Origin of the sequence: Planktothrix pseudagardhii (assembly GCF_904830925.1) — a bacterium.
Classification (GTDB): Bacteria; Cyanobacteriota; Cyanobacteriia; order Cyanobacteriales; family Microcoleaceae; genus Planktothrix; species Planktothrix tepida.
In genome coordinates this window covers 3,517,957-3,575,627 of the sequence record NZ_LR882967.1, presented here as the reverse complement: position 1 = coordinate 3,575,627, position 57,671 = coordinate 3,517,957, and the positions used below count along the sequence as shown (strand labels likewise).

At 39.0% G+C, this 57,671-nt stretch carries 42 protein-coding genes and 2 pseudogenes (2 of these 44 only partly in view); 25 read left to right on the top strand and 19 right to left on the bottom strand.

What is annotated here, in order from left to right:
- On the bottom strand, positions 1 to 819 hold the 5' portion of the coding sequence (locus NMK36_RS15080) for a J domain-containing protein (RefSeq protein WP_254174087.1). It extends 231 nt beyond the left edge of the window; the window shows 819 of its 1,050 coding nt (coding positions 1-819); it begins with the start codon at positions 817 to 819; its stop codon lies off the left edge, out of view.
- A 93-nt stretch (positions 820 to 912) separates the two neighbouring features.
- Between NMK36_RS15080 and polA the strand changes: the two genes are divergently transcribed.
- Entirely contained in the window at positions 913 to 3,798 is a 2,886-nt protein-coding gene (gene polA / locus NMK36_RS15075) for a DNA polymerase I (protein ID WP_254174086.1), read from the top strand.
- 24 nt (positions 3,799 to 3,822) lie between these two features.
- Here the strand turns inward: polA and NMK36_RS15070 are convergent, their stop codons facing one another.
- The 4 genes from NMK36_RS15070 to NMK36_RS15055 form a co-directional block, all read right to left on the bottom strand.
- Positions 3,823 to 5,364, bottom strand: a complete 1,542-nt coding sequence (locus tag NMK36_RS15070; RefSeq protein WP_254174085.1) for a phospholipase D-like domain-containing protein — start codon at positions 5,362 to 5,364, stop codon at positions 3,823 to 3,825.
- A 10-nt stretch (positions 5,365 to 5,374) separates the two neighbouring features.
- On the bottom strand, positions 5,375 to 5,737 hold the full coding sequence (gene mazF / locus NMK36_RS15065; RefSeq protein WP_254174084.1) for an endoribonuclease MazF: 363 nt from the start codon (positions 5,735 to 5,737) through the stop codon (positions 5,375 to 5,377).
- A gap of 6 nt (positions 5,738 to 5,743) precedes the next feature.
- Positions 5,744 to 5,953 carry a hypothetical protein gene (locus NMK36_RS15060; RefSeq protein ID WP_254174083.1) on the bottom strand — a complete coding sequence of 70 codons (210 nt, stop codon included), beginning with the start codon at positions 5,951 to 5,953 and terminating at the stop codon, positions 5,744 to 5,746.
- A gap of 82 nt (positions 5,954 to 6,035) precedes the next feature.
- Positions 6,036 to 8,426: a DEAD/DEAH box helicase gene (locus NMK36_RS15055; RefSeq protein WP_254174082.1), complete on the bottom strand. Its 2,391-nt coding sequence runs from the start codon at positions 8,424 to 8,426 to the stop codon at positions 6,036 to 6,038.
- Between the two features lie 82 nt (positions 8,427 to 8,508).
- Between NMK36_RS15055 and NMK36_RS15050 the strand changes: the two are divergent.
- The 3 genes and pseudogenes from NMK36_RS15050 to NMK36_RS15040 form a co-directional block, all read left to right on the top strand.
- Positions 8,509 to 8,649: pseudogene (locus NMK36_RS15050) on the top strand (IS701 family transposase); the annotation flags it as partial.
- Positions 8,650 to 8,761: 112 nt separating this feature from the next.
- Positions 8,762 to 10,255: an IS5 family transposase gene (locus NMK36_RS15045; RefSeq protein WP_254173932.1), complete on the top strand. Its 1,494-nt coding sequence runs from the start codon at positions 8,762 to 8,764 to the stop codon at positions 10,253 to 10,255.
- A 42-nt stretch (positions 10,256 to 10,297) separates the two neighbouring features.
- Positions 10,298 to 11,503 (top strand): annotated as a pseudogene (locus NMK36_RS15040) (IS701 family transposase); the annotation flags it as partial.
- A 2-nt stretch (positions 11,504 to 11,505) separates the two neighbouring features.
- Here the strand turns inward: NMK36_RS15040 and NMK36_RS15035 are convergent.
- Positions 11,506 to 12,606 carry a serine/threonine protein kinase gene (locus NMK36_RS15035; protein ID WP_254174081.1) on the bottom strand — a complete coding sequence of 367 codons (1,101 nt, stop codon included), beginning with the start codon at positions 12,604 to 12,606 and terminating at the stop codon, positions 11,506 to 11,508.
- Positions 12,607 to 12,750: 144 nt separating this feature from the next.
- Between NMK36_RS15035 and NMK36_RS15030 the strand changes: the two genes are divergently transcribed.
- The 5 genes from NMK36_RS15030 (at position 12,751) to NMK36_RS15010 (ending at position 18,583) form a co-directional block, all read left to right on the top strand.
- On the top strand, positions 12,751 to 13,140 hold the full coding sequence (locus NMK36_RS15030) for a hypothetical protein (protein ID WP_072719410.1): 390 nt from the start codon (positions 12,751 to 12,753) through the stop codon (positions 13,138 to 13,140).
- A gap of 103 nt (positions 13,141 to 13,243) precedes the next feature.
- Positions 13,244 to 15,634 carry a GH116 family glycosyl hydrolase gene (locus NMK36_RS15025; RefSeq protein ID WP_254174080.1) on the top strand — a complete coding sequence of 797 codons (2,391 nt, stop codon included), beginning with the start codon at positions 13,244 to 13,246 and terminating at the stop codon, positions 15,632 to 15,634.
- A gap of 116 nt (positions 15,635 to 15,750) precedes the next feature.
- Positions 15,751 to 17,511 (top strand): ABC transporter ATP-binding protein, encoded by a 1,761-nt coding sequence (locus NMK36_RS15020; protein ID WP_254174079.1) that lies wholly within the window; start codon positions 15,751 to 15,753, stop codon positions 17,509 to 17,511.
- A 363-nt stretch (positions 17,512 to 17,874) separates the two neighbouring features.
- Complete coding sequence (locus NMK36_RS15015) at positions 17,875 to 18,075, top strand: hypothetical protein (protein WP_072719413.1); 201 nt, start codon at positions 17,875 to 17,877, stop codon at positions 18,073 to 18,075.
- A 67-nt stretch (positions 18,076 to 18,142) separates the two neighbouring features.
- Complete coding sequence (locus NMK36_RS15010; RefSeq protein WP_306341363.1) at positions 18,143 to 18,583, top strand: hypothetical protein; 441 nt, start codon at positions 18,143 to 18,145, stop codon at positions 18,581 to 18,583.
- 26 nt (positions 18,584 to 18,609) lie between these two features.
- Here the strand turns inward: NMK36_RS15010 and NMK36_RS15005 are convergent, their stop codons facing one another.
- Positions 18,610 to 19,167, bottom strand: coding sequence for a cyclic nucleotide-binding domain-containing protein (locus NMK36_RS15005; RefSeq protein WP_072719414.1), 558 nt, complete (start codon positions 19,165 to 19,167; stop codon positions 18,610 to 18,612).
- A 124-nt stretch (positions 19,168 to 19,291) separates the two neighbouring features.
- The gene (locus NMK36_RS15000) at positions 19,292 to 19,897 is read right to left on the bottom strand and encodes an alpha/beta fold hydrolase (RefSeq protein WP_072719415.1); all 606 of its coding nucleotides are present in this window, start codon (positions 19,895 to 19,897) and stop codon (positions 19,292 to 19,294) included.
- Positions 19,898 to 20,042: 145 nt separating this feature from the next.
- Between NMK36_RS15000 and NMK36_RS14995 the strand changes: the two genes are divergently transcribed.
- A complete protein-coding gene (locus NMK36_RS14995; RefSeq protein ID WP_254174078.1) occupies positions 20,043 to 21,521 on the top strand; it encodes a BCD family MFS transporter in 1,479 nt (492 codons plus the stop codon).
- An 18-nt stretch (positions 21,522 to 21,539) separates the two neighbouring features.
- Here NMK36_RS14995 and NMK36_RS14990 read toward each other — a convergent pair whose 3' ends face one another.
- A complete protein-coding gene (locus tag NMK36_RS14990; RefSeq protein WP_254174077.1) occupies positions 21,540 to 22,283 on the bottom strand; it encodes an endonuclease/exonuclease/phosphatase family protein in 744 nt (247 codons plus the stop codon).
- A 172-nt stretch (positions 22,284 to 22,455) separates the two neighbouring features.
- Here NMK36_RS14990 and NMK36_RS14985 point away from each other — a divergent pair, with 172 nt between their 5' ends.
- Both NMK36_RS14985 and NMK36_RS14980 read left to right on the top strand, forming a co-directional pair.
- Entirely contained in the window at positions 22,456 to 23,103 is a 648-nt protein-coding gene (locus NMK36_RS14985; protein WP_254174076.1) for a hypothetical protein, read from the top strand.
- 82 nt (positions 23,104 to 23,185) lie between these two features.
- A complete protein-coding gene (locus NMK36_RS14980; RefSeq protein WP_254174075.1) occupies positions 23,186 to 24,235 on the top strand; it encodes a M23 family metallopeptidase in 1,050 nt (349 codons plus the stop codon).
- 79 nt (positions 24,236 to 24,314) lie between these two features.
- Here NMK36_RS14980 and NMK36_RS14975 read toward each other — a convergent pair whose 3' ends face one another.
- The 3 genes from NMK36_RS14975 to NMK36_RS14965 form a co-directional block, all read right to left on the bottom strand.
- Entirely contained in the window at positions 24,315 to 25,934 is a 1,620-nt protein-coding gene (locus tag NMK36_RS14975) for a YcjF family protein (RefSeq protein ID WP_072719419.1), read from the bottom strand.
- Between the two features lie 119 nt (positions 25,935 to 26,053).
- Positions 26,054 to 27,121: a GUN4 domain-containing protein gene (locus NMK36_RS14970; protein WP_254174074.1), complete on the bottom strand. Its 1,068-nt coding sequence runs from the start codon at positions 27,119 to 27,121 to the stop codon at positions 26,054 to 26,056.
- A gap of 648 nt (positions 27,122 to 27,769) precedes the next feature.
- On the bottom strand, positions 27,770 to 28,354 hold the full coding sequence (locus NMK36_RS14965; RefSeq protein WP_072719421.1) for a DUF1802 family protein: 585 nt from the start codon (positions 28,352 to 28,354) through the stop codon (positions 27,770 to 27,772).
- A gap of 67 nt (positions 28,355 to 28,421) precedes the next feature.
- Between NMK36_RS14965 and NMK36_RS14960 the strand changes: the two genes are divergently transcribed.
- Positions 28,422 to 29,384: an aldo/keto reductase gene (locus NMK36_RS14960; RefSeq protein WP_254174073.1), complete on the top strand. Its 963-nt coding sequence runs from the start codon at positions 28,422 to 28,424 to the stop codon at positions 29,382 to 29,384.
- An 86-nt stretch (positions 29,385 to 29,470) separates the two neighbouring features.
- Here the strand turns inward: NMK36_RS14960 and NMK36_RS14955 are convergent, their stop codons facing one another.
- Complete coding sequence (locus NMK36_RS14955) at positions 29,471 to 31,114, bottom strand: DUF6930 domain-containing protein (RefSeq protein ID WP_072719423.1); 1,644 nt, start codon at positions 31,112 to 31,114, stop codon at positions 29,471 to 29,473.
- Between the two features lie 164 nt (positions 31,115 to 31,278).
- Complete coding sequence (locus NMK36_RS14950) at positions 31,279 to 31,434, bottom strand: hypothetical protein (protein WP_186440364.1); 156 nt, start codon at positions 31,432 to 31,434, stop codon at positions 31,279 to 31,281.
- Positions 31,435 to 31,898: 464 nt separating this feature from the next.
- Here NMK36_RS14950 and NMK36_RS14945 point away from each other — a divergent pair, with 464 nt between their 5' ends.
- The 3 genes from NMK36_RS14945 to NMK36_RS14935 all read left to right on the top strand — a co-directional run bounded on the left by NMK36_RS14945 (position 31,899) and on the right by NMK36_RS14935 (position 33,772).
- Positions 31,899 to 32,255, top strand: a complete 357-nt coding sequence (locus NMK36_RS14945; protein WP_254174072.1) for a HesB/IscA family protein — start codon at positions 31,899 to 31,901, stop codon at positions 32,253 to 32,255.
- 606 nt (positions 32,256 to 32,861) lie between these two features.
- Entirely contained in the window at positions 32,862 to 33,281 is a 420-nt protein-coding gene (locus NMK36_RS14940; RefSeq protein ID WP_072719425.1) for a tetratricopeptide repeat protein, read from the top strand.
- Between the two features lie 293 nt (positions 33,282 to 33,574).
- On the top strand, positions 33,575 to 33,772 hold the full coding sequence (locus tag NMK36_RS14935; RefSeq protein ID WP_072719426.1) for a hypothetical protein: 198 nt from the start codon (positions 33,575 to 33,577) through the stop codon (positions 33,770 to 33,772).
- A gap of 443 nt (positions 33,773 to 34,215) precedes the next feature.
- On the opposite strand, the gene NMK36_RS14930 is transcribed toward NMK36_RS14935, so the two are convergent.
- Entirely contained in the window at positions 34,216 to 35,031 is an 816-nt protein-coding gene (locus tag NMK36_RS14930; protein WP_245824248.1) for an ABC transporter permease, read from the bottom strand.
- 393 nt (positions 35,032 to 35,424) lie between these two features.
- On the opposite strand from NMK36_RS14930, the gene petC reads away from it, so the two are divergent.
- The 3 genes from petC to NMK36_RS14915 all read left to right on the top strand — a co-directional run bounded on the left by petC (position 35,425) and on the right by NMK36_RS14915 (position 38,077).
- The gene (gene petC, locus NMK36_RS14925) at positions 35,425 to 35,967 is read left to right on the top strand and encodes a cytochrome b6-f complex iron-sulfur subunit (RefSeq protein WP_254174071.1); all 543 of its coding nucleotides are present in this window, start codon (positions 35,425 to 35,427) and stop codon (positions 35,965 to 35,967) included.
- 102 nt (positions 35,968 to 36,069) lie between these two features.
- Positions 36,070 to 37,053 (top strand): cytochrome f, encoded by a 984-nt coding sequence (petA, locus tag NMK36_RS14920; protein ID WP_072719429.1) that lies wholly within the window; start codon positions 36,070 to 36,072, stop codon positions 37,051 to 37,053.
- Positions 37,054 to 37,231: 178 nt separating this feature from the next.
- The gene (locus NMK36_RS14915; RefSeq protein WP_072719430.1) at positions 37,232 to 38,077 is read left to right on the top strand and encodes an alpha/beta fold hydrolase; all 846 of its coding nucleotides are present in this window, start codon (positions 37,232 to 37,234) and stop codon (positions 38,075 to 38,077) included.
- Between the two features lie 131 nt (positions 38,078 to 38,208).
- Here NMK36_RS14915 and NMK36_RS14910 read toward each other — a convergent pair whose 3' ends face one another.
- Entirely contained in the window at positions 38,209 to 39,315 is a 1,107-nt protein-coding gene (locus NMK36_RS14910) for a HEAT repeat domain-containing protein (protein WP_072719431.1), read from the bottom strand.
- 330 nt (positions 39,316 to 39,645) lie between these two features.
- On the opposite strand from NMK36_RS14910, the gene NMK36_RS14905 reads away from it, so the two are divergent.
- From NMK36_RS14905 to NMK36_RS14885, 5 genes are all read left to right on the top strand, one after another.
- The gene (locus NMK36_RS14905) at positions 39,646 to 42,462 is read left to right on the top strand and encodes a pentapeptide repeat-containing protein (protein WP_254174070.1); all 2,817 of its coding nucleotides are present in this window, start codon (positions 39,646 to 39,648) and stop codon (positions 42,460 to 42,462) included.
- Between the two features lie 194 nt (positions 42,463 to 42,656).
- Positions 42,657 to 48,983: an AAA family ATPase gene (locus tag NMK36_RS14900; RefSeq protein ID WP_072719432.1), complete on the top strand. Its 6,327-nt coding sequence runs from the start codon at positions 42,657 to 42,659 to the stop codon at positions 48,981 to 48,983.
- 50 nt (positions 48,984 to 49,033) lie between these two features.
- Positions 49,034 to 49,537, top strand: coding sequence for a phosphoribosyltransferase (locus NMK36_RS14895; protein WP_254174069.1), 504 nt, complete (start codon positions 49,034 to 49,036; stop codon positions 49,535 to 49,537).
- A gap of 517 nt (positions 49,538 to 50,054) precedes the next feature.
- Complete coding sequence (locus NMK36_RS14890; protein ID WP_072719434.1) at positions 50,055 to 50,336, top strand: 4a-hydroxytetrahydrobiopterin dehydratase; 282 nt, start codon at positions 50,055 to 50,057, stop codon at positions 50,334 to 50,336.
- A gap of 101 nt (positions 50,337 to 50,437) precedes the next feature.
- Positions 50,438 to 52,081, top strand: coding sequence for an HD family phosphohydrolase (locus tag NMK36_RS14885; RefSeq protein WP_072719435.1), 1,644 nt, complete (start codon positions 50,438 to 50,440; stop codon positions 52,079 to 52,081).
- 125 nt (positions 52,082 to 52,206) lie between these two features.
- Here NMK36_RS14885 and NMK36_RS14880 read toward each other — a convergent pair whose 3' ends face one another.
- Complete coding sequence (locus NMK36_RS14880; protein WP_072719436.1) at positions 52,207 to 54,825, bottom strand: colicin uptake protein; 2,619 nt, start codon at positions 54,823 to 54,825, stop codon at positions 52,207 to 52,209.
- A gap of 246 nt (positions 54,826 to 55,071) precedes the next feature.
- Here NMK36_RS14880 and NMK36_RS14875 point away from each other — a divergent pair, with 246 nt between their 5' ends.
- Positions 55,072 to 56,589: an AAA family ATPase gene (locus tag NMK36_RS14875; protein ID WP_254174068.1), complete on the top strand. Its 1,518-nt coding sequence runs from the start codon at positions 55,072 to 55,074 to the stop codon at positions 56,587 to 56,589.
- A gap of 84 nt (positions 56,590 to 56,673) precedes the next feature.
- Here the strand turns inward: NMK36_RS14875 and NMK36_RS14870 are convergent, their stop codons facing one another.
- Entirely contained in the window at positions 56,674 to 56,928 is a 255-nt protein-coding gene (locus NMK36_RS14870; RefSeq protein WP_254174067.1) for a ribbon-helix-helix domain-containing protein, read from the bottom strand.
- A gap of 248 nt (positions 56,929 to 57,176) precedes the next feature.
- A protein-coding gene (gene psaB, locus NMK36_RS14865; RefSeq protein ID WP_254174066.1) for a photosystem I core protein PsaB crosses the window boundary here: on the bottom strand, positions 57,177 to 57,671 show its 3' portion. Its footprint extends 1,737 nt past the window's final position; the window shows 495 of its 2,232 coding nt (coding positions 1,738-2,232); its start codon lies off the right edge, out of view; its stop codon occupies positions 57,177 to 57,179.

The following is a 57,671-nucleotide window of genomic DNA, read 5'->3' as shown; positions in this document are numbered from 1 at the left end:
CCATCCTCCTAAGACTAATCCCAATAAACTTCCGGTTCCCAGTTTCGCCCTAGACCGAAAAATCGCATCTAAAATAATTCCTAACATTAATCCCATTATGGAGCCAAAACCCCCACCCACCAAAGAACTTAACCAGTCTCCCTTTTTCGTTCCGGCGATTAACCCAGCAATTGCCGCAATTCCCATGATTGTCAAGAGCCCAATTACCCCTTTAGCAGGGCTTTCTGAGCCTGCCATCGCCCCTAATCCCAAGCCCACGCCTCCCCAGACTAGGGCGGTAATCATCCCCCCAGCTTCGTTTCCTAACACCCATCCGGCGATCGCTCCGGCAAAGATTAAGGCCATTAACCAAGGTTGACCGGACTCAGAATCTTCACTCGCCGCGATCGTAACCATGAGCCAACCCACGCTGAGAAAGACCCAAACCCAGGAAGGAATCTTCAATGTGGTTAAAATCCAGGCAATGATGGCATAGCTGAGAAAGACCCCGGTTAACCAACCCATTGGTAGAGGTGGGGAAGTTGGGGGCACTTCGACAGGCTCAGTGACCACAGGGGGAGTTGGGGGTACTTCGACAGGCTCAGTAACCACAGGGGGAGTTGGGAGGGTAGGGTAGGGGCTACTTAAATCTGTTTTTAAGGTTTCGTAGGCGTGGCTAATTTCTTTAAATTTGGCTTCCGCTTCCGCTTGTAAGATAGAATTCTGGGGATAGCGATCGGGATGCCAAATCAACGCCTGATGGCGATAGGCTTGTCTGACCTCCTCTAAGGACGCCCCCGGTTCTAGGTTTAAAATTTTGTAGTATTTTTCGATCTCCACGTTTGAAATCTGTTGATCTTCTTTTATTTTCACCTACAGAGGCAGAAGGCAGATCGTTAGAATAAAGATTGTATTGCGCTTGGATTAAAAACGGTGTTGGAACATCCCCTATTACTTTTGGTTGATGGTCATTCGTTGGCATTTCGTTCCTATTTTGCCTTTGGGAAAAGTCGCCAAGGAGGGTTACGCACGTCAACGGGTATTCCGACCAGTGTTTGTTTTGGGTTTTTGAAGTCATTATTAGACGTTATGGCAAGTCAAAAGCCGGATTATTTAGCGATCGCTTTTGATTTAGGAGTTCCTACGTTTCGTCATGAAGCGGATGAAAATTACAAAGCGGATCGCTCTGAAACGCCTCAAGATTTTATTGAAGATGTGCAGAATTTACAAGCGTTATTACAAGCGTTTGATTTAAGCATTGTTACGGCTCCGGGTTATGAAGCGGATGATGTTTTAGGAACCTTAGCCAACCGGGGAAGCCGGGAAGGATATCGAGTTAAAGTTTTATCGGGAGATCAGGATTTATTTCAATTAATTGATCTTGAAAAACAGATTAGTATTTTACATTTAGAACCGGGCAAAGGTAGTGTTCCTACAGAGTTTTTAGCTCAACAAGTTTATGATAAATTACAGATTTATCCTCATCAGGTGATTGATTATAAGGCATTATGTGGCGATAAATCCGATAATATTCCAGGGGTGAAAGGCATTGGGAAAACTACGGCTGTTAAATTATTAGGAGAATATGGTTCCTTAGAAAATATCTATGCTCATCTTGAGGATATTAAAGGCGCAACTCGCCAAAAATTAGAGGAAGGAAAAGCCGATGCGGATCATTCTCAAACCTTAGCGCGAATTATTCAGGATGTACCTTTAGAGGTTGGTTTAGAAAATTTTAAATTACAAGGGTTTGATGTCGCTAAAATTCAACCTATTTTAGAGAAATTAGCCTTTCAAACATTTTTAGGAAAAATCAATCAAATTCAACAGCAATTTAAAGGAATAATTCAAACAGAAGTTACAGAAAATCCGGTTACTGTTGGGGACGATATCGATTTTTGGACACCGGAAGAAACCACAGCTTACCAAGAGCAAAAACGGTTAAATAGTCCTGTGTCTAACATTAAAGTGCGTTTAATTCAAACTTCAGACGCTTTAGAAGAGTTAGTTGATATTTTAAAACAGCATACTGATGTTAACTATCCCGTTGCTTGGGATACGGAAACCACCTCTTTAGAATTCCTAAAAGCGGAATTAGTTGGAATAGGATGTTGTTGGGGAACAGAAGCAACCGATGTGGCTTATATTCCGTTAAATCATACTCAAGGAACAAATTTAGATAAAGTCCAAACGTTAGATCTTTTACGTCCGATTTTAGAAAGTGATCGCTATCCTAAAACGTTTCAAAATGCTAAATATGATCGGTCAATTTTTAGATCTCAGGGCATTAATTTACAAGGTGTTGTCTTTGATCCAATGTTAGCCGATTATATTTTAAACCCGGAAGCTAATCATAATTTAATTGATTTAAGTCTCAGACATTTAGGATCTGAATTAATCGCTCCTAGTTATGATGAATTAGTTCCTAAAGGGAAAACTATTGCAGATATTAATATTAATCAAGTCGCTGAATATTGCGGAATGCAGGTTTATGTCACTTTTCAATTAGTAGAAAGCATCAAAGCCAAATTGATAGATAAGCCTCATCTGATGAAACTTCTAACCGATGTTGAACAACCTTTAGAATTTGTTTTAGCCGATATGGAATATTGGGGAGTAAATCTCGATATTGAATATTTGCAAACTTTGGCAGAGCAACTCGATAAACAGTTAGAAATTATTGAAAATCAAGCTTATGAACTAGCTGGAGAAAAATTTAATTTAGGTTCTCCTAAACAACTTAGCCAACTGTTATTTGAAAAATTAGAATTAAATACCAAAAAAACGCGCCAAACAAAAACAGGCTATTCAACGGATGTCAATGTTTTAGAAAAATTACAAGGAGATCATCCTATTATTGATGTTATATTAGAATATCGAACTTTAGCGAAACTGAAGTCAACTTATGTGGATGCGTTACCCACAATGGTTGATGCTAAACAACGCATTCATACCAGTTTTAACCAAACCGTTACCGCAACAGGACGGTTATCTTCTTCTAATCCTAATTTACAGAATATTCCGATTAAAACTGAATTTTCTCGAAAAATTAGAAAAGCCTTTACAACGGAACCCAACTGGTTATTAGTATCAGCCGACTATTCCCAAATTGAACTCAGAATTTTAGCTCATTTAAGTCAAGAACCTATTTTATTAGACGCTTATCAAAATAATCAAGATGTTCATACCGTGACCGCTAAATTATTATTTGAAAAAGACACCGTAACATCCGATGAACGACGGTTAGGGAAAACCATTAATTTTGGTGTAATCTATGGAATGGGAGCCCAACGATTTGCACGGGAAGCAAAGGTGAGTAGTGCAGAAGGTAAGCAATTTATTGAACGATTTAACCAACGCTATTCCCAGGTTTTTGCTTATTTAGAAACGGTTAAAAGACAAGCAATTGCTCAAGGGTATGTCGAAACTATATTAGCAAGAAGACGGTATTTTGATTTTCAAGGAAGCAGCTTAAACAATTTAAAAGGAGTTGATATTAATTCCATTGATTTAAGCCAATTAGGAAAAAAAATGGGTCAAAATGATGCCCAACTATTAAGAGCCGCTGCTAACGCTCCTATTCAAGGTTCTAGTGCTGATATTATTAAAATGGCAATGGTACAAGTGCATCAATTATTAACTCAATATCAGTCTCGATTAGTATTACAAGTTCATGATGAATTAGTGTTTGAAATTCCTGAGACGGAATGGGAAGAAATTCAACCCAAAATTAAGACTATTATGGAACAAGTGCTTCCTTTAAGTGTGCCTTTGGTTGTAGATATTCACGCGGGACAAAATTGGATGGAAGCGAAATAATGATTTTCTATAAAGCAGCCTAGATCAAGTAGATTTTGTATTAATTATTCGAGATCTATAGCTATCAAAAAGTTCATCAATTTTTTGGGGGTCAGATACAAGTGTTCCCCGTTCATCTCGAAAGGTGCGATCGCGATCGCCCTTAAAAGAAAGCCAATTAAAACTTGTTGTAACAGCAAATTTTCCATCAGATATGAGGATTTTTGCGTGGGTATCTCCAAGACGTTTAAGGATAAAATTACCTTGGTACTGATTTGCTAATTTTTCAAGATTTTTCTCAGCTTGAATATCAGATTTTGAATTTTTATCATCGTTTTCTCCTAAACCGTACCCAATCAAAACTTGTACTCCCCGTTTGAGAAGATTTTCAAACTGTTGAATAAACTTTTTATCCACAGAACTTGCTCGAATCCAAGGAGAGATAATCATTAAACGTTTTTGACTCTCTTTAAGTGCTTGTTCGAGGATAGGACGGTGTTCGTACATTTCTAGCCATCGCATCGGAACTGAAGCTAGAATAGAATCAAGTTGAGCTTGAAGTTCTTTTATTTGCTGTTGTGCTTCTTGAAGCTTTTGATCAAGAATGAGTTTTTCCTGATCATCTTCAGTTTGTTCAAGAGTATTTTGAGTTGTTTGTATTTTTTCTTCTATTTGAGCTTGAGCAGCAAAAACTTTTTCCTTAATCGCTTCAATTTCTTGTAAAGGAGCTTGAGCAACAAATTCATATCCTAAAACTGCTTCAGCTAACTTTCGGGGTGCGCTCTCTTTTAGGTTTTCTAATATCTGAAGTTTTTTGATTCCATTAGTACGATCAAAAATTTCTTCATGATCATTAGAAATAACATCATCAATCGCAAAAGATACCTGAATATTATCACTATCTTTCGCCTTATAAATTAGCATCAAAGCCGGTTGAAAAAATATCGACCTGCGCTCAATAGCTTTCAAGGCTAAAAGGTCTCGCTCTTGCTTAACTCTGGCTTTGCTGGCTCCATCAATCTGGCGAATAATTTTGTCTACATCTTTGAGTTTAAGATCGGAAATTTCTGGTGACTTTTTCGGAAAGGGGTCAATTTCTATAATGTCTTGATCACGCAAATCTTTTTGCTTAAGTAAACGTGACTCTAACTTTCCGTACCAACGAGGATACCGTAAAAGTCCATCAAAATTGATATCAAATGTTCGCTCTTCTGGAACAATAATTTTAGCCTCGCGGAGTGTTCCTTCACCTTTTTTCGTCAACTTCCAAACCTGTATCTGAGAGCCATCAGGAGCTATGAGGTCTATATCCTCACTCATCCTTAAATTGATCATTGCATCCCTGACAATAGGCAATTCAATGCCAAGAAATCCAGCAATATCCGTTTCAGAGGATAAACCAGCATTAATCGATTTCAAGACATATTCTTCTATTGGTGGAATTGGTTTATGCAGTTGAGTTAGAGCTTGAACAGTAATTTTATAAACAGGTAAACCGACTTGTTTACAACTCACTAAATCGAAGCCTGTACGATTATTGTAGCGACGCAGTTCTTCTGGAGAAAAATCGAGATTTTCTAACTTCATATTTATTTAACTAAATCTCTATTTCGGGTAATAGGTTCATTAATTTAGCAACTACTTCAATTAGGACTTCTGGAGGCATTTTACAAGCAAACTCTGCTTGCCTTGCTTGCCAATCAAAGGATTTAATTTGATCGGCTAAAACAACTCCTGATACTGCTAATCCTTCTGGAATTGCTACTTCAAAAGGATAACCTTTTACTCGGCTAGTAATTGGACAGACTAAAGCTAGTCCAACTCGGCGATTATATGTTGTTTTTGAGATAACAATAGCTGGACGACGACCTGCCTGTTCTCTGCCGATTTGCGGAATAAAGTCAATCCAAATGATATCACCTTGACGAGGAATATACAACTGAGGATTATCAGAATTCATATATTATTATAACCCAATTTCACTATGAATGCTATCAGGTTTGATTGCTTCTAATAATTGCTTCAATTGACTCTCTCTTTGAATTAAACCAGGTAATTTAGCAGCAATAATTTCAATTGCTAAATATTCTATTGATTCTTCTTTTAGGTCAGCTAGTAAAGAGAGTTGCTCAAAAAGGGTTTCCGAAATTTCTAATGTTACTTTGTGGCTATTCATTGAACACCTACTTATTTCGTAATCTACCAGTTTTCAAATGAGTAATATACAGATTATTTACCCGATAAAGGCTATATAGGAATTATAACCCAGGCTCGGTTAAAGCGCAATTTTCAGTGTGACGTTCAATATAATCCAAAACTCGGTGTAATGGATTCTCCTGTGAAGTTCGACAGAAGTAATGATCTCCCACAATTACTAAACCCACTTTACCTCTGGATAAAGCCACATTTAATCGTTCTGCATCACGCAGAAAACCCACTTTACCTTGTCTGTTAGAACGAGTTACAGAATACACGGCAATATCAGCTTCGCGTCCTTGGAAGGCATCTACTGTATTACACTCAACTGTTAATGCTTGCCAATTTTTTAATTCTGAATTAAGGCTACGATTAAGTAATTTTAGCTGTGCTGCATACCCGGTTAAAACAGCGACGCTGTATTTTTTTTCAGCTTGTACTGCTATTTGATTTAGCTGCTTGAGAAACTCAACAATGACTTTTACTTCACAGGTATTGTTAAAGCTAGAATTGACAGACTGTTCACGATAATTTTTAAGTTTTGTTGTGGTTAACCAAGTAACGGGTTTTAGTAATATTTTAGCCAGGTCTTTATCGATATCAGTCCTGGCACTTTTTAGCTGACCCTCATAAAAGCATTCACTGACCAGATCACCAATTGGTGCAACCATCCGATGTTGAATTGTTAACATCTTGTGACACCCATCTGGGAGTGTCCTAAGTAGTCGATCAAATAGGGTTTCTCGAATATCATCCTGAGTCAGTTCGTATTCGTCTAAAAAGTCAGAATTTCTGCTAACTTCATCTTTAAAGGGTGGCAGTTGTTTAGGGTCGCCAACCAATATCCAGCGATGCGATCGCGCCATTGGAACTAATACTTCTGTCGCCGTAGCTTTTGAAGCTTCATCAACAATACACAGGTCAAATTCTATGTCTTGAATCTCTCTAGGAATTCCGATACAAGTCCCAGCTATTACTTGCGATCGCTTAATTAAAGGTATATTGAATTTGTCATTTCGACCAAACTGCTCAAACCATTCTGTTTGAATTTTTAGCAAGTTTTGTAGCATTTTTGAATCTGAATTATTTTGATCAATGAGTTGATTAATCTGTTCTTGTATCTCCTCAACCGATAATCTCAAAAGTTGATTGATACTACTTCTAGTTAATTCTTTTAAGCGCTTGGCTTTTTCTTTCTGTTGCTGTCGTGCTTCTTTTAACTGCTGACGTAGAATGTTAATTTCCACTTCAATACTTTGACATTCCTCTAGCTTATCTTTGGGAATATGAGTTTCTAACAATGAATCTGGATTTTCTATGTCGTAATTTATTGCTAGAATTTCATCTAAATCCTGTTTCCAGGCATTAACTTCTTCCCTGAAAGTTTCAATTTTTATTCCCAGATTTCTCATTTCTTGAAATAGTGTGGCTATTTCACTGTTATGCCCAGAAATACCTCGTTGTGCTGACCAATTATCAATAAATTCCTGTCCTTTAGCGATCGCCGACTCTCTCCATTGTTCCATTTGTTCTTCCAGTAACAGAGAATGAACATTTTCTGATACCCTTTCATGGTTGCCAATTCGCAACAATTTTAAGTGAGGATCTTTAGCTTTAATTCGTTCTAAGGCGTTATCTAGTGCAACATGAGTTTGTGAACTCAGCAAAATTCTAGTCTCAGGTTTTTGATTAAGAATTTGCAGAACAACTTCTGTAATAAATGTTGTCTTTCCTGTTCCTGGTGGCCCTTGAACAATTAGAAAATCTTCTGTAGAAAGTGCCGCTTTGACAACTTGTTCCTGTGATTCATTCAGAGATTGAATAAATTGTAAATCAACTTCTAAATCAGGAATACGAACTTCTTGGGGATTGACAAGTAATTGGCGAATATCTGAACGGACTCCCCTATCAAATCTAATCGCATCCAGGGCATTTTTTTGTCGATTTAGGGCAACTTCAGCAGCACGAGTATCAAAACGTAATTCTCCAGATTGTGGGAGTCTTTCTGATTCTCCATATTTAATATAAAGAGTCAATTTGTCACCGATAACTTGCTCAATATCTCCCCCCAAGATGCTAATTCCTTTGGGGTTTGTCACATGGCGTGGTTGTCCAGCTAAATCATCTTCTGGAAGTTCTGATAATTCAAAGGTAACGCGGTTTCCATCACGAGTACAGCCTTCGTATTTAATCGGTTTCTCTCTATTTTTTTCCCAATCACCCTTCGCTCTAAGAATATCCCACCAAACTTGAAATATTCGTTGCTTTTCTTTCTCATCTTCCTGTTCTTTTAAGTTATCTTCATGCTCTATAACTGCATCCTCTAAATCCCGAATTACATCTTCTGCTTCATATAAATTACGTGGCTTTCCAAATCTGAACTCGTAGGGAAGAATCCAAGAACGTTCTCGACGTTGTTCTAATTGCCAGTAAGAAGTAGACCAAGCATTCAAAATAACTATCCCTCTTCTGTCAGTCTCCGAGGAGTAAAATTAGAAAATAAACCAGATGGGTAGCTAGAAGGGGGATAGGGTAATGGATGTAGAATTACAGATGCTCAAACATTTAGCCCGAGATGCACAACCAACAGTTTCAGTGATTGATGAATATTGTCAAGGTTATAAAGACCTATTCCCAGAAGTGAGAAGTTACGAATGTTTTAAATACTTAGGGCTTGCTGAAAAAAGGCGAAAAGCCAGAACAGGCGGGAGGAGAAGACAAGAAAAAATGAATCAGGTGCAAGGGATGGGTGTAAAATAGCGCAAAAACCTGGCAGGAGTTGGGGAAAATGTACCGTAAAGACGAACAACAGAAAACACCACCCGAAGAGTTCAAACTGCCATTTGAGGGAAAACTCTCAGAAGAGAATCGCTGGGTAATCATGGCTCAATGGATACCGTGGGAAGAATTTGAAGTGGAATATGCAGAATTATTCTCATCTGTGATGGGAGCACCCGCCAAAACATTTAGAATGGCATTAGGAGCCTTAATCATTAAAGAAAAATTAGGGATAAGCGACCGAGAAACAGTAGAACAAATCAAAGAAAATCCCTACTTGCAGTATTTTATCGGGTTGTCAGAATACAGGAACGAAGCTCCATTTGATGCCTCAATGTTAGTGCACTTTCGGACGAGAATCAATGTAAATTTAGTGAATAAAGTTAATCGGTTAATGGTCAAAAGAATGCGAGAGGCGAGTTCCGAGCCAGCCTCAGAAAATCAATCAGAAGCTGAAGAGGGAAGTGAGAGGAAAAACCGAGGAAAATTAATAGCTGATGCGACTTGTGCACCTGCGGATATCACATATCCAACAGACTTAAAAATTTTAAATAAAGCCAGAGAACAGACAGAAAAAATCATTGATAGTTTGCATAAAAGTCGTCAGGATAAATCAGAAAAGAAACCAAGAACTTATCGAAAAACAGCCAGAAAAGACTACCTAGAAGTAGCCAAACAACGCCGACCTTCCCGACAAAAAAGACGAAAAGCAGTTAAAAAACAACTGCAATATATTAAACGAAACTTAGGACATATAGACCAACTCATCGACAATGGAGCAACGCTAGATTGCTTAAATAACAAGCAATATAAGAGTTTATTAGTAATATCAGAAGTTTACCGTCAACAGCAATGGATGTATGAGAATAACAAACAGAGCATTTCCGATAGAATCGTCAGTTTGAGCCAACCTCATATTCGTCCGATTGTGCGAGGTAAAGCCGGAACGTCAGTAGAATTTGGTGCTAAATTGTCTGCGAGTTGTCTGGATGAATATGTATTTCTTGACCGGATTAGTTGGGATAATTTTAACGAATCCTGTGATTTAAAAACACAAATAGAGGCTTTTAAAGAATACACGGGGCATTATCCTGAATCAGTCCATGTAGATAAAATTTACCGGACTAGAGACAACCGAGCTTGGTGTAAAGACAGAGGAATTAGAATCAGTGGCCTCCCATTAGGGAGACCGTCAGCAAATCTTAGTAAAGCTACTAAGAAACAGGCGTTAGAGGATGAAAAAATTCGGAATTCCATTGAGGGGAAATTTGGCCAAGGGAAAAGAAGATTTAGCCTGAATCGGATTATGAATAAACTAGCTCATACTTCCGAAACAGCAATTGCTATTACTTTTTTAGTCATGAATCTCTCTGTGATTCTTAGACGGATTTTTAGGTCAATTTTTTTGTTCAATTACTTTTTTCGAGTTATTGATTACCAGAATTTATCTGTTAACTCCTTATCTCAAAAAAAACTTATTTATCCTTCTGACTCCATTTGCTAGTTAATCATTCTTTTGCTTTTCTGTTACTTTTTCAGCAAGCCCTACTTACATCTAGGAATTATCTCACCAATTCCGAGAAAATCTTTACCGGAAATTGCTAAAATAGTAGGAATTAGGTCGCCACAATCACTGCATCATTTCTTAGCCAATTCGCCTTGGTCAGCAAGGGAATTAAAGGAAAGAAGATTAGCCCGAACTCTAAAAGCATTGAAAGGAGAGAAGATTATAGTAATAATTGATGAGACAGGAGATAGGAGAAAGGGAAAAAAAACCGACTATATAGCTAGACAATACTTGGGAAGTGTGGGCAAAACAGATCGGGGAATAGTATCAGTTAATGCTTACGGTGTTTATAAAAATATAACCTTTCCTTTAGTGTTTAGAGTATTTAAACCCAAAGGAACATTAAAAGAAGGAGATGTCTACAAAACTAAGATTGAAATCGCATCAGAAATTCTAACAGAATTGGTTGATTGGGGATTTCAGATTGAATTGGTATTAGCAGATAGCCTTTATGGTGAAAGTAGTTCGTTTATCAGTACATTAGATCAATTTCAAATTCCTTGGGTACTAGCAATAAGAAGTAATCATGGAGTCTGGATGTCAAGCGAGCAGAAAGTTAGAGCCAACAAATGGTGTAAATTTGAGAGGATTTTTAGCAATCAAGAATCAGAAACCAGATATATTAGAGAAATCATATTTGGGAAAAGAAGTACAAGAACCTATTGGGAAATTACCACAGATCCAGAAACGATGCCAGAAACATCAACTTCGTTTGTCATGACAAATTTAACAGAGAAGAGAAGCCAGATGAAAAAGACATTAGGTAATTTATACGGGTTAAGAACATGGGTGGAATATGGATTTCGACAATGTAAACAAGAACTGGGTTGGACTGATTATCGGTTGACGGATTTTCCCGATATAGAAAAATGGTGGGAAATCATTTTCTGTGTGTATTTAATGATTAGTTTCAACTCCGAAGTTTTCCGGTCTTTAAGTCAAGGCAGTCCCCGAGAATCTGAGAGCAAAAAAAACACCACCGATTGCTCAACTCATCAACAATGGAATCACAAAGAGGGATGGAAAAATGTTTTAAATAATCTGCGTTTAATAATTCAGCCTACTATTATATTGTGGTTGATTGTCCCGTGGCTAGATATTTTTCCCGACCGCCATTTATTAGTGGGTTTTCATAAATTAATTGAGAATATTAATCAATTTCAATCTTATTTTCCCAATGGATAACTCTACTTTTTATTACTTGTTGATTTCGGAGAGTGACAGAAGAGGGATAGGTGCTGTCGTTGGTTTTGATCTATCTTTATATGATATCGATAGGAAATACCATAAATTTCGTAGTGATCTTCACGGGACGCAGCATCGTTGGTGTCGTCCTTAAATTTAAAGGGACGAATGCCACAACCAGATTCATTATTGATATCTTCAAGGATAAGATTCTTGATCTCAACTTCTGAAGAAATCTTCAATTCATTCCTAAGTCGTTCTAAGCACCTTGGTGTAAGCTCAATAAAGCAAGGACGTTTTTTAATTTCTCCTGTTTTTGTCTTTCTTTGAATAGCATTAATTTCAGCTAACAATACATCTGCATTATGCTGACGCTCTGCGGGGTCTAAGGAAACAGCACGCTCGATTACTTCTACGATTTCAGAGGGTGCATTAAACGCTTTTAGAGCGCTGGGAATATTATTATGTTCTGTTAGTTCAATATTAGTTAAACACTTCAAAACCAATACACCAAAACTGAAAACATCGCGGGTGTAAGTATAGGAACCATCATCAAATTCTGGCGGCGTGAATGTACGCGATACAAAGTCTTTGAGTGTAATATTGGGTTCCAAATATCTTTTAAGCTTAGATATGCCAAAGTCAGCAAGTTTAAGTTTACCGTCACTTCCTACTAAAATATTGCTAGGTTTAATATCCCGGTGTATTATTCCGCGATTATGGGAAAATGCTAAAGCTTCCAATGTGGGTAAGGCTATTGCTTTCCAAAATGAATCCCAATCTTCCGGGGGAGATTCTTTTAAAAGTGTTGTTAAATCTTTCTCCATCCACTCCAGAACCAGAAAATAATTCCCCGTAGTTTCATCCTTTCCAGAATCAAGGAGTTCCACAATTCTAGGGTGTTTTAACTCTTGGAGAGCTAGGGTTTCACGTCTGAAGGATTCGGCTAGAAAATCTGCTTCAATTTGTCCATTTTTGAATTCTTTTACCACAACTAGCCGTTCTTCTTGGTTGTAGTCTCTTGCGCGGTAGACATCTGCCATTCCACCTGATCGTGGGTTGGGGGATAGAGCATAGCGATCGTTGATGAAGCGAGGTGGCATAACTTAGCTATCAATAGAAGACATTTGTTTATTTATAACACAAATTACATTTTTAAGTCATCAAGCCTTTCTACTGTTAATCATCCGAAATCCTCAAGGATGCGGTGGTAGATTTAGAGTAATCCCTGAATCAATCAGTTGAAAATGAAACGATCTCAAAAACCTTGGCAAATTGCTTGTTTTCTCTATTTTTTGTTGTTATTATTAATTGTAATTACAGCAGATCTAGGAAATTTACCCTATAGTTTATTAGAACAAATTCCCTATTATGATGTCTATGGACACTTTATTTTATATGGAATTGCCTCTTTTTTAACTCATTTAGCCTGGGGAGGAAAAAAGATTATCATTTATCCCCTATTTTTTCCCCTAGGGCCATTTGTTTTTGCCCTAGTCACTATCGCAGAAGAAATGATGCAAACTCTTTTTCCCAGTCGTACCTTTAGTTTACTCGATTTAAGCTCAAGTTTAATTGGGATTATTCTATTTTATTATTTAGCAGAATTATGGATTTTTTATCATAAAAAAAACTGAGGGAATAAAATTACCCTTGCTTATTTAACTCAATTATGAGAAAATTCAAAACATCCCAAACGGGGAATTGAGTTTTGTTAAAATAGCATAATCCCTTAACCGCATGACCCATTCTAGCCCTATTAACAATATTCCTGAGTCTACTTGGAGTCGTCCCATTGGTTTAGGGTGGGAAAAACCTTATACCGTTCGCTACGCCAGTAATTTAGATGATGGCCCTTGGCACGGAATGCCGTTAGGGGGGTTGGGTGCAGGTTGCATTGGACGGTCTTCACGGGGAGATTTTAACCTTTGGCATTTGGACGGGGGAGAACATATTTTTAGAAATCTTCCCGCTTGTCAATTTAGTATTTTTGAAGAAATCAACGGTCAAAAAAAAGCTTACGCTTTATCAACAGAACCGCCAGAAGATGGGAGTTTAGCGGCGTGGAATTGGTATCCTAATCCTAAAAATTATCCTGAACAAACAGGAACCTATCATGCGTTATATCCTCGCAGTTGGTTTGTTTATGAAAATGTATTTTCAGCACAATTAACTTGTGAACAATTTTCTCCAGTTTGGGCAAAAAATTATCAAGAAAGTAGTTATCCTATTGCAATTTTTGAATGGATAGCTCACAACCCAACGGATGAACCGATTACCTTAAGTATATTATTAACCTGGGAAAATACGATTGGATGGTTTACCAATAGTTTAGCGAGTCCTGAAGTCAAAGTCAGAGATGATGGCAGTCCGGTTTATGAATATCAACCCCGATGGGGAAATAGTGCCGGAAGTGTTAATCGATTAGTTGAAGATTTTCATCGTATTGGCTGTTTAATGACTCGTCTAAGTACCCATGAAGAGGTGCGGGAAGGGGAAGGACAAATGGCAATTGCCACCATTATAAATCCTGCGGTTGAAGTGTATTATCAAACCCGTTGGAACCCTATAGGAAATGGGGAAGATATTTGGCAATATTTTGCTGAAGATGGCACATTATTAGATCAAGAAAGTGAACATCCGGCCAAAGAAGATGAACGACTTGCAGTTGCTTTAGCAGTTAAATTTACAATTCGACCGGGAAAAACTCGCAAAATTCCATTTTATTTAGCCTGGGATTTACCTATTACTGAATTTGCATCAGGAATTAATTATTATCGTCGTTATACTGATTTTTTTGGTCGGAATGGTCACAATGCTTGGTCAATGATTCGCACAGCGATGAAGCATTCTGATACTTGGCGAGAACAGATTGAACTGTGGCAAAACCCAATTTTACAACGTCAAGATTTACCCAATTGGTTTAAAATGGCACTCTTTAATGAGCTATATTTACTCACGGATGGAGGTGCACTTTGGACTGCGGCAGATGAACGTGATCCTATCGGTCAATTTGCAGTTTTAGAATGTTTAGATTATCGCTGGTATGAAAGTTTAGATGTGCGTTTATATGGATCATTTTCTCTTTTAATGTTATGGCCAGAGTTAGAAAAATCCATATTAATTGCCTATTCCCGTGCGATTTATCAAGGCGATAATACCCCGCGAATTATTGGTTATAATCAAGCCTCTGCAATTCGTAAAGCCGTCGGTGCAACTCCCCATGATTTAGGCGCGCCCAATGAACATCCTTGGGAAAAAACCAATTACACCAGTTATCAAGATTGTAACCTTTGGAAGGATTTACCTTGTGATTTTGTGTTGCAAGTTTATCGAGATTTTCGATTAACGGGGGGAACAGATTATGAGTTTTTAAAAGATTGTTGGTCAGCGATGGTTGAAACCCTAAATTATCTGAAAACCTTTGATTTAGATCAAGATTCAATTCCCGAAAATAGTGGCGCACCTGATCAAACTTTTGATGATTGGAGATTACAGGGAATTAGTGCCTATTGCGGGGGGTTATGGTTAGCAGCATTAGAAGCGATGATTGCTATGGGGAAAGCGTTAGAAAAGGAAGCCGTTACCCCGTCTCCTAAAAGCGTTCTTCCGACCTATCAAGCTTGGTTAGAAACGGCTAAACCTTTGTATCAAAAAAACCTTTGGAATGGTCAATATTATCGTTTGGATAGTGGTAGTGGCTCTGATGTGGTCATGGCAGATCAATTATGTGGTCAATTCTATGCTAGATTATTAGAATTACCGGATATTGTTCCTGCTGATTGTACAATTTCGGCTTTAAAAAACGTTTATGATTCCTGTTTTAAAAAGTTTCATAATGGACAATTCGGCGCAGCTAATGGTGTTAGACCGACGGGAGAAGCGGTTAATCCTCAAGATACCCATCCCTTAGAAGTTTGGACAGGAATTAATTTTGGGTTAGCCGCGTTTTTCTTACAAATGGGAATGAAAGCGGAAGCGTTAGAATTAACGGAAGTTGTCGTTAAACAAATCTATGAAAATGGTTTACAATTTCGTACACCCGAAGCCATTACAGCCGTTGGCACATTTCGCGCCAGTCATTATTTAAGAGCGATGGCAATTTGGGCAATTTATTATCAATACTTATAACCTCAAAGACACGAAGACACGAACAAGGATAATTCAAGTGAAGTCTTTTCCTCCCTGTTCCCTGTTCCCTGCTCTAAAATATGATAGGTTAAAAAAGGTGTTTTGGCGATCGCAACTTGAAACAAAAACAACCTTCTAGCTACCGGGAATTAATTCCTTATATTCGCACCCAAGGACAAACCATTGCTAAAGCATTAGTTTGTACCCTTGCCTTTACCGTATTCTGGCCGTTATTAGCGTGGTTAGCGGGGCAAATGGCGGGGTATATTGGGGCTGGAAATGTCTCCGCCATTGCTCAATTAGCCGGAGTGGCGGCGGTGGTTTTTCTAGTGCGGGGAACGGTACAATATGGTCAAGATACCTTGATGGCAAAAGCTGCCTTAACGATTTCTTTGGAATTAAGAAAACAAGTTTATCGTCATTTACAACGGCTGAATATTGGCTATTTTGAAACCGCTAAAACCGGGGATCTCGCCTATCGCCTCACGGAAGATATTGACCGCATTGGCGAAGTAATTAATAAATTTTTCCATCAATTTGTTCCCTGTATTTTGCAGTTAATTGTAGTTTTGGGATATATGATTTATCTCAACTGGCAATTAACCCTCGCTACGTTAATTATTGCCCCGTTTATGGCAGTATTAATTGGTTGGTTTGGCGAAAAATTATTAACCTTTACTCGCCATAGCCAAAACCGAGTTTCTAATTTAGCAGCGTTATTAACAGAAGTGTTTGGAGGAATTCGGTTAGTCCAAGCGTTTGCGGCGGAAGAATATGAAATTAATCGCTTTAGTTTAGAAGCCGAACAAAATCGCAAAGCCAAATATTTAGCCGAACAAGTTAAGGCGTTACAATTTGTGGTGGTTGGCTTTTTAGAAGCCATGAGTGTAATTTTATTATTCTTTTTAGGAGGATGGCAAATCTCCCAAGGGAATTTAACGGGAAGTGGGTTTATTAGTTATATTGCGGCGGTGGCGTTATTAATAGATCCCATCTCTTTAACTACGAGTAATTATAGTGATTTTAAACAAGGTCAAGCTTCTTGCGATCGCATTTTTGAACTGTTAGCCGTGCAGCCAACGGTTCTTGAAAAACCTAATGCTTTTATTTTACCCCATGTGACCGGGAAAGTCGAATATTATAACGTTAATTTTACTTATCCTAAAACGGATTTTTCTCAAAGTCAAGATCACAATAAACCGGTTTTACAGAATCTCAATTTATGTGTTAAACCGGGGGAAATGGTGGCTTTAGTGGGGCCGTCGGGGGCTGGAAAAACAACATTAGTGAGTTTATTACCCCGATTTTATGATCGCCAGTCAGGAACTATTAAAATTGATGATATTGATATTCAAGATGTCACCTTAAAAAGTCTCCGGCGACAAATTGGGATTGTTCCCCAAGATATTACCTTATTTTCAGGAACCATTGCTCAAAATATTGCCTTTGGTCAAGCTTATTATGAATTAAAAGATATCGAAGAAGCTGCAAAAATTGCCAATGCTGATTCGTTTATTATGCAGTTTCCGAATGGCTATCAAACGATTGTTGGAGAACGAGGAGTAAATTTATCCGGGGGACAACGACAACGAATTGCCATTGCTAGGGCTGTTTTATTAAATCCCAGAATCTTAATTTTAGATGAAGCCACATCAGCCTTAGATTCAGAATCAGAAGCCTTAGTTCAAGAAGCTTTAGAACGATTAATGCAGAATCGAACCGTTTTTATTATTGCTCATCGTTTGGCAACGGTTAGACGTGCTACTCGAATTTTAGTCTTAGAACAAGGTCAAATTGTGGAATCAGGAACCCATCAAGAGCTATTAGAAAAAGGTGAACGTTATGCTTTATTTTATGCTCAACAATTTGATTCATAAACTAAACCTTTAAACTGCAATCCTTGAGATTAAAACAAGTTTTTAACCTCTTGTTAACCCCTAATCCCCTATTTTTATCTGTTTTGAGCAAAAATTCTATCTTGAGATAGAGGATAAATTACCAAATATTTTTCAATCTAGTGATATCCTTTCCAATCTTTCCGCCTAGGACAGTTAAATTTTCTGTCCTTTGTTATCTTATTAGGGAAACCAGGGTTTTATCGATTAAGTTTCAGGAGTCAATCTTTAACAAAAAGTTTCAAGTTGTGGTTTTTTCAAAAGAGCCAGCTTTTAAACTGTCCATGTTGAGTTGTCAAACCTGTTGATCTCAGCTAACTTAAATTCAAGTCAATTATTTTAATTATGCTGCAAGAACGCCCGATAATTTCCCCTTTATATCGCCAATCTCAACAAAGACGGCAGCGCCTTGAAAAAATAGAACAAATATTAATTGACATTCATCAACGCTTAAATACCATGACTGATGAGAACCGCAAGCTCATAGAAACCCTAGAATTTAATTCTCGAATTGATTGGATTCAAAAAAAGTTAGGTCAATTATGAGTTCGTTAAAAATTTCTTCTGCTATAAGTGAAAGCTGTTCTAAAATTGACCCATGAGGACAGTCCTCATGCAACAGCAGATAGGGGTTAAAAAGCAGGAGGCCGAAATGGGATTAAACCCTTCGCCAGATGATTCAACGTTTAATGCTCAAGTGCAAAAATTGCATCGACTCACCGTTTACACCCGATGGTTAGTCATTGGAATTTTGTGGATTACCGTAGCGCCTTTAAGTATGTGGGCGTTGCGCGGAGAAATTGCCCTTTGGCAAAACCATTTTACTTGGTCGGCGGTTCGTTATGGTTTAGCTTATAATCGTTTTGCCGCTTTGGGGTTGGGGTTGTGTATAGGTCTGACAACAGCAACGTTAGTCTGGCATAGTCGCAACATTTTATTCGGGGTTTCTCCCGCCTATCAACACCGTTTAGAACAGCAAGTCTTTAAAATTCTGAAACAGGGGCCAACTCATCCCTTTTGGAAGTGGATTAGTTCAACCCAGGATGACCCCTAGTTGCTACTCTCAAAATAGTTGATGTTTTATTCTCTAGCTCGAAGATTTTGAACTAACCAATTAAATTTAGCTTGAGCTAAAACTAAAAATTCTTTGGTCTGTTCACTAAATTCTTCAGGTTCTAGTACATCTATTTCATATTCTGTCAGATCATCATAACCTAAACGTCGAATTGTGCCTCGCATCCGACTGGCTAAACATAGGGATAAACCATGATAAAATCGGGCAGCAAATTTAGAATCATGGTGAAGTTTGCTATTGAGATCAAAACGAGAAATAGCTAAAACTTGAGTGGTTTCTAAGGCTTTAACCGTTGCTAAAGGTGGGCGACTATCGATAAAAGAAATTTCTCCAACGACTTCCCCTGTCGTAATTTGGGCTAATTCTCGATCTTCTTTCGATCCTATCACCACCGTTAACAATCCACTCAATACAAAATAAAGGGCATTAATGGGGCGTCCTTCATAAATTAACCGTTCGCCTGGGGGCAGTTTTTCTATTTTTGCTTTATTGATAATCCAGCTTAGATCATCATCGCTGAGTCCGCCTAAAAGAAAAAGTGCTTTTTCTGTTTTGTGAGTCATCTTTTAATCATCATCCTAGGAGTAATTAAGAAAAAAATGTTGAATTTAACCTTGAGGATATAATTTTATCCGATTGCAAAAAATAGGAAAATAATAAACTCTAAAAAAACGGATAAATAAAATGTTATGAATGAGAGTTTATACGGTTCACAAATTCCATGAGATGTTCATGAAACTTAGGAGTTGCTTTCATGTAACAAGCATGACCGGCTTGTTCTAAAATTACAATTTGTACATTGGGCATGAATTGTTGAAGTAACTTTGCGTGATCCAATGGAACAATTCTATCATTACTTCCCCAGATGGCTAAGGTTGGCAGTGAAATTCTTTGCAAATGTTCTACCATCTGAGGGATACCCACGGGAGCAACAGCGACAAATCCTCCTAAGCGGTCTGAATGTTGAGCGATAAAGGGTAAGCTATAATTCCCACTCATCGAAGGAGAGACTAACACGCACCCTGATAAGTTCAGATGATCAATGAGCTCTAATAAAAGCTCAACTCGATTTCCGCTAAAGGATTGAGATTTGCCATATCCAGGGAGATCCACAGCAATAGCATGATATTGGTTTTGACCCATCAATTCTAGGGTTCCAATCTCTTGCCAAGTCTTCGCTTTAAAGCTGGCTCCATGAAGGAATAAAACCGATGGATTTTGAGAGTTTCCTACTTCTAAGAAATGAATTTTTGCTTCTTTAATTTGGATAAAATTTGATAAAACTTTAGTCATTTTTTATCACAAATAGTTTGAATTTGGTTTAACTTGAAATTCAGTAGCTCTTCTATTATAATCAGAAAATGCAACTCAGCCTAAATTTTAATAAAATTGTTAAAAATGAGTTGTTTTTCCTTCTTGCTGTCTTAACTCACGACCCATGAAAATCGGTGATTCCTCAGAGCAATCCTCAACCTCTAATCCCCTAGAGGGTAAACCCTTGCCCCCCATTCCTCTATTTACCATGTTTCGGTTAGGTTTGTATCAAATGGGGTTAGGAATTATGTCTTTACTAACCCTGGGTGTGATTAACCGAATTATGATTGATGAGTTAAAAGTTCCGGCGTTAATTGCAGCAGGGGCGATCGCAATGCACCAATTTGTTGCTCCTGCTAGGGTGTGGTTTGGTCAGATGTCCGATACCAAACCGTTATGGGGATATCATCGCAGTAGCTATGTATGGATTGGGTTAATTTTATTTACCAGTGCTTCATTTTTAGCGATACAAGTGGTTTGGCAATTAGGGGCTAGTATTCAAGCCAATGGATTTAATGGAATCGCTTATTTATGGGCTGGTTTATTAGCGTTTATTTTTGCCGGATATGGTTTAGCATTAAGTGCGAGTTCCACTCCCTTTACTGCCCTTTTATTTGATGTTTCCGATGAAGATAATCGCTCTAAATTAATTAGTATTGTTTGGTCAATGTTAATGGTGGGAATTGTCATTGGAGCCATTATCAGTTCTAAAATTCTTCATCGTCCTGAACTGTGTGGGGCTGCGATTTTGACCGAGAACCCCATAGCAACAACCACAAATTTACCTGAATTACAAGCCTCTGTTACTCCGTTATTTATCATTGTACCGTTAATGGTGATCGGATTATCCGTGATTGCAACCATCGGTATTGAACGTCGGTTCTCTCGTTACCAATTGCGCTCTACTGTTGTGGAACGCGAAGATCAAATTACTTTAAATCGTGCCCTTAAAATTTTAACCGCTAGTCCCCAAACCGGATTATTTTTTACCTTTTTGTTGGTGATGACCATTAGCTTATTTATGCAGGATGCAATTTTAGAACCCTATGGGGGTGAAGTCTTTGGAATGTGTGTGTCTGAAACCACAAAATTAAATGCGTTTTTTGGAACAGGAACCTTAATTGGCATTGCTTCAACGGGATTTTTAATGGTTCCTCGTCTCGGTAAAAAAAATACAGTTAAAATTGGTTGTGTCGGAGTTTCAATTTGTTTAATATTCTTCATTATAGCAGGGTTTACCGCTAACCCTGTCTTTTTAAAAGGGTCATTATTAGGCTTTGGTTTATGTTCAGGAATTCTAACGGCGGGAGCGATTAATTTAATGTTAGATTTAACCTTAGCTGAAACAGCCGGAACTTTTATTGGAGCTTGGGGTTTAGCTCAAGCAATGGCGCGAGGATTAGCAACGGTTTTAGGGGGTGCGGTTTTAGATTTAGGACGGGCGATCTTTCAGGTTCCTGTTTTAGCTTATGGAACGGTTTTTACAGTTCAAGCCATCGGAATGATGCTGGCAATTATTTTATTAAATCGGGTAAATGTGCGAGAATTTAGCGAAAATACAAAACGAGCGATCGCTAATGTATTAGAACAGGAATTAGATTAGTAATGTTGTTTACTGACGTTATACTTGCAATTCCACATCAACAAAAACGCCGTTATGATCGCTCATGGTTACATTGCTATCGGAAATATTTTCCCAAAAGCCAACTTGGCAATAGGGTTGCAATTCATAACTGACACAGATGTGGTCAATATTATGTCGTTCTTTGGGCTTAACTTCATCAGTTAAACAAACGAGATTGTTACGTTTTAGCTCCTGCGTTAATAAAGTAATTCCTTTTTGAGTTCCATACCAACGTGAACCATCTCTGGCTTGATTGAAATCTCCGACAGTTATGAGTTTGCAATCAGAGTTGGTTTTCACCAGATGCTCCCAATCATTTCCATGTTGTTCAATTGATCGGTAATGTTCTTCCCAGTTTTTTGATTTTCCATCTATTCCGCGATCACCGTGCCAGGTAATAATTGTCCCATAAATTAACAGGTTGTAACCTTGTAAATTGACTTTGATACAGACAGCTAGAATGGGATCAAATGTTGTGAGCATTTCAGTAGGAGCCTGTATTCTTGACCAGATTGTGGTGTAAGCATTTTGCTCCAATCTTTTATCTTGATATTCAATTGATGAGAACTTGAAGTAGCCCTGTTTTGATAAATCAACAGCAAGATTATTGGTTTCCGTCAAGATCCAAACATCAGCATTTATAGTTTGAATTTGATCTAATACTGCTGGTGTCTTTTTCCAGCTTTTTGGTTTTGGATGCTCCAAATTCCAAGTAACGATCCTGAGTCTTTGGGTCATCATATAGCAATCCTATTTGAAAATATAATTAACGATAAAAGGCAAGTATAAATCTTGACAACCGTAGTTTTTCGGGTCAAACAGGATTCCAAAAGGAACAATACAGCAATTCTATCGACTTTAGGTTATATAAGGATGAATCCAAATCTCAAGAACAAATAAGGATGTTGTGTTTATGTTCAGTTCTCAATTTTCGCGTTCAGGATTGTCAATTTTCCTAGCATTCGGTTTAACAACGGCGGTGGCTATACCTTTACTGCCCGGAATTACAGCCACGGCTCAATCCTTTCCCAATACCTTACAACGGGATAGAATCTTAGCAGGAACTGTAATTTCAGTCGAATATCCCGAAGCTGAAAAAATTGTCGTCATGCCCAATGAAACCGTACCCTTAACTATCACCGTAGCACAGGATGTGGTTACAACTCAGGGACGGGTCTGGATTCCCGCAGGGGCTGAAATTGTCGGACAATTAAAACCCGCTTCCGGGGGATCTCAATTTGTCGCTAATGAAGTGATTATTAGTGCCAGCCAAAGGTTCCGCTTAGATGCTAATTCTCAAGTGGTGACTCGCACAGAAACCATTCGCAAAGGAGCTTCAGCCCGGTCTATTCTAGGGGGAGCAGCTATTGGAGCAGCCGCAGCGACGGCGATTAGTGCCGTTGTGGGGGATAATGCGATCGCTACTGAAGAAGTGTTAGGCGGTGCGGGACTCGGTGCCATTACCGGAGTATTCGTTGGACGTCGGAAAGTTGATGTTGTGGTGGTTCGTCCCAGTGAAGACCTGAATTTAACCTTACAATCGGATATTCTTTTCCGGTAAATTATAAATTCAATCCTAGAAATTAATAAGGATATCAAACGCTAAAAAATACGGGGTTGCATTCTTCCTGACTTTGGGGTTAATGGTATTAGTCAGTTGTTGGAGTCCTCATGTCACACAAACGGCTGAGTCTTCTCTGCAACAAGCTCAGACGATGGCGGAAGGGATGACCCAACAACTGATTACCCAAACGCCTCAAACCCCCCGTTTTGGTCAACCCATTGATTGCCAACTGGGTGAAGATTGCTTTATTTTGTTATACCCAGATCGAGATCCTAGTCCCAATGCCGTTGATTTTGGCTGTGGACGGCAAACCTATGATGGTCATCAAGGCACGGATTTTGCCATACCAGACGAACAAGCCATGGCCAGAGGGGTTCCGGTGGTGGCGTCGGCGGCGGGGACAGTGTTACGAGTCCGAGATGGCGTGGTTGACAAACGCATTGCACAGGAAGCGGATAAAACCGCCGTAGAAGGCACAGAATGTGGCAATGGGGTTGTTATTGACCATCGCTCTGTGCCCAATGGTGCGGGGTGGGAAACTCAATATTGTCATTTGCGACAGGGAAGCCTGCGGGTTAAACCGGGGGATACCGTTGAGAAAGGGACAATTTTAGGATCAGTTGGCGCTTCTGGGTTAGCATCCTTTCCCCATGTTCATCTCACCATTCGTTATAACGGCGAAGTGATTGATCCCTTTGTGGGGCCAGGAGCAACAGCCGGATGTAACGTGACTCGTAACCCCATTTGGGAACAATCTTTAGCTTATATTCCAACGGGGTTAATTCGGGCTGGATTTTCGACCCAACCTCCGACAATGGATGAATTATGGCAGGGTAAATTTAACGAAACTATTTTACCCCAAGATAGTCCAGCATTGTTATTTTGGGTACAGGTTTATGGGGTATTAACAGGAGATAAAATGATTTTTAATCTTTATGATTCCCAGGGAATAAAAGTTGTTAATAATGAAAGTTTTGTGAATGAATCGAGTAAAACTTGGATTGGTTATGTGGGGAAAAAAAATAATCCTCAATCCCCTTTAACCCCCGGAACTTGGAAGGCTGAATATCAATTAATCAGAGGCGATCGCACTTTAGTTAAAGTTCAACGACAACTGCAATTGGAATAGGGAATTACGAATTATGAATTTGGGAAAGGCGGATTTAGGGGGATCTGCAAATCGACTATTATCGAGAATTTTCGGCGGATTACCAATCAGGACGATCAACCGTATTTCCCTCATCCCAATCTTCTATATAACGCTTTAATAAAGGTTCTGGATTCACTTCCATCTCCAATTCTTCCTCTTCTGCTTCTGGCGTTAAATTCAGGGGTTCAATAATTTTAGCAAAGGCATCTTGAACAAATTGTTTTACAAATTCATCCCGGCGAGTTAACTGAAATTGTCGTTGTACTACTTCCGTCATTCCTCCATCTCCCCAATCTTGATCATGGCGGAAATATTCAATAAAACTTTTCCCTGCAATGCGGGTTAAATAAGCGGCACTCACCGCTTGAATCGCACGTCCGACCACTAAGGTTGCTATATTTAATTGTAACGCTGTTGAGACTAACTGAATCACTCCTTTCACCACTCCTAAACTGCCTAAAGTTTTGGCTAAAGATAATGCTAATTCTCGACCCCGATCTATATTTAATTCACAGCCATATATTTTACCAATTTCTATCACCATTTGGGTATTGACTGCTGCTGTTGCAATTAAATCAATTACAGGTAAAGGCGTTACAGCAATGACTCCTGCACCAATCCATTGAAATCGCTCCACAATTTTTTCAGCTTCCCGTTTTCTTTGGCTATCAATTAATCGTCGTGCTTCTTCTCCTAATCGCTGAGATTGTAGTAAAATATTATCAGCAATTAATTCTTCTCCTTCTGCTCTTAAAATCATTGCCATTCGTCGAATTAAGGGCATAATATCTGGTTCTGGTTGTATCATTTCTTCCGTTTCTAATTGAATTGATTGCGGATTTGCAGCTACAGCAATAACATCACTGGGATCTAAAAACGTCTTGACTCGCTCTCGAAGTTTAGCTAAAATCAGGGTTTTATCGCTTTCAGGATATAAATCAGTTTTATTTAAAAGAATCAGCGATCGCTTGCCAATTTCAACTAATGCTTGTAAGGAATGATATTCTGATTGTCTTAAATCATTATCCACAACAAAGATTAATAAATTAGCATCCGTTGCTAACGAACGTGCTAATGTTCCTCGTTCAGAACCCCCCATTCCCGCTTCTAAAATTCCAGGGGTATCTGTAATTAAAATTTCCCGTTCAATTTCTTCTAATTGTAAATGATAGGTTTCTCCAACTTCTGTGGTTCCCATGGGTGCGTTAACTTTTCCCACCATTCGACCCATTAAAGCATTCACTAAAGAAGTTTTTCCCGCCGAACCTGTTCCAAATACGACCACTTGAATATTCCCTTTCGCTAATTCGGAAGCGATATCTTGAGAACGACTTAATAACGCTTGTTTGGCAACTTCATCTTGAATTTGAGTCACCTGTTGTCTTAACGATTTAAGGGATTCTTCCGCCGCTTCGGTTTTATCTAAAGGAATTTTTAAAGGTCGCCGTTTTTTGGTAGATTTTCCTGATTTTTGGAATAATCGAGTATAATAAAAAAAGGCAAAAATAGCCAATCCTAATAATACAATTAATAATAAGAGCAGCAAATTGGCTAAAATCGGATTCGCTGACCAAATTACCTGAGTATAAAGAGCCGATAGGGAACTAATCAGCCAAATCATTAACCCTAAAATCAAGCAAATCCCAAAAATTAACAGTAAATAGCGAGAAATAGGCATACTGCGATCACTTTAACCTCAAATGAACTAATTTTATAGATGCCTTTCTATAGTAACTAACTCAGAAGATGAATTCATCCCCCCTAAGTTCCCCTACCTCCTCACATTCTGAGATGAATCTAAAGTTTACAAGTATCAACTCGTGCAAAAAATAAAGTTCTGGCTTTAATTTCTTGAGAAGACAAGGGAAGCGCATTGGGAGAAAAAAGCTGATAATTGGATTCCATTTTCATTCCTTTCTCAAGTTGATTTAGACGAGGAAGATGGCCTTCTGGTGCTTCTAAAGAAAAAGTTAATTCATTATAATTTTTCCATTTCTCCTTGCCATTTTTTCCCGATTCAATCCATCGAACTAAATCCGTAAAATGAATATAAGCATTGGGATCATATCGGTTTAAAGCATCCTCCTTTAATTGATTTTCGGTTTCCACGAAAATTCGCTTTTGAACACTAAATCCAAATAACCCTCCTGAGTATTTTTTCCATAACTGATCAATCGTTCTTAAATAGGAACAAGACATTTTTTGAATAGCATCTTCATCCAAATAACCAACACTTTCTCGATTCGTAATTTTCAGTAAAACCTGATTTGTTTTTTGATCGGCGGCTTTCCACTTTTTCTGCTCTAGGAGTTTTTCTAACTCTTGAATATATTTAGGTTTCCTCACACAATTTTGTTCTTCATTGAGTAGATTAATTTCAATTTGTGCTAATTGATTTTCAGGAGTGACAACTTCAATAGACCCAAACCCATCACTAATAATTTGATTGATTCGCTGTTTAAATAAATTAAATTCTGTATCTTGAGCAGAATTTTGTTGACCAATCACCTCAACAGGAGGTAAAACTTGTACACGATCTCCTTCAGAAATAGCAGATTCACAAATAGATTTGGGCAAAACATGAATGATTAATGTATTGGGATTTACACTAATATTAAGCTTTTCAATATATCCTCTATATTGTTTATTTTGTTCTGATATATCATTAGATAACCCCAATAATTGTTGATAGAAATTCAGGATATTAGGATCAGCATTCAGATGGCTTAATAAATCAATCTGAGTCAAAGTTCCATAAACCGTGATCAGTGATCCAGTAAAAAATCCGATAATAAAAGTAGGAAATTGATCTATTACTTTTCCAACCCAGGTATCGGTTCTGGAAGGCGATCGAGAATTTTTCATGTTAAACGGGGGTAGATGCGATATCCATTACCGTCAGGAATAAAAGCCAAACAACTGAAATTCAAAAAAAGGATAATAAACCGATGAAATTTTGGGGAAATTACAAAACCTAAATTTTGTAGAAGCTCAAATCTAAAAGAGATAATGCTTCCAAAAATTTACAGTCTGATTTCCTGATCTGATAGTTTTAGATGAGATTGGTTTAAAAATCGTTTTCTTACACTTATTTGGCTGTCTTAGGTTTGATTTCCTGAATTGTCTCACCTCCTTACACCCAATGAGTAGCAGTTCTGCAATCAAGATAGCCTTGAAAAACTGACCCTGCTAGGAGTCAATTCTAGCATCATATCCTCGAAAATAAACGGTTTTATAGCTATATAAACTCATCAATTTCACGATTAAAAGTTGTTAAAATTACAAAGATTGATCCTTTGATTCTTATTCTTCAACAGTATGAATAATCTGAAATAACCATGAGGATTATCCTCAACCCAAATCTGATTTTTGATCAGAGTTTTTTATTTGCGGTATGTTTTTATACAGAGGGTTTGATTGGGGAATTCTATCGATTGAATATGAATCTTTAATGTTTTTCAGAAATTATGTCTTTAAAACCTTATTAATCTGGATTTAGGGCTAAAGCCCTCACTACGAAGCTTGAAGAATTTGAGCAATCATTGATACTTTTTGGTCGTAGTCTTTTTGAGTTAAAACAGGAACTTTATTGTCTAATGAAATCGGTTGCTGTAAATCAATCCAAGAACGACATCCGCCATAACTAGGATGATAAGGAATTTCATGAACTTGAGAAAGTTTATAGGTTCTCAATAATAGAATATAAAGAGGCTGTTGAGGTTTAAATTGGATGCGATCGCGCACAAAGGTTTCATTCCAAATATGAAACTTGATTAATGAATGAATCAAAGACTCATCTTGAGAATTATTCCATGATAAAATATGAGTAATTTCTGCAAAACTACTAATTTTAACGGTTTCAGGATGCCAACCCGAAGAAACAGATTTTACAAGATGAGCATATTCAGGTTTTAATAAAGTGGGTTTTTGATGTTCAAAGGTGGGATAGAGCAGAATTTTGTTCTGATCAACCTTGAATTTCCCGTTGTGTTCCCGAATTCCTCCTTTTCTCAATAACATAATTGTTTCACCTTGTTCTAAGGCTTGAATGGTAATATTCCATTCTTTAAGAGCATGATTTGTTACAGTTTTCATCATTATAATTATAGATGCTGATTTTCTATTATATTATATATAATAATAACCTGAAACTAGGAAACTCAATATGGAAAAACGAACTCTAGGTCAATCTGATATTCTAATTACTCCCCTTTTAATCGGAACTTGGCAAGCCGGAAAACGAATGTGGGTAGGAATTGAAGATGCAGAAACCATTAAAGCAATTCGTGCTGGTTTTGAGGCGGGAATTACAACCATTGATACAGCAGAAGTCTATGGAGAAGGGCACTCGGAACAAATTGTAGCCCAAGCTTTATCTGATGTCCGAGATCAAGTCGTTTATGCGAGTAAAGTATTTGCTAATCATTTGAAATATGATCAAGTGATTGCAGCTTGTGAACAATCTTTAAAAAATCTGAATACCGATTATATTGATTTATATCAAATACACTGGCCATCAGGCTCTTTCAATTCAGAAATAGTCCCGATTGAAGAAACAATGAAAGCCTTAAATCACTTAAAAGAACAAGGAAAAATTCGAGGGATTGGGGTTTCTAATTTTTCCCGAACACAATTGGAAGAAGCCAGCCAATATGGAAGAATTGAAAGTTTACAGCCTCCTTATTCTTTATTCTGGCGAAAGGTCGAACAAGATGCCATGTCTTATTGCATTGAACAAAAGATTTCTATTTTAGCTTATTCTCCCTTAGCTCAAGGATTATTAACGGGAAAATTCAGCCCCAATCATCAATTTGCGGAAGGAGATCATCGATCTAAAAATAAATTATTTGCGAATAAAGACCATTATCAACGGGTACAAAATGCCTTAGAACAATTACGACCCATTGCAGAACGTTATCAATGTACATTAGGGCAATTAGCGATCGCTTGGTTAATTTCCCAACCCCAAACTCATGCAATTGTCGGGTTCAGAAATGCAGAACAAGCTGAACAAAATACTCATGCTGGTACTATTAAAATCACCCCCGAAGATTTAGCAAAAATCGACAAAATTGGGCGGACTGTTACAGATCATTTAGATGATAATCCGGTGATGTGGGATTTTTAGAAACAGGAATTAATAGGAAAATATTGATTTTCCTAACTCTTAATCCATCAATTCCCCCCTTTTTTAGGGGGGTTTGGGAGATATTTTTAAAACGGGGCTGGAATTAATTGTAATGGCCCTAAACCTAACTCTTGAGAAGGAATAGAACGAACTTCTAACAATGCCATCATATCCTTAAATTGAGGTTGACCCCGTGAAGCTCCGGTTAATCCCATCGCAATAATTAAACCACACCAACCTTTGGTTTTTTTACACCGTTGTTCCCATTTTTTGCGCGCTTCTTGATGAACGGGATCATCTTCGATAAACTCTCCAAATAAATGTAAATCTCCATCTTCGGTTTTCAAAATTCCTAAATCATAATTGCGTCCCGCCATGGGGTCTTCACCCGGATTAAAACAAATACCTTCGAGTCCTCCCGCTTCTTGTAAACTGCGAATCAACAGTTCTGCTTTGGGTTTAGAGGTTTGAATAACAACCACTGGTAAACCATCTCCAATTTCAGGAATTTCCCCCTCGGCGGCTTGATGAAATTGGGTATTACTTCGTAAATATTTGGCAGTTTCCCAAGGAACAACACCTAAACTTAAGAACGATTTAGGAGGAACTAAATCATCGCGTAACCGAGGAACTTCTACCTCTAGTTCTTCTTCTTCTGATTCGTCATCAGAGGTCATTGCAGCTAATTCATCGGCAATATCAGGTAAGGTTTCCACCTTCACCGATACCTGTTTTTTCTCCCCATCGGGTAAATTAATCGGAATCCGATACCGACGGTTAAGACTGGGGAATTGATATCGAACTAATTTTTGAGTATTATCGCGTAAAAATCGATGTAGTGCTTCTAATGCCACTAAAACAACAGCCGCTTCTTCATCATACAAAATTGAACGTAATCCTTCTAAGGGATGAAGATTACCAAAATTCGGTTGAATTTCCGATAAAGGTAAGCTGGCGAGGTTAATAAAATCATCTTCATCTTCGTCTTCATCCAAATCATCTTCTCGATCAAAGGTGACAAATAAACAATCTTGAGTTAAAAAAGCTTCTTCTAAATTATCATAGGATTTATTTTTCACAACTCGCTCTCGAAACCGTTTTAACGAGTCCAAAGAACGATACATTAATACCCCATAATCCATCCCCAGTTTACCCAAGGTAGAGATATATAAGGTATCAATTCCAAAGAGATTCAATTCAATGGAAATAATTTGATGTTCTCCTAAGCGTTCCCAAGGCGCATCTTTCCAAATCTGATAAGCTTTTTCTGTAACAATTTCCGCATATTGCAGAGGGAGTTGAGGGGGGCGACTTTCCGCCACTTCTTGCAACCCCCGAAAAATTTCATCAATTAGAGGTAAATCCGGGACATATTCAATCACAATTTCTAAATCTTGCAGAACACCCCGCAGGAAAAATTGAATTTCGCGATCTTTAACGACTATTTTTTGAGGACGAGCGACAGGTGCGGGACTTTGGGGATGTTCCATTGCTCGTAATAACGTCCGCACAATTGCTTCTGGCCCCATATCCGTTGGAACCATATCCATTGCTCGCACCATCCCCTGAGAACCGTCCACCCAAATAATACATTCGCCCGGTGCTTCGGAGTCTGCATCAATACTAGGATTCGTATCCGTCGCCATGGGACGTCGATCCCCTTCCCACACACTGGGAATTTGGGGTAAATTTTGAAGCCGACGAAGGGTTGAGTGATTGAGACGTGCCATCAAATTAATCTTCTTGTTGGGTAGTTTCACCAGTTATGATGATGCCGCACAACCAATGGCTGAACCTGCCATATTGTAATGCAATGCTTTCTCCATCTTATAAGAAAAATTCCTGAAAACTCCGTCACTTTAGGCCAGGAGAGCCAAAATCTTACACCACACCCTTACCAAGGACTCCCAACGATTGTAAACCCTGACCAATAGTAGGGATGGGAAAAATCTCGGTTCATGTCAGGTAACTGAATCGGAGACTTTTCATCCACTTGTATATAATATCCTTGTAACGCCTCAAGTTCAATGTTGGCTTGACCTTGAATCATCGAAATTTGCGCCTGTCTTAAAAATTTAGGGTAGATGGTAGAGTTAATATCCCTACCGTCTTATTGTATGGGCGGCGGGTTCGGAATCGGAGAGGTTTCCTATTTTTGAAATACTTTGTTAAAGCAATGGGATAATACTATCATTTTTTTGAATAAACTCAATAATGGCATTAACGTTTTTTACAGTAAAGTTGTCTAAAAGCTTATTAATTTTTCTTTTTAATCGGCTATCTAGCAGGGCTTCAGACATATAGAAGATTTTTATAAGTGATATTTACTATAATAACGATTCGAGAATTCAGCACAACTAATGAGGGAAAGTCTCCAAACCGATTTATCCCTAATTAGAGATCCATTACCCGGCAACGGTGGTCTGCGATAAAATATCAGGAATACAGAAGCCGGATCAAAACACCATTATTTTTTGATCAGTTAAAACTTTACAAAAGGAGTCAGGCCAACCCATGACACAAGCGACTCAAACCCCAACGCAAGGGGTTCAGATGACGGAATCAGCGATTAAGCAAGTTCAATTTCTGCGCGAAAAGCAAGGAAAAGATCTTTGTCTGCGCGTGGGAGTCCGCCAAGGCGGTTGTTCTGGAATGTCCTATGCAATGGATTTTGCTGACCCTAGCACCATTCGCGAGGATGATGAAGTCTTTGATTATGAAGGGTTTCAGGTCGTTTGCGATCGCAAAAGCTTACTCTACATTTACGGCCTAGTCCTCGATTATACAGATGCTTTGATTGGGGGTGGGTTCCAGTTTACAAATCCTCAAGCCACTCAAACCTGTGGTTGTGGTAAATCCTTTGCGACCTAAGAGTTAAGAAACCGGGTTTCTAGCAGTTGTTGTTTGATGAGCATCAACCTTTCTGATTCAGAAACCCAGTTTCTGTCTGAGTCATCAAAATTTTTATAGATTGCTTTCGCGTTTTAGATTATAATTAAAGATTGGCAATTAGCGATAGGTCATGAATCCGGCAGAAATCAACCGGTTTAACCTATCGCTATATTTTGAATGTACAACGACTCTTGACACACCTCGCCCTATAAGTGCGAGGATTCTTTAGAAGGAGATAACCCGATGGTCATTGCTCGAACCACAACTCCCAAAACCCTTCTTAGGCGTGTTCTAGTGTCGTGCGACAGGCGATGCCAATTGCCTCTACTCTCTCGCCCCGCAGGGTCTGAGCCTACTTTTAAGTCGTTTTTCACTCACTCGCTTAATCGTTTCTGCTTGTGGGGGCTAGAACTAGAGTGTCAACACCGGTTCAACCATTTCGGTTAAACGCCCTTTAACTAGAGCGTCCCACCACTGGGAATCTCACCCGTCAATTAAGGTCATCGTGGCTTTAATTATTCTAATCCTAGTTCAAATTAACGTAAAGCCGTCCTTCTAGGACGGGGTTTCTACCCAAAATTTTCGATGACAACTCCAGAAGAATTATTTAAGGAAGGTTTTGAACGGTATCAAGCGGGTGAAGACCCAGAAACATTGATTCCGGTGTTTAAAGAAATTTGTAATCAGGCTCCTAAAAATAGTAATGCTTGGACAAGTTTAGCGTGGTTATATTTGTTAGCAGATAAACCCAAATTAGCTTATAACGCGGCAAAATCAGCCGTTAAACTCAATCCCCATGATCCTCAAGCCAGAGTGAATTTAGCGACGGCGATGTTGGAGTTAGGGAAAACGGGGGTGCGTTCCCACGTTGAACTTGCGAGTCAACTGGTATTAGTCGATACGGATTGGCAGCAGGAAATCACTAAAAATTTTGAAGATGGATTAACTCGCAAACCAAATTGGAAATCCTTAATAAAAGTTAAACAATGGTTGTTTGGAGGTTAAGGAACTTTTACCTATTTTTGTGCATCTGATGAAATAATCTAGGTAATTATGCACAGAAACTCAGGCAATATTTGAGAAATTTCGGTTGCGGTGAATTGGGGGAAAATGGCTGTTAATGACTGAAAAGGGCTAAAAATCCAGGAACTCTTAGGAAGTATTGAGAAAATGTAACAAAAAATTACATAAATTCATAAACAAAAGCAAAAAACAGTGATAGTATTTGGTAACTTCAGTCATTAACAATCATAATCAACCGTTCACAAAAAACTTGATAGTTAAATTAAGGAGATGAGATGACTATGGATAGCCAAGTTTTTGTCAAACCCGAAACCCGTAATCACAAAGGCTTTTTTGTTAAACAAGGAGCCTATAAATTGAAAACTATTGATGAATCGGGCTGGGCCTTGATCTGCGTTGATGATACCGTTTGTTATTACGTTGATCCTGATAACTTAGATACAGAAGTTTCGGAGGAAACCGTAGAATCGTGATTCAAGCCATCTTATGTGAGCTTAGAATAAAAACCCTATCTAAATTACAGCGTTCTTGACTCCCGCTATACCCACTAGGGTTAGCGGGAGATAATTTTAGGGTAAAAAACAGTGTTTTAATCAAAATTTAAAAAGTAGAAATTCTTATATTAAATCCTGAAATCGATGCTACAGATTATTATCCTATAGCGCTACGCGCAAGGGAACAGGAAACAGGGAACAGGGAACAGTAAGAAGTGAAAGGGTTTGAGAATTCATAAATGTCCTAACCGTAATGCGTAGTGCTATAAACCTTTGTAGAGACGCGCCATGGCACGTCTCTACAGCGACTAGATGCGTAGCAAACATTTAAGGATTTAATATTAATTTTCAAAGCTGTCCCACTTAATCGAAGACAGCTATTTTTTTAGGGAATGATGAAGAAGGGAAATGTTCTGATTTGGTTAACGTTGATTGCGAAGACGAGGATTAAGAAAATCATTTAATCCTTCTCCTAATAGAGATAAACCAACGACCATAATTGTTAACGCCAAACCTGGAAATAAGGTTGTCCACCAAATTCCAGTGGGTAACGCTTCTAACGCAATTCTTAAATCATGACCCCATTCGGGAACTTCATCCGGTAAACCTAACCCTAAAAAGCCTAATCCTCCTAACGTTAAAATTGCATCCGCCGCATTTAATGTAAAGAGGACAGGAACACTTTGGATGACATTTAAAAATAAATAACGAGTTAAAATTGTCCAAGTATTTGCTCCTAATGCTTGGGCGGCTTCAATAAATAACTCGGTTTTAACCGAAGTCGTATGATTACGAACCACTCGATAATATTGAGGCACATAAGCGACACTTAAAGCCAGCGCTGCATTCAAAACCCCTTTGCCAACAACAAATGCTAAAGTAATGGAAAGTAATAATCCAGGTAACGTATAAATCGTATCCATTAAAAATAATAAAACCCGATCTATTTTTCCTCCTAAATATCCACTCACCATTCCCAAAGGAACCCCAATTCCCACACTCAAAAGCGTTGCTAATAACACCACTTGCCAAGCCACTTGAGTTCCAAATAACGTCCGAGAAAAGACATCATATCCTAAGCGACTGGTTCCAAACCAATGTTGCGGAGAAGGCGGTTGATGGATAGGATTAGACAGAAATTCTGTAGGACTTTGTATCCATCCCCAAGTTGAAAATAACGGGGATAATACTGCGATTAATAAAAATAAAACGGTCAGGACTAATCCACAAAAAGTCATAGCCGTTGACACAGAAGGAACCTGAAACCCCCTCAAAGGGCGAAAAGATGTAACACTCATTAACTTTAAGATGTTGTGTTTGACATTAGATTACCAAAAACAGAGCCAGGGAAGCAGGGTGAGAAAAGCAGAAGCAGAGGGAGGGGAAATCATTAACTTAAGTTTCGTTGAGCGGTACAAATAATGTGATAATGCTTAGTGAACGAAGATCGGGCTTGCCGTTGTCAAGCGGAGTGAGTCAGGTTTTCCAGTCAATCAGATGCAATCCTTTTTGTGATTGATCTCCGTATCTCTTTCGATCTACCCCTGAAAAAGGGGACGCAGTTGAAAAACTGCAAATAATACTTCCTCCGCGAGTTAAAATCGCGGTTTCCGTTCTCCAGTAAGGTTGAGATGACTCAAATTTCAGGAACCTCGGATGCTCCAAGCATGGGGCGTCGTCAATTCATGAACTTACTAACCTTCGGTTCAGTCACAGGCGTTGCTGTCGGTGCACTGTATCCGGTGGTCAAATATTTTCTACCTCCCGCTAGTGGTGCCGCAGGTGGTGGCGTTACGGCTAAAGATGCTCTGGGTAACGATGTTATCGTTAGTGAATTTTTATCCACCCATAAACCCGGTGATCGTGTTTTAGCCCAAGGCTTGAAAGGCGATCCAACCTACATGGTGGTTGAAAAGGATTCCTCCTTAGCGGACTATGGAATCAATGCGGTTTGTACCCACTTAGGTTGTGTGGTGCCTTGGAACGCCAGCGAAAATAAATTTATGTGTCCCTGTCACGGCTCTCAATATAACGAGACGGGTAAAGTTGTTCGTGGGCCAGCACCGTTATCCTTAGCATTGGTTCACGCCACCGTTACGGATGACGACAAATTGAACTTTACTCCTTGGACAGAAACCGACTTCCGCACGGGTGAAAATCCCTGGTGGTCTTAATAAATTTTAGGCTTTAGATTTGGGCTTGGGTTTCTAAAATCTGGAATCTAAATCTAAATATGAAACAGTAGGTTGACTTTGAGAGAGATAGAACAATCTTTTATGCGACAAATTGATCAATGCCTAACTGTACGCCGTTCTAGGCTGTGGAAGTTAGTGTGGGTTGCTGTTGCTGCCGTCGCTTTCTTCTTTGGGGGTGATTTTGCTCTACCCCAGTCTGCTGCGGCTTATCCCTTTTGGGCGCAAGAAACAGCACCCCTGACCCCCCGTGAACCGACGGGACGAATTGTTTGTGCGAACTGCCATTTAGCGTCCAAGCCGACAGAAATTGAAGTCCCCCATTCTGTTTTACCGGATACTGTTTTTAAAGCGGTTGTTAAAGTTCCTTACGATACCAATGTTCAGCAAGTGCTTGGAGATGGTAGCAAAGGAGGTTTAAACGTCGGTGCGGTGTTAATGCTGCCCGAAGGCTTTAAGATTGCTCCTGAAGATCGCATTCCTGAAGAATGGAAAGAGGAAATTGGGGATCTTTATTTCCAACCCTATCGCGAAGATCAAGAAAATGTGGTCATTGTGGGGCCGTTACCTGGGGAAGAACATCAGGAAATTATCTTCCCGGTGTTGTCTCCTGACCCAGCAACGGATAAATCTGTTCACTATGGTAAATTTGCGATTCATGTCGGAGGAAACCGGGGTCGCGGTCAAGTCTATCCGGCTGGAAATTCTAGCAATAATACGCTTTATAAAGCTTCCGTTGCTGGAACCGTTACCCAAGTGACCACCGAAGAGGGAGCGGGTTCCCAGGTGACGATTCAAACGGCGGACGGTCAAACCGTTGTGGATGAAATTCCTCCTGGCCCTTCTGTGATTGTGTCTGAAGGCCAAACTGTTGCCGCCGGTGATGCTTTAACCAATAACCCCAACGTCGGTGGCTTTGGTCAACATGATACCGAAATCGTTCTGCAAAGTTCCACTCGTGTTACTGGGTTAATTGCTTTTATCGCCTTGGTGATGTTAGCTCAAGTAATGCTGGTGATGAAGAAGAAACAGATTGAGAAAGTTCAAGCGGCTGAAATGAACTTCTAAATTTTGATTCATTTTCATGATTTCAACCTGTGTAGAGACGTTGAATCCAGCGTCTCTACAGCTGTTTTGGGGAAGGGAACAGGGAACAGGGAATAGGGAATAGGGAATTACGAATTACGAATTACGAATTACGAATAGGCAATAGGTAATTTAATTTAATTTAGGGTTTAAAACTATCATGTCAATTACTAAAAATGAGATTAAAGTTGGATCTTTAGAGTGGTTTTATCGGGAAACAAATCCGGAAAATACTGATAAAATTCCTGTGGTGTTTTTGCATGGATTAGTTTCTCAGAGTTATAGTTGGTTGGTGGTGATGGATGAATTAGAAAAACAAGGATATAAAGCGATCGCACCGGACTGGATTGGATCGGGATATTCAGGAAAACCGGATAAACGAGATTTTGCTTATACTCCTGATGCCTTTATTCAAGGGTTAGAGGAATTTTTAAAACAATTAAAAGTAGAAAAATTTTCTTTAGTTGTGCAAGGATTTTTAGGTTCAATGGGATTACAATATGCGCTCCGTCATCCTGAACAAATTGAAAAATTAATTATTCTCAATACTCCGATTTCAACTTCTGCTAAACTTCCCTGGAAATTACAACAAATGGCGTTACCGTTTGTGGGAGATATGATGACTCAAGATCCGTTATTAGTGGATCGTACTTTGGAAGGTGGCAGTAAATATGTGATTGAGGATAAAGTTTTAGAAGTTTATAGGAGTCCCTTTTTAAAAGCATCTGCTGCGGGGCGATCGCTCTTAGCAACCTTAAAAAATTTACGGTTAAAAGATGCCCTAACTGAAATTGAATCTGGGTTTAAAAATTGGCATCATCCGACTCAAATTATTTGGGGATTAATCGATCCTTGGTTAGAGTTTACCGATGTTAAAACCTTTGCAAACGGAATTTCTGGGGCTGAAATTGTGACATTAGAAAAAGCCGGACATTATCCCCAAGAACATTGGCCTCAAGAAATCAGTGAAGCTTTAATCTTATTTTTGCGGAAAACGGTGGTTTAGAGAAGAGAACAGGCAACAGGCAAGAGGCAACAGGGAATAGGATTTAAAAGTGTCCTGACTGTAATGCGTATTGCTATATAATTTTTTTCAGAAAAAACTAGCTTGAAATTCCCTGTTCTACCGCCTTACCTTCAATTCGGAGGTTCATCGTGGGTCGAAACAGAACGGAGGCGGCTTAATCGATTGGTTGCCCATTTAGCTAGTTCTTTAACTTCAGGATCAGGATCATCCATAGCTCGCTGTAAGATTTGATTCATTTGTGTTGCTAAATCATAAATTCGGGTTAAATCTCGAATAGCATTTTTTCTAACTTCGGCATTTTCATCTTGGAGAGACAAACTTAAGGCGCGGCTCAGGGGTTTTAACGTGCGAGTTCCAATTTCTGAGAGGGCAGCTAAAACTAAACTGCGTTGATTAGAATCAGAATAGATTAATAACTCTAATAACGGTTGAATGGCTCTCGAATCTCCTGCTTGTGCCAGTTCCCAAATTGCATTACTTCTAATATCAGGACTGGTCTGTTTTAAATCATTAATCCATCGTTCCTGGGGATCAAGCCTCAGTCCATAGGAGGGTGGGTGAAGATTGACCGTATCCGTTACAGGGATATTCGCTCCTAGGGGGTTTTCAGAGGTCGTCGGTTGATCGGATGGGGTATCGGGGGTAGAAACCTGTAATGTCGCGTCTCGATAACCATTCTGTTCTACAGGAGCCGGAGGCTGTGACCGTTGGAGAACGGTGGGAGAAACTTGCATCTGTCCCTGGGTAATGGCTTTAACCTGTACCGATGGTGGGGGAGATGGTATTTTTGGGGGTTCAGGGAGATTTTCTGGAACCGTTTGCGCCTCAATATCCACCACTGTACCTTCATCCTCATTAGGAGGACTGATCAGCCGAATTAAGATTAAAATGGCTCCGACCGTAATCACTAAAGCTCCTACCCCTAGGATTAACATCCGTGAGGGGAAGCGGAAAGATGATTTTTTAGGGGGCTGTTTTTGAGGCTTTTTGGCTGGTGGTTTTTCAGGGTTGCTTTGGGCAATTTGCCAGGATAAAGCAGAACGCTCTAAATCTGACCCAGCCGTGAGGGGTCGGGTAAAGAGATGGCTGTTTGTGTCTGTGAGATGTTGGGTTTCGTTCTCAACCTTCGCAACCGCACTCCCACTGAAGCAGAACGTTCCACCACAGTAGGCAATACAAGCGAATACAAATAAGGTCAGGCGATAAAAAGGAGCCATGAGACTCAATTGAGTTTGTGATCGACGCTTAGTGGATATCAGGTAAAACAAAGTTAACAGAGGTTGAGATAAGTTGACACTCTGAGGAAGGTCAAAACCTAGATCATCAGAATGGTGTCAGAAACAATTTTAGGGTGAATAGTAAAGATGTCCTGTTGTTGCAAGAGTTTTGCTCCTAGTTATTATCTTCCAAAAAATCACTTTTTTCCTTAGATTTTAAGGTAGAACTAGGGAGGGTTGAGGGTTGACTGTTGTTGGTGTGGGCGAGTCGCGCTGATGCACCCTACTCCTTGTCTCCTCCTTTCCTCTGTTCCCAACACCCTAAAAATAATGGGAGAATCTTTGTCCCCAGATCGTAAATTTATTACTACTGAACCCCTGTTTATGGCAGGAGAAAAAGCCGAATCTCAAGTCTGGATGGCGATTTGTCAAAGCTTTGAGCCACGAGATTGTATTGCCTATTGGCGTTATCCGATTTTCTCAAAATTGGGAACCTTTCGGAAAGAACCGGATATTTTAATCGTAGATGCAGAATTGGGATTAATTATTATTGAGGTGAAATCAATAACGATTGAGCAAATTCTGGGAATTACAGGTCATCGTTGGGAACTCCAAGAATTTTATACGACCCAGGCGAACCCCTATCAACAGGCAGAACATCAACTCTTTGCCCTACTGGACTATTGCAATTTAGAAGAGATTCTGCATCAGAAGGTTCCGGGTCGTGTCCTCGTCGCCTTACCTCGCATTCTTCACTCTCAATGGCAATGCCGGGGATTTGATCGGTTGCCGAGTTCTCCTCCTATTCTATTTCAAGAGGATCTGGGGTTTAAGGGGGTCGAATCTTCGATCACAGCAAACACACCCTTTTTCTCGGAACCGTCACCTGTCAACGGTCAAGATTCCAGTTTAATTGAAAAAATTGAGAATGCACCGTTAGTCACGCGGGGAAGTGAACTTTCTGAGGAACAATGGGGACTGTTAAAGGCGGTCATTAGTGGAACACCGTTATTTCGTCCACCGACTCGTCGCTTTTTTTTCAGCCAAACGGATGATTTAGAAACCGCTTTAACCCGCAGTGCGGTCTTAGCTATTGCTAGACAACGTATTTCTGAACTGGATTTACAACAGGAACAAATTGCCAAAGTGATCCCCCCAGGGCCACAACGAATTCGGGGAATTGCGGGTTCAGGAAAAACGGTGTTACTGTGTCAAAAAGCAGCACAAATGCACCTGAAAAATCCTGAATGGGATATTGCGTTTGTATTTTTTAGTCGGAGTTTATATGATCCAATTTTACAACAAATTGATCAATGGTTAAGGCGATTTAGTTGCAATCAAATCAGGTATGATCCCCAGAATTCTAAATTAAAAGTTCTTCATGCTTGGGGGGCAAAGGATCAACCCGGTTTTTATCGCACCATTTGTCAAGCTGCGGGAGTTTGGAGCCAAAGTGTTCAACAAACAACTCGTTCAAACGCGAATGAAGCCTTAGCAGAAGCTTGTTATCATTTATTAGCATCGGCAACGATTCCCGCTATTTTTGATGCTATTTTAATTGATGAAGGTCAGGATTTTATTGTTGAGGAAGATCTAAAATTTGAGGGAAAACAGCCCTTTTATTGGATGGCGTATCAAGCCTTACGTCCTGTTCATCGGGAAGAAGACAATAATTCTGAAATTCCTCAAAAACGCTTGATTTGGGCTTATGATGAAGTTCAAAGTTTAGAAAGTTTAAAAGTGCCGACGGCGAGTGAATTATTTGGAGATGAGTGGGGACAATTAGTTACGGGAGAATATGGCAACGGAATTAAAAAAACAGAGATTATGTCTCGATGTTATCGGATTCCAGCCCCGATTTTAACGGCGGCTCATGGGATTGGTTTGGGGTTATTGCGTCCGCAAGGATTATTAACCGGAATGAAGTGGGCAGAAGATTGGGAAACGATGGGGTATAAAGTCATATTAACAAATTTGAAAGAACCAGAAAATGATCCCCACAATTCTCCTTTAAAATTGGGCGAAACGATTACCCTTTATCGTCCTGAACACAATTCACCTAATCCTGTATCAGCGTTATGGAAAAAACCTTTAATTGAATTTGAAGCTTATCGTTCTCGTTCCGAAGAATTAACCGCCTTAAGCGATCGCATTCTATATAACTTAAAAATTGATGGCTTGCGTCCCAGTCGAGAAATTTTAGTCATTGTTTTAGGAATGGGATGGGAAGCGATAGAACTTGAAACCAAGATTGCTAACTTTTTAATGCAGCAAGGAATTGATATTTTTATCCCTGGAACACCGGACTGTAATATTCTCAAACCGACTTCTAATAATGCCCATGCGAATCAATTTTGGTGTGAAGGCGGGGTAACTATTTCTCGTATTCATCGAGCGAAAGGACATGAAGCTGATATGGTTTATTTGGTGGGTTTAGATCAAATTGCGGTTGCTGAAAATAATCTTAATTTCCGTAATCAATTATTTGTGGCGATGACTCGTTCACGGGGTTGGCTGAGGTTAAGCGGTTTAGGTTCCTATCCTTTTTATGAAGAATTAGCACGAGTCATTGAAAGCGGAAATACTTTAACGTTTCGTTTACGGTTTCCCCCCCAACGGGATATTAGCATCACCGATGGCGGAGAACTGCTGCGAAGATATAAGAATGGCGATCGCAATTTTCAAGGCGCAAATCTATCCGCTCTCGATTTAACGGGGGTGAATTTAAGTCATGCTAATTTAATTGGAGCGAATCTTCAACAAACCAACCTCACCCATGCTAACTTAAATTACGCTAAATTAGTAGTGGCGAATTTAAGCCAAGCTAACATGACAGGTGCTAATCTACAGCGAGTCAAATGTGTTGGCACTAATTTACAACAGACTCGATTGAATTCTTGTGATTTGAGTCGTGCAGATCTCAGTCATGCTGATTTGAGTCAGGCGCAATTGGTTCGTGCTAATTTGAAGGATGCTAATTTGAGTGGGACAAATTTAACACAGGCTGATCTTTCCTATGCTACTCTTCAGGGTGCTGTTGTTAATGAGGCCAACGGCACAGAAGTAATCCTAACAGGGGCAATATTACCCGATGGTTGGATATTTGCAGGGGCTATCGGACGACCCTCACTGAATCAATTATCATGAAAAGAGTTGAGGATGTTGAGCGCTGAGAGTTGACCGTTGTATGTTCTGACACCCGCTACCTCCACCCGCCACCGCGTACTCAACAAACCGCTTCGTAACTTGCCTTTCTGATGTGAAGGAGTGAGGTGTTAATCACCACACGTCCTATTTCCAGATGACACCCTTTCCCGGTTTCGATAAACAAGAACCCCGCTATGATCACTTTACCTGGCTATCAGATTCTTAACCCGATCTATAATGGTTCGAGAACACTGGTTTATCGTGGGATTCGTTTGTCTGATGGTTACCCGGTTGTGATTAAACTATTACGCAGTGAATATCCAACCGTACCCTCTTTGATTGAATTTAGAAATCAATATCGCATTGCCAAAGCTCTTAATATATCCGGTATTGTTCCGATTCTGGATTTGGAACCCTATTGTAATGGGTTTGCCTTGATTATGGCTGATCAAGGCTATATTTCACTAGCCGATTATTTAGTACAGCGAGAACTAACCTTAAGTGAATTATTAAAAATTGCCATTGAAATTACTCAAATTTTAGAACAATTGTATCAACATCGGGTGATTCATAAAGATGTTAAACTGCAAAATATTTTAATTCACCCGGAAACTTTGAAAGTTCAACTGATTGATTTTAGTATTTCTATTCAACTGAATCATTCCCATCAAGAAGTTGTTAATTCTCAAGGATTAGAAGGAACTTTAGCTTATATGTCTCCCGAACAAACCGGACGAACCCATCGGGGTATTGATTATCGCACAGATTTGTATTCTTTAGGCGTAACACTTTATCAATTATTAACTCGAAAACTTCCGTTTCCATCTTCTGATCCCCTAGAATTAATTCATGCTCATTTAGCCCTGCTTCCTCAGCCTTTAAGCGAAATTAAACCGACCTTACCGATAATGCTCAATAATATTATTTTAAAATTGATGGCTAAAAATCCAGAGGAGCGTTATCAAACTCCATTAGGACTGCGCTATGATTTAGAAAATTGTTTAGAACAATGGGAAAAACTGGGGGATATTCCTCCGTTTCCTTTGGCGACGATTGACTTAAATGATCGATTTATTATTCCCAATAAATTTTATGGACGAGAGCCAGAAATTGAGCGTTTAAATTCGATTGTGAACACGGCTCAATCAGAAATTATTGTAATTACAGGTCAATCAGGAATTGGCAAGTCTTCCCTGGTTCAAGAATTCTATCAAACCGTTGCATATTGTGGAACAGGAGTTTTGCCTATAACTCATTGTGTCACCTTAGACAGTTATTTTATCACAGGCAAATTTGATCAATTTAAAACGAATACGCCTTTTTGGGGATGGGTACAAGGGATTAAACAATTAATTCAACAAGTATTAACTGAACCTTTGGAACAGGTAGAAGCTTGGAAAAAGAAACTTTTAAATGGACTCGGAGATCAAGCCCCGGTTTTAATGGCTGTTATTCCTGAACTGAAAGTTTTATTAAATCAACAGTCTTCCCTGACTGAATCAGAGGTTAATCTTGACCTGAATCAATTTAATCGTTTAATTCAAAAGCTAATTCAAACTTTTGCCAAACCTCATCATCCCTTAGTCATTTTTTTAGATGATTTACAATGGGCAGATGTTGAATCCTTACGATTAATTCAGGTTTTGATGAGTCCTGAACAAAATATTTATTCTACACCTCCAACCTTAGTGCTAATTTTAGCGTATCGGGATGACGAGATCGGGGAAACACATCCTTTAATTAAAATCTTAGAAACCTTAGAAAATTCAGGAATTCCCTTACATCGAATTCCTTTAAATGCTTTAGAAGATTCTGCGATTAATCAACTAATAGCAGAAACATTAGTTTGTTCCTTAGACCGGGCTAAACCTTTGGCAGAATTAGTCAGTCAAAAAACTCAAGGAAATCCTTTTTTTGTTCGTCAATTTCTACAAACCTTATATACAGAAGAACTAATTTGGTTTAATCCGCCTCAATCTTCCTTAAAAAATCGAAATTTATTCGGAGGTTGGCAATGTAATTTAACTCAAATTAAAACCCGTTCGATTAACTCTAATATTTTAGATTTAATTCTTCATCAATTACAACAATTACCTCCAGACACCCAAGAAATTTTAAAAATTGCGGCTTGTTTAGGAAATCAATTTAATGCCGTAGATTTAGCTACCGTAACTGAAAAAACTTATTTAGAAACATTAAAAGCTTTAGAAATTGCTTTACAGGCTCAATTTATTGTTATTGCTAGAGATATTTATCCCTTTTATTCCTTAGAAACTGAAGTATTTTCCCCTCCACACTTTGATCCAAATGAAACCTTACCGTTGTTACAGCCCGGTATTGATAAATACCAATTTATTCATGACCGAGTTCAACAAGCTGCTTATCTTTTAATTCCAACTCATCAACGACAAGCGACTCATTTAAAAATCGGAAATTCGCTTTTAAATCAAATCAAAAAACAATATTTTAATCAATCCATTAAGATTATTTTACATATAATTTCAACCGAAGTTTTATTAAATATCATTAATCAACTCAATTTAGGAGTAGGCTTAATTCAGGATCAAAAAGAACGAGATCAATTAGCCTTATTTAATTTAATAGCCGGACAAAAAGCGAAAATTGCCACCGCCTATCCGACAGCTATTGGACATTTAGCGATTGGTCTGGGGTTATTGGTAACGGAGAGTTGGGAACGAGACTATCAATTAACATTAGAATTATACACAGAAGCAGCAGAAATTGCTTATCTCAGCCAAGATTGGGAAAATTTACACAAGTGGGGAAATATTGTTTTAGAAAATGTTAAAATATTCGGGCATAAAGTAAGAATTTATGAATTAATGATTCAAGCTTATAGGAGCCAAAATCAAGATCACAATGCGGTCAATCTTGCGTTAGCTGTTTGTCAACAATTAGGGTTCACCTGGGGTGATAATTTTAGTGAAGAAAGTTGGCAGGAATTCAAGCATAATTTTATTAAAAATTTAGGGGGAAGAACACCCTTAGCATTATTAGATTTACCCGAATTATCTAATACTAATTTAGTAAATTTATTTAGAATTTTAACCTCTGCTTTTCCTTCTGCTTATCGGGTAATTCCCAAACAATTCCCATTTTGGGTTTTAAAACTGGTTCATTTATCCTATCAACAAGGAAATACAACGTTATCAAGTTTTGTCTATGCTGTATTTGGATTTATTCTTTGTACGCAAGGGGAAATTGAGTTCGGAAATCAAATGGGAGAATTAGCTTTAGAATTATCGCAAAAACAAGCAAATTTTGCAATAATTATCAAAGTTAAACAACTGGTTTATCGGTTTATTAAACCTTGGAAAACTTCCTTAAAGCAGATTTTATCTCCTCTCAAAACTTGCTATTTACAAGCTCAAGAAGCCGGGAGAATTGATGAAGCTTATTGTCTTGCTCAAGCTTATCTTGAAATCGCTTATTTCACGGGAAACGATGTCTCTGAATTGGAGCTTGAATTGAGTCGGTGTTTAAATCAGTTACAAAATTTTAAATCTCCGTCAGAACTATTAATTTTTACAACCTATCATCAAAGCTTGCAAATTTTAAATGGAAAATTAGAGGGAGACACCTCATTAAATTTTACGGGTCATGCTGAAAACGGGACAATAGGAACGACTGAAATTGGATATTCTTCCCAGGAAATTCCTTTTGAACTTAGTTTAAATTTCATGGTTCTGAATTATAGATTAGATAGATTACAACAGGCGAAGGAATGGTCTCAGCAAGCTGAATGCTATTTAAACAAAGACACCTATTTTGTTTTACAACCGTTTTTTTATTGTTATCAATCTTTAATTGATTTAGCAATCTACCCGGAGTTATCGTCAGAAGACCAAGTTAAAATTTCAGAAAAAGTAACTCAAAACCAAGAAAAATTAAAAGCTTTTTCTCAGGGGACTCCGATGAACTTTTCCCATCTATTTTATTTGGTGGAGGCAGAATTTAACCACATTCAAGGAGATTATATTAAAGCCATTGAAGCTTATGAACAAGCGATTATGCTGGCTAAAACCTATCAGTTTATTCAGGAAGAAGCTTTAGCAGAGGAATTAGCGGCTAAATTTTATTTAGATTGGGGAAAAGAAAAAATTGCCAGGGTTTATTTAATTGATGCTTATTATAGTTATGCTCATTGGGGTGCTTTTGCCAAAGTGAAGGATTTAGAATCTCGTTATCCTCAACTTTTAAATTCTATTTTAGCACAACTTGTTATTCCCACAACAGGAACAACAATCAGTAATAATACGACAGAAACCATTATTTCTAGTAGTCATGGAGGTTCGGCTGCTCTCGATTTAGCAACGGTGACAAAAGCTTCTCAAGCTTTATCTCAAGAAATCGATTTAGAACAACTCTTGAAACGATTAATTCAAGTGGTGATTGAAAACGCAGGAGCCGAAAAATGTTGTATTCTTTTATCTAAATCGGGAAAATTAGCGATAGAAGCAATAGCCAGTTTAAATCCGATTAACGGAGGGTCTATTGAGATTGAATCCTTATTAAAATCTGTTTCTGTAGAGCAAAGTAATGCCTTACCTTTATTGATTCTGAATACCGTGATTCAAACCCAAGAGTTTATGATTTTAGCAGATGCTCGTCAAGAATCTCGGTATCGTAATGATCCTTATTTAATAGAACATCAATCCAAATCAATCCTCATGACTCCCATTCAAAATCGGGGGAAATTGATTGGAATTCTGTACCTTGAAAATAACTTAGCAACCGCAGTGTTTACTCCAGAACGATTAGAAGTCCTCAAAATTCTGTTTTCTCAAGCCGCGATTTCCATTGACAATGCTAAACTTTATTCTCAAGTTCGCAATAATGAACAACAGATGACGCAATTCTTAGAAGGAATTCCGGTTGGCGTTGCTGTTTTAGACCCTACGGGTAAACCCTATTTTACCAATCAAAAAGCTCAACAATTGCTCAAAACTAAAGTCACTCCTGGATTATTTTGTGAAGCTTTATCTAATATTTATCAAGCTTATCTCAATTGGTGTCAACAGCATCAATTTGATCAATTAACACCTTATTGTGATTTATATAATCCTACACCCGATACCACGTTTATTTTAGAAGTGAATCAGGGAGAACAAACGATATTGCTTGAAAATTGGGTGACACCGACTTATGATGAAGAGGGGGATTTAATGTATGCGATTCTAGCGTTCCAAGATATAACAAAACGTCAGCAAACAGAACTGGCTTTAAGGCAAGCTGAAGAAAAATATCGCAGTATATTTGAAAATGCCAGTGAAGGCTTATTTCAAACCACCAGGGAGGGGCATTATATTAGTGCAAATCCTGCCTTGGCGAAGATTTTAGGTTATGATTCTCCCTGGGATTTAATGTCAACGGTGAGGAATGTTGAAGAACAAATTTATGTAGATTCTCAACGCCGATTAGATTTTATACAATTAATTGATCAACAAGGGGAAGTTTCAGGATTTGAATTTAAAGCCTACCGCAAAGATGGCAGCATTATTTGGATTTCAGAAAATGCACGGGCTGTCTTTAATGATAAAAATGAATTACTTTATTATGAAGGGTTTGTCGTTGATATTACAGAACGAAAAACTGCCGAAGAAGAACGCTTACAATTTATGGCAAAACTTTCAGAATTGAATCATCATTTAGATGAAGCGTTAGATTCGGAATTTGAACTGACGGATGCAGCGGCGCGATTTGTTCCCCATGAATTTTTATCTTTTTTAGGTTATGAAAGTATTGTGGAAGTTCAGTTAGGGGCAGCAGTTCAAAAAGAAATGTCGATTTTATTTGCTGATATTCGGGATTTTACCAGTCTTTCTGAAGATATGACTCCTGAAGATAATTTTAAATTTATTAATGCGTTTTTAAGCCGTATGGAACCTGCCATCGTCGAAAATTATGGTTTTATTGATAAATATATTGGGGATGAAATTATGGCATTATTTGGCGGGTCTGCTGATGATGCAGTTCGGGCTGGGATTTCAATGATTAGCCGACTGAATGAGTATAATGAAACCCGACAACGCCCCGAACGTCCTCCGATTAAAATTGGGATTGGTATTAATACCGGAGGATTAATGTTAGGAATTGTGGGGGGTAAAAATCGACTGGATAGTACGGTTATTAGTGATTCGGTCAATGTCGCTTCTCGCATTGAGAATTTAACAAAAAATTATGGGGTGTCTTTATTAATTACCCATCCCACTTTTATGGCTTTAGAAAATGCCAACGAGTATGCAATTCGGATTATTGATCGAGTCAAAGTCAAAGGAAAATCCGATGCGGTAACGGTATATGAAGTATTTGATTCAGATTTGCCGGAAATAAAAGCTGGAAAACTTCGGACAAAAACCACCTTTGAATATGGATTAATGCAATATTATTTAGAACGTTACTCAGAGGCTGCCAGATTATTCCAAGAATGCCTACATCACCTCCCTATGGATAAAGTTGCTCAAATTTATTTAGAACGCTGTTTATCTAAAATGTTCTAAGTCTTTGATATGATTTGAACAATCCTTTGTGTGTTGAACGATTACCCAGTATGAGCGATCTGTATATTTCAGCGACGGAATACCACCACAAAATTGAAACCTTAGCCGTAAAAATTTATCAGTCTCAATGGCAATTTAATCAAATTGTCTGTTTAGCGAGGGGAGGGTTACGAGTCGGGGATATTCTTTCTCGGATTTTTGAACAACCGATGGCGATTTTAGCGACATCATCTTATCATGGGCCAGGGGGAAAAGTTCGAGGCGCGATCAAAATTGCTGAACACTTAACTATGACCACAGACACCTTGGGAAGTCACGTTTTATTAGTGGATGATTTAGTCGATTCTGGGATTAGTTTACAAGAATCTATCCGGTGGTTGAAATCCCGTTATCCTCAAATCCAAGAGATGAAAACGGCTGTTCTCTGGTATAAAAGTTGTTCAGTAATGGCTCCCGATTATTTTGTGGATTATCTGGCGGATAACCCTTGGATTCATCAACCCTTTGAATGTTATGAAAACATGAATTTAGCCGAGTTGGAACAGCCGGGTTAAACAAGATGACTAATCGCTTTTTCTCACCCCCTGTTCCCTATTTTCTTTTCCCTTCTGTTCCCTGTTCCCAGTTAAGCTGTTCCCTCTTCCTCTCGATAGATTGTAAAATCTTAATTTTATCGATGTAAAATATTTGATTTTCTTAACATCTGGGGAACACACAATTTAAAAATCCTGTGTTATCTTAAAAAGCGTAAACACTGAACGCATTAAACCGTTTAGGGAGCCAAGGAGGTGATGCCCATGATTGAAAGTAGTAAACGCATGGGTCGCCGGATTGGAAAATGCCGACTGTGCGCCGGGGCTGTCATCTAGTGAAAAGTTTGTGTTCATTTAGGACACTCGCTGACCTAGATAACCGGACTCACACTCAATGATCTTCCGGCAGTCAGGTTCTAATCCAGGAGACCCGCTAGACCGCTCTTACCCTATTGTGAAGGCAAGTGCTAACACAAAGTCTGGGTGAGAGCGGATAGTTATTTTAATCCTACATTTATTGTCATTTTTAAAGTAGCCCATGGTAGGACGACTCAGTAATAGCGAAATTCAACAGCTTTCCCAGCAAGTTCCAGCTTGGACAGTAGAGGGACATTATTTAAAATTAGTCAAACGATTTAAAAATTTTATTGAAGCGATTGAATTTGTAAACAAGTTAGTCGAACCTTCAGAAGTTGCTGGACATCACCCCGATTTAGAGATTTCTTATAATAAAGTCACCATTAGTCTAACAACTCATGACGCGGGGGGTTTAACCGAGAAAGATTTTGCTTTAGCTCAACAAATTTCAGCACTGGGTTAATCATAACATCAGTGCTGATTTTTTTTTCTGAATAATTTTAGGATAGAGGAACAAAATTTCACCGTATTAATAGTTCGAGGGAAGTGGAGTGAAAGTGTCGAATGAAAATAATTTTTGAGAAACCTGAATTGTTCCATAACTTCGATGAGCAAGCGGAACTCATTGAGAAACTGCTCGATATTGGTACGGCTCTGTCTGGAACTCAAGAGTTAAGTACCCTGCTGAATTTAATATTAACAAAAAGCCGTGAAATTACTTGGAGTGATGCGGGGAGTGTCTATCTTATTGATCACAGTGATAACAACCCCAAATTGCTGTTTAAAGTGGCACAAAATGCGTCTTTACCGAATTTGTCTTTTAAAGAATTTGCGATTCCTTTGACTCCTCGAAGTTTAGCTGGATATGTGGCGTTAAAATCCGTTTCATTAAATATTCCCGATGCCTATAATTTACCAGAACATGAACCCTATCAACTTGATCGCAGTTTCGATGAAAATATTAGTTATCGGACTTGTTCTGTTTTAGTGGTTCCGATGAAAAACCGCAAAGGAGAAGTGATTGGGGTTCTACAACTCATTAACCGCAAAATTAACCCGGATGTGGCAATTACGGCAGAAAATGCGGTAGAAATGACCCAACCTTTTTCGATTTGGGAAGAGCGAATTTTGCGATCGCTTGCCTCCCAAGCTGCTATTTCCATTGAACGAAATCATTTACAAGAAAGTATTGAACATCTGTTTGAGGGGTTTGTTCGCACGTCTGTACAAGTGATTGAAGCTCGTGATCCCTGTACCTTTGGTCACTCAGAACGAGTGGCAGAATTAGCAGTTCGTTTAAGTCAAGAAGTTAATACGGTTAATTCGGGTTCCTTAGCACCTTTTTGTTTTAGTGAACGTCAACTCCAAGAACTTCGCTATGCTGCATTATTACATGATTTTGGGAAAGTGGGTGTTCCTGAAGCGATTTTAACCAAACCGAAAAAACTTTATTCCCTTCAATTAGATGTCATTCGCCATCGATTTGCCTTAGCACAACGCACCTTAGAATTAGAATGTACCCAAACTAAATACGAACATTTGTTGCAGCATTCCGCCCAGAAATTATCATCAGAAACTGAATGTCAGTTTTGTAAATCTCTGCCCGAATTAGATACAAAATTATCAGAATCAATTGCTAAATTAAGCCAATATTGGGCTGTTTTGTTAGAAGCAAATGAACCCAGAGTATTAGCCGAAGATCCCTTAAACCATCTGCGGGAACTGGCTCAAATGACGTATCGAGATTTAGATGGACAAATCAAACCTTTATTAACTTCAGAAGAAATTCATCAATTATTAGTAGAACGAGGCAATTTAACCCCAGAAGAACGAGAAAAGATTGAATCCCATGTTAGTTATACTTATGAATTTTTAAAGCAAATTCCCTGGACAAATGACTTAAAAAATATTCCCACCATTGCTTATCGACATCATGAAAAACTGGATGGAACCGGATATCCTTTGGGATTAAAATTCCCCGAAATTCCCATCCAAGCTCAAATTATTACTATTGCAGATATTTATGATGCCCTAACAGCCGGCGATCGCCCTTATAAAAGCGGATTACCTACTGTAACAGCTTTAAAAATCTTACAACAAGAAGCCGCCAACAATAAAATTAATGCTGATTGTTTAGAACTTTTTAAACAACGAAAAGTCTATGAAGTGTTAGGACATACAATTGATGTGGTTATGGAATTAGCTTGAATAGCAGGGAACAGGGAACAGGGAAAAAGTGATTAGTCATCTAAGCAATTATTTTTAGCAAACATTTAAGCTTGGAATATAAAATACCCACACTAACTTTGAGAAAAGTGTGGGCAGTCGATTCGTTATGGTTGATTGGGTAAGGAAGCGGGATTTACTAACCCATTGGCTGTACTGAACAAATTAATCGGACTTTTGCCATCGGTGATTAACATACTTTGAAGCCCCAACCCTTGTAATAGACGCACTTGTAGTTCTGGCCCTGCTTGGGCGATCGCTCGCAACGTGTCAGGCCCAATCGCCTCCACTTTTTGCCGAAACTCATCCGCTTGAATTTGCGCCAACCGTTGCGCTTTTTCAATTTCCAAACTCATCAACGCTTGCTGATGCGCCAGTTCAGTCTCCTGTCTAGCCCGTAACTGCGCCAATTCCGCTTCTGAACGAATGAGAGCCGCTTCGGCCTCCTGTTGCGCCAAACTCACCGTTAATGCTCCTTGAATTTGTGCGGCTTCTGCTTTCGCTCTGGCTTCTGCCGTGGCTTGTCCCGTAGACTCAATGGCAGCATTTTCCGCTTGAAACGCTAACAATTGCCGCCGTTCCCCTTCCGCAGCACTTTTATCGACAATAATTTGGCGTTCCAGCCTTGCCTTTGCCTCCTGTTCAATTCGTTCTGCATCGTGACGGGCGGCGGCTTCCTGGGCATCGGTGGTAATTTGAATGGCAATTTGTACCGATTTTTGCAAACTTTTCAAAGTTTCTTCATCAACGGGTTCAACGGTCTGAATATCAATATTTGTAATCACCAAATGATTTGCTCGAAATCGAAACTCCTCCCGTACCCGTCCTTCTTCATCAGTCCCAAATACCGCCGTGCGGATAATTCGAGCAGAATTGCGGTGAAATTCATCAAACTTCACCCCCGCAACTGCCCCTCGCACCCGTGATGCGATCGCCTTGCAAGCATCCCCGACAAAATCCGGCACTTGAAACAGTCGCACCGCCGCTTGTTCATCATGACGATTGACGTCAAAATACCAGTTATAGGACAGTTGCAACTGTAAGCGGGCATGATCCGAGGTTTCAACGATAAAAATATCCGTCATAAAATCCGGCCCTAACAACAAAGCCAAGGATTTAATCAAATTGGGTTGTTTGGGTTTACCCCCAGACAAACTCAACACCGTAAACGCTTCATCTGGGTCTAACATGACCAAATCAGGGCCAAAAACTGTTCGGGCGGAGCGATTTTTATAATCGTGAATTTGAACCGCCGAATTTTGCGGAACATGGAAAACAACGGCTCTTGTTTTGTTGCGGGGCGGGCGTGGAGTTTTCCGCGTTACCAGAAGATCCCCATCTTGAACATTGCGATCGGCAATTGGATCTCGCTGTTGCATCAGCAACCCTTCCACCACAGGGGGAAGTTCTTTTTCCCACAATTCCTCATAGGGACTCAACATATAAGCTTGTGGCCCGTTAACTAACTTTAATTCCCCCGTTTGCGTATCTCGTACATAAATCCCTTCATTCTTATCTAAGGGAATCGCTTGTCGCTTTTGAACCACTTCCACTTCCACCGGAGGAATATAATCCCTCGGCCCTGTAATCATCCACAGATCCCCCGGTTGCCGGATTGTAGCCGTTGCCCCCGTACCTTCTGTAAAGGATTCTCTGGCTCGTAACAACAAAGCTTCTTGCTCACTTAAAATATAAATATACTGAATTCCAGCTTCCAGTCGTTCCCCTGGATGTAAGAAAAAAGAGGTTCGTCCTTGACGCACTTCCCGTAACCCCAATTGGGGTCTACCCGTCTCGTCAATGGGGTTCAGTACCACACACCATTCATGATCATCCAGGGTGGTAATTTGAACTTCCCCCACCACCTCTTCATAAACATCGGGAATATGAATTTCTGCATCGGCTAAGGTGACTAACCATTCATCCCCCGCCCGTCGTTGTCGTCCCAAGACATCCTGAAACGTGCGTTTAGCTCGCAGATGCAAGGCTTTGCGTTCGGTTAACACATAGGCATTGATAATATCAATCACTTCTTCATCGACACCGGGAAGATAGGCCCCTTCCTCCCGCACCAGCCATTCTTCTCCAGCCCGACGACGATGACCTTGGCGATCCACACAAGCTTGGCGGGCGAGTAACCGTAAAGCTTGGTTGGGTTTAATCACTTTAGCTTTGACCGTTTCCACCACTTCCACGTCCACACGCGGAATATAAGTGGCTGGCCCTTCAAACAACCATTCATCACCAGCCCGACGGTCTAGGGTTTGTTCTTCGGTGTCTAGGGTTTGAATTTCGCTAAAGTCTCGCAGTGCCCGTAACCGTAAGGCTTGATTGGTTTCAACGACGTGCAGGCGGGTAACATCCCCGATTAATTCTTCTCCGGGGTACAGGGGAAAGGGATCTTGAGCAAAGCGAATTTCTTGATCGCCATAGCGCAGGCGAATTTGACCATGTTGATCCGCTAAGGGTTGACCGTCTTCATCTCGCAAAACCGGATTAGTAATGATGCAATAATAGCGAGGAGGGACAACGATCATGGACTCTGGACGTAAGGCAAGGCGATCATGATCCCGAAGCGTAATGGTTTGGGGGCCAACTTCCAAACGAGTGACCCCGGTATTGGTATCGAGAATATGGATATATTGTTGGGGTTTGAGGCGAATAACTCCACTAGCGGTTTCAGGACTATCCATCCGGTTGTCCGCCTTGCGTTCTCCAGTCAACATGGTTGTGGCCTAAATACTGTAAATCCACTATCTTCTGATACGAATTAGAGTTGTGTGATAGGGATCACGGTTGTGTTGGGGTTTGGGTCAATACGGGGGAGAAAAATATTAATTTTGTTTAAATTCTATAGTTTTTTATTTTTGAAATATATAAAATTTTTTCAATCAACTCAGCCATAAGGTAACATTTTTTTACTTATGCCGATGGACAACTCTCATGACAAATCCAGGTTTAGAAAATCTTAGATGCGATCAACTAAATACTATGAGGAAGTTTTTGTGATTATAAAGCGTGTTGAGGTTGAAGGATTTTGGGGGACGAAGAAAGCATCTGCTATCTTCAATCAAGATGTAACTATTTTTATCGGTCTTAATGGAACTGGTAAATCAACTTTTGTTAATTTAATAGCTGCTACCCTATCTTTAGACTTAATCCAGCTATCTATTCTTCAGTTTAAATCTATACGGATCGATTTGATTGATCGTAAACCCAAACGAACTAAAACAATTAGGCTTGAGAAACAAATATCCGATGAAAATATGGGATTGGATACATATGAATATAAAGTAGGACAAAAAGTGTATCGTCTTTTCATAGAGTCTTCTCGTGTTGTGAGACGTCGTGAACCATACTGGAGAATTCCTGCACATATTAGAGAAGAGCAACTTAACCTCAAAAAAGAACTTTCCAGCTTAGTAGAGATTTCACAAATATCTGTATATAGGCAATCCTATGATGATAGTTTAGAATCCGATCCTCGTCAAAGAATTTCTGCTGTTGATGAGAGACTAAGGCAGCTATTTGAAAAGTTTGCTAGATATCAATTAAAGTTAGAAACCAGACTCAATGAAATTTCAAAAAGATTTCAGCAAGATACAGTTTTATCTTTACTATACAACGAGAAATTTGATCAATTTAGTCCTAAAGCAACTCAATTAAGTAAAATTGATTTGAAGAGCTTAAGCGAGAAATTATATCAAGCATTCAAAGAACTAGGAATTCAAGGTAAAAACCAAGATATTGACATTCATATACAAAAAATAGAAGATGCTATAGTTGGATTAAAAAATGAAAATAAAAATAGTGGATATCAAGTTGACCATGTATTTGCTTTACCTCTAATTTATCGAACAAGCCATATTATTAATTCACTAACCGAGTCAGAAAACGAAAAAAATAAAATAACAGAAGCTCGCCAGAACTTTTTTGATACACTTCACAGATTTATGGATAACAAAAAATTTGAGTATGATAATAAGACTGGCGAACTATCATTTTATATAGCTCAAGAGAGCAATAAAAAATTTATGTGGACTAGCTTATCATCTGGGGAAAAGCAATTACTAATCCAATTTTTGGAGGTTTTGTTGCAAGACAACAGAAGTGTTATTTTTATTGCTGATGAGCCAGAAATTTCATTGCACGTTACCTGGCAGGAAAATTTACTAAAAGCCATACGAAGCTTAAATTTAGAAGATCATGAATTTAGTTCATTAAAAGAACAATTAATAAATCATAAACCATCTCAGCATATTAAAGGTCACTTTTTTTTCAGTGCGTCTCTATGCTTCGTAAACGATGAAGTTAATAAAGTGCGCTCTTATTGTAATAAAAAGAAAACATCAATTAGTCAAGATAATTTTTACACGATGTTATTTTTGGCTTGCGAAAATTCATTTTCTGTTTGTTCTGATTTGCAAGAACTTCGTAAAAAAGCGGATCAAGTTGCTCAAAAAGTTGTTGAGCTTCTTTCTAACTGTTAAATAGTGGTTGGCAAAATACTCAGCAATCTCGTTGAGGTCATGGCTGGCTAGAATGTTGATAACATAGCGACTCATCGTTGCATCCTAATGGTTTGGCTTAAACCGTTCTAAAATCCCATTGATAAAAGTTTCACCATCAAGGGGAGGATTTTCTTCAGTAGCGGATACAGCAGCATCGATTTTATCAGCCACATCTTTAACCCATTCTGCCTCAGCCCTTTGCCATTCATCCAGTAGGCGCAACGCAGTTGAGATGACTTGTTCAGGGGTTTGATATTTCCCAGATTCCAGTTGAGTTTGAATAAATTGTTCTTGGTCAGAGGTGAGATTGATGCTCATTGTGGTGTTACAACAGGGTTCATCCCTATCATACCTAACCTGATTTCTAATAATATGAAATCCTGAAATTGATACTACAGATAATTGCCTAAACCCCACGTAGAGACGCGCCATGGCGCGTCTCTACAGAAAACATATGCGTAGCAAACATTTAAAGATTTCATATAATTCACAGAGGACTGAAGCCCAAAAACATAGGGGCAACTTTCGCCACCCCTATGGTTAATCATTCACCCTTTCAGGGATGATCAGCCAAATTTCCCAGCCGTTGAAGCCAGTAGAAACGCAGCATAGGTGAGGATATAGCCCACCGTAAAGTGAACTAAACCCGTTAACCATCCTTGAACAATTGACAGCGAAACTGGTTTATCTTTCCAGATCACGAGGTTCGCCAGAGGGGTGCGTTCATGCGCCCAAACTAACGTTTCAATCAGTTCTTGCCAATAACCTCGCCAACTAATCAGGAACATAAACCCAGTGGCCCATACCAAATGTCCGAACAGGAACATCCAAGCCCAAACCGAGAGGTTACTGGTTCCGTAGGGGTTGTAACCATTGATCACCTGGGCTGAATAGAGCCAGAGGTAATCCCGCAACCAACCCATAATATAGGTGGAGCTTTCATTAAATTGAGCAACGTTTCCTTGCCACACCCCTAAATGCTTCCAATGGAAATAGAACGTTACCCAACCGAGGGTATTCAACATCCAGAAAGTCGCCAGGAAGAAGGATTGCTCCCAAGC

Coding starts and splice junctions, on each gene's coding strand:
- NMK36_RS15070 (WP_254174085.1), bottom strand. CDS start 5,364: ATGAAGTTAGAAAATCTCGATTTTTCTCCAGAAGAACTGCGTCGCTAC.
- mazF (WP_254174084.1), bottom strand. CDS start 5,737: ATGAATTCTGATAATCCTCAGTTGTATATTCCTCGTCAAGGTGATATC.
- NMK36_RS15060 (WP_254174083.1), bottom strand. CDS start 5,953: ATGAATAGCCACAAAGTAACATTAGAAATTTCGGAAACCCTTTTTGAG.
- NMK36_RS15045 (WP_254173932.1), top strand. CDS start 8,762: ATGTACCGTAAAGACGAACAACAGAAAACACCACCCGAAGAGTTCAAA.
- NMK36_RS15035 (WP_254174081.1), bottom strand. CDS start 12,606: ATGCCACCTCGCTTCATCAACGATCGCTATGCTCTATCCCCCAACCCA.
- NMK36_RS15030 (WP_072719410.1), top strand. CDS start 12,751: ATGAAACGATCTCAAAAACCTTGGCAAATTGCTTGTTTTCTCTATTTT.
- NMK36_RS15025 (WP_254174080.1), top strand. CDS start 13,244: ATGACCCATTCTAGCCCTATTAACAATATTCCTGAGTCTACTTGGAGT.
- NMK36_RS15015 (WP_072719413.1), top strand. CDS start 17,875: ATGCTGCAAGAACGCCCGATAATTTCCCCTTTATATCGCCAATCTCAA.
- NMK36_RS15010 (WP_306341363.1), top strand. CDS start 18,143: ATGCAACAGCAGATAGGGGTTAAAAAGCAGGAGGCCGAAATGGGATTA.
- NMK36_RS15005 (WP_072719414.1), bottom strand. CDS start 19,167: ATGACTCACAAAACAGAAAAAGCACTTTTTCTTTTAGGCGGACTCAGC.
- NMK36_RS15000 (WP_072719415.1), bottom strand. CDS start 19,897: ATGACTAAAGTTTTATCAAATTTTATCCAAATTAAAGAAGCAAAAATT.
- NMK36_RS14995 (WP_254174078.1), top strand. CDS start 20,043: ATGAAAATCGGTGATTCCTCAGAGCAATCCTCAACCTCTAATCCCCTA.
- NMK36_RS14990 (WP_254174077.1), bottom strand. CDS start 22,283: ATGATGACCCAAAGACTCAGGATCGTTACTTGGAATTTGGAGCATCCA.
- NMK36_RS14985 (WP_254174076.1), top strand. CDS start 22,456: ATGTTCAGTTCTCAATTTTCGCGTTCAGGATTGTCAATTTTCCTAGCA.
- NMK36_RS14980 (WP_254174075.1), top strand. CDS start 23,186: ATGGTATTAGTCAGTTGTTGGAGTCCTCATGTCACACAAACGGCTGAG.
- NMK36_RS14975 (WP_072719419.1), bottom strand. CDS start 25,934: ATGCCTATTTCTCGCTATTTACTGTTAATTTTTGGGATTTGCTTGATT.
- NMK36_RS14970 (WP_254174074.1), bottom strand. CDS start 27,121: ATGAAAAATTCTCGATCGCCTTCCAGAACCGATACCTGGGTTGGAAAA.
- NMK36_RS14965 (WP_072719421.1), bottom strand. CDS start 28,354: ATGATGAAAACTGTAACAAATCATGCTCTTAAAGAATGGAATATTACC.
- NMK36_RS14960 (WP_254174073.1), top strand. CDS start 28,422: ATGGAAAAACGAACTCTAGGTCAATCTGATATTCTAATTACTCCCCTT.
- NMK36_RS14955 (WP_072719423.1), bottom strand. CDS start 31,114: ATGGCACGTCTCAATCACTCAACCCTTCGTCGGCTTCAAAATTTACCC.
- NMK36_RS14950 (WP_186440364.1), bottom strand. CDS start 31,434: ATGATTCAAGGTCAAGCCAACATTGAACTTGAGGCGTTACAAGGATAT.
- NMK36_RS14945 (WP_254174072.1), top strand. CDS start 31,899: ATGACACAAGCGACTCAAACCCCAACGCAAGGGGTTCAGATGACGGAA.
- NMK36_RS14940 (WP_072719425.1), top strand. CDS start 32,862: ATGACAACTCCAGAAGAATTATTTAAGGAAGGTTTTGAACGGTATCAA.
- NMK36_RS14935 (WP_072719426.1), top strand. CDS start 33,575: ATGACTATGGATAGCCAAGTTTTTGTCAAACCCGAAACCCGTAATCAC.
- NMK36_RS14930 (WP_245824248.1), bottom strand. CDS start 35,031: ATGACTTTTTGTGGATTAGTCCTGACCGTTTTATTTTTATTAATCGCA.
- petC (WP_254174071.1), top strand. CDS start 35,425: ATGACTCAAATTTCAGGAACCTCGGATGCTCCAAGCATGGGGCGTCGT.
- petA (WP_072719429.1), top strand. CDS start 36,070: ATGCGACAAATTGATCAATGCCTAACTGTACGCCGTTCTAGGCTGTGG.
- NMK36_RS14915 (WP_072719430.1), top strand. CDS start 37,232: ATGTCAATTACTAAAAATGAGATTAAAGTTGGATCTTTAGAGTGGTTT.
- NMK36_RS14910 (WP_072719431.1), bottom strand. CDS start 39,315: ATGGCTCCTTTTTATCGCCTGACCTTATTTGTATTCGCTTGTATTGCC.
- NMK36_RS14905 (WP_254174070.1), top strand. CDS start 39,646: ATGGGAGAATCTTTGTCCCCAGATCGTAAATTTATTACTACTGAACCC.
- NMK36_RS14900 (WP_072719432.1), top strand. CDS start 42,657: ATGATCACTTTACCTGGCTATCAGATTCTTAACCCGATCTATAATGGT.
- NMK36_RS14895 (WP_254174069.1), top strand. CDS start 49,034: ATGAGCGATCTGTATATTTCAGCGACGGAATACCACCACAAAATTGAA.
- NMK36_RS14890 (WP_072719434.1), top strand. CDS start 50,055: ATGGTAGGACGACTCAGTAATAGCGAAATTCAACAGCTTTCCCAGCAA.
- NMK36_RS14885 (WP_072719435.1), top strand. CDS start 50,438: ATGAAAATAATTTTTGAGAAACCTGAATTGTTCCATAACTTCGATGAG.
- NMK36_RS14880 (WP_072719436.1), bottom strand. CDS start 54,825: ATGTTGACTGGAGAACGCAAGGCGGACAACCGGATGGATAGTCCTGAA.
- NMK36_RS14875 (WP_254174068.1), top strand. CDS start 55,072: ATGCGATCAACTAAATACTATGAGGAAGTTTTTGTGATTATAAAGCGT.
- NMK36_RS14870 (WP_254174067.1), bottom strand. CDS start 56,928: ATGAGCATCAATCTCACCTCTGACCAAGAACAATTTATTCAAACTCAA.